The following is a 54365-nucleotide window of genomic DNA, read 5'->3' on the forward strand; positions in this document are numbered from 1 at the left end:
TGAGGGGTTGGTCGGCGACGGGGCGGACACACCGACGTCGACGACCGCGTCGACGGACACGCCGACAGACACCCCGGTCGACCTGCCGTCGGAGTGGGCGTCGCCGAACATGGGGATGTGGGGATGGACGGCCCGGAGCGTCGCGTACGCAGCCGATCAGCTCGGTGTCGAGGTCCAACTCGCCGCCATCGGCCAGGGTGGACAGACGTGGGACAGGATAACGAACTGGCGGCGGTTCAGGGGCTTCGACGAGTGGGTTCGGAACGGCGAGAACCGCTGGTACCTCCCCCACGCCCCGCTCGTGGTCGGGGCCGAAGTCACCGCGGAGGACCGCGAGCCGACCGACCGCGAACGGCGCGAGGCCTGGCGGCGCGCTGCCGACGGGGCGTTCGACGACAAGTGGCGACGGTTCGCCGAAACGTTCGCCGATCGGGGGTTCGACCACACGAACTGCATCCTCAGGCTCAGCAACGAGTTCACCGGCGGCTTTCACAAACACGGGACGTTCAACACCGACGGCGAGATGGTCGTCCCCCCCGCCGACTTCGTCGAGACGTATCGGCGGACGGTCGAGATCATCCGGTCGGAGATGGGGCCAGTCCACACGGTCTGGGCACCGACGCTGGGCCGAGACGTCGCGGACACGAAGGCGAACTATCCGGGGCGAGACTACGCGGTGCTGGGGGTGGACGTCTACGACGACGGGCTGGCGTACGGGTCGCCGAAGTTCGCTCCGGACGGTATCGATTACCACCGGGCGCTCGCGAGAGGGAACACACGGAACGTCCGGCGGGTCCGGGAGTTCGTCTGGAACAGACGCGTGCTCGCCGGTCGGAGACAGGACTCGCCCGGGTTCGGGCTGAACGACCTCGCCGAGATGCAGTCGGAACACGACGCGCCCGTCTGCATCCCGGAGTGGGGGCTTCGGTGGCGAGAGAGCGGGTACGGCGGGCAGGACAACCCCTATTTCGTCCGGAAGATGTGGGAGTGGATGAACGACCACGAGGCCGTGTTCCACTCGTATTTCAACCACGCCGACTCGGCCGGCTCGGTCCAGATCGCACCGCCGAGTCACGATATCCCGAAGGCCCGCAGAGCGTTCAAATCGACGTTCGGATCCGTGGGGGCACACCCGATGCCGCGGATGCGGAGACGGTGACGGAGCCCGGTGAGCCGGTGCCCGTGGACCGCCGCCGAGCGGTGACACGGGCCACCGAGGGTCCAGTTCGTGGGCCGGGCGAGGAACGGAGCACGGCCCCGGTCCGGCGACGTGGAACACCCGCGGGACCGAGGCCACGCGACGGTACGAGGGTCCGCCACCTGACCCCAGCGCCGAACCAGTTCGCCCCGTCGTCCCTACAGCTCGCTGGCGGTGCTGACGTGCAGTCCGACGAACCGCCAGTCCCCGTCGCGTCGTTCGAGCGTCCCGCTCCAGCGTGTGTCGAACGACCGGCGCTCGCCGTCGGCGTCCGTCCACGCCAGTTCCACCCGGTCGCTGAACCACGCGTGGTCCCCGCGTTCGGTGAGCCGCAGGGCGCGGCTCTCGACGGTCCAGTCGCTCGTCGAGGCCGTCTGGTCCCGCAGCCCGGACTGGACGGCGTCGGAGCCGACGAGCGTCTCCGAGACGCCGAACTTCACGATCGGGTCGTCGGCCGGCCGGTCCTCGGCGACGAAGCTGTCCAGCGGCGCACCGTGGCGCAGGGAGTCGTAGTAGTCGGTGACCGTGGCTCTCGCGTCCATAGGGTCGCTTACCACCCGAGGGCCTTACGACTGTGGGCCAACGGTTTTGCGGAGGGCCTCCCAACGAGGGGGTATGCGCGCCGCAGTCTACCGCGGTCCAGGTGAGATCGCCGTCGAAGAGGTCCCGAAGCCGGAAGTCGAGTCGCCGACCGACGCCGTGGTCCGGGTGACACACACGGCCGTCTGCGGGTCCGACCTGTGGTTCTACCGCGGGGACAGCGACCGCGAGGAAGGGTCCCGCGTCGGCCACGAACCGATGGGCATCGTCGAGGCGGTCGGCGACGACGTCCGTTCGGTCGAGCCGGGAGACAGGGTGTTCGCGCCGTTCGTCATCAGTTGCGGTTCCTGTGAGTTCTGTCGGAAGGGGCTCCACACGTCCTGCGTGAACGGCGACTCCTGGGGCGGCGACAACGGCGGCGGCCAGGGCGAGTACGTCCGGGCGACACAGGCCGACGGCACGCTCGTCCGGGTCCCGGACCGCCACGCCGACGACGAGGACACCCTCGAAGCGATCCTGCCGCTGACCGACGTGATGGGGACGGGCCACCACGCGGCGGTCAGCGCGGGCGTCGGCGAGGGCGACACCTGTATCGTCGTCGGCGACGGCGCGGTCGGGCTCTGTGGCGTGCTCGCGGCCCGACGCCTCGGGGCCGAGCGCATCGTCGCGATGGGCCACCACGAGGACCGCCTCGAACTGGCCGAAGAGTTCGGCGCGACCGAGACCGTCGCCGCCCGCGGCGAGGCGGCCGTCGAGCGAGCCACGGACCTCACCCACGGCGGCGCGAACCACGTGCTGGAGTGTGTCGGCGCGGCGTCGGCGATGGACACCGCCGTCGACGTCTGCCGGCCCGGCGGCACCGTCGGCTACGTCGGCGTCCCCCACGGCGTCGACGACGAGGGGCTGGACGTGTTCTCGATGTTCGGCGACAACGTCGCGCTGAACGGCGGGGTCGCGCCGGTCCGGGCCTACGCCGAGGAGCTGCTGTCGGACGTGCTCCAGGGGACACTCGATCCCTCGCCCATCTTCACGAAGACCGTCGACCTCGACGGGGTCCCCGAGGGCTACCGCGCGATGGACGAACGCGAGGCGATCAAGGTTCTCGTCAAGCCCTAGCCCGCACGGAGCGGGCGGAGGGTACAGGTGTCTGGAGACCAACTAGTGGTGATGACAGACGATCCCACGGTCCTCGTCGTCGGCGGCGGCGCGACGGGCGTCGGCGTGGCCCGCGACCTCGCACTGCGTGGCGTCGGCGTGACGCTCGTCGAGCGTGGCGGCCTGTCGAGCGGGACCTCCGGTCGCTCACACGGGCTCTTGCACAGCGGCGCTCGCTACGCCGAGGCAGACGCCGTCGGGGCCGAGGAGTGTATCGCGGAGAACCGCGTCCTGAGAGACATCGCGGGCGAGTGCGTCCGCGACACCGGTGGACTCTTCGTCCAGCTGGCCGGCGACGACCCCGACTACTTCGCGGCCAAGCGGGCCGCCTGCGAGGCGGTCGGCATCGAGACGGAGACGCTCGACCCGGCCGCCGCGAGAGAGCTGGTGCCGGGGCTCTCGGCGGACGTCGAACGGGCGATGCGGGTCCCCGACGCAGTCGTCTACCCCTCGCGGCTGGTCGCGGCCAACGCGGCCGACGCCGCGGCCCACGGCGCGACGATCTACCCGCACGCGCCGCTTGAGTCGCTGACGGTCGCCGACGGGGCCGTCGTCGAGGCGACGCTGGGGGGCGACGCCGACGCGACGATCGCACCGGACTACGTCGTCAACGCCGCCGGCGCGTGGGCCGGGCAGGTCGCCGCGAAGGCGGGCGTCGCGGTCGAGATGGCACCGGCCCGTGGCGTGATGGTCTCGGTCGACTACGACGGTCTCGGCCCGGTGCTGAACCGCTGTCGGGACCCCGACGACGGTGACATCGTGGTGCCCCACGACGCCGAGGCCGTCGTCGGGACGACGAGCGTCCCCGTCTCGGACCCCGACGACTACGAGCGGGCCGACTGGGAGGTCGAGCGGTCCATCGAGGAGTGTGCGGCGATGCTGCCGGCCGTCGCCGACGCCGAGGTGCTTCGGACGTGGTGGGGCGTCCGCCCGCTCTACGCACCCGACGAGGGCGACGGCGACCGGCGCGGCATCTCGCGGGGCTTCTTCAGGCTCGACCACGCCGACGACGGCGTCGAGAACTTCGCCAGCGTCGTCGGCGGGAAGCTGACGACCTACCGGCGGATGGCCGAGTCGACGACCGACCTGGTCTGTGAACGGCTCGGCGTCGAGGCGGCCTGCGAGACCGCCTCGCGGCGGCTCCCCGGTGCCGACGAGCCGGAGCGACTCGACGAGTACGTGGCTCGCTACGACGGACAGGGACCGACCGACGAGGATGTCGTCGGAGCGGCGTAGGCGTCAGCCGAACTCCTGAAAGGCGGTCTCGAAGTCGTCGAACTCCGACACCGTCTCGTCGGCTCGCTCCCGGAGGTCCTCGACGCGCCGGCTGACCTCGCGGTACTCCTCGTGTGCGTCCAGTTCCGCCGCGTTCTTCTCCGACTCGAGGGTGGCCTTCTTCGAGGCCATCGAGAAGTACCGCTGGAGCGTGTCGTCGTAGCTGTCCCGGACGAGCATCTCGTCGACCGTCTCCAGCAGGTCCTCGCGGGCGACCGGTTTCGTGAGGTAGTCGTCGAACGGCATCTCGACGATGTCGAAGTCCGGATCGACGGCCGTCACCATCACGACCCGGCAGTCCAGCCCCCGCTCGTCGATGCGGTCGAGGACGTCGTCGCCGGACATCCCCGGCATCTGCCGGTCCAGAAACACCACGTCCACCGTTTCGTCGACGACGTCGAGTGCGCGTTCCCCGTCGGTGGCGCTCCGCACGTCGTGGGCCTGTCCGAGCCACGTCGTGTAGAGTTCGGCCACGTCGGTCTCGTCGTCGACGACGAGTACCGTCGCCGTGTCAGGTTCTGTCGTCATGTGCACGCGTCTGCATCCTCCGTGTCCACGCAACTACAGCGTAGCAACGTTGCAGAATCGCCATGATAAATCCTCCCACCCGGTTATCAGTTCTGATTACTGACCGGGGTCGATTGGGTTCCTCCCCGGTGGTGGTCGCGCCCCGCGGCGACCCCTCGGACGGAGTCGTGGTCACTTCGCCTGCGATAGCCCTGCGACGCCGCCGTCGGCGTCGGCGAGTGAGTGCGCCGTCCCGTCTGCGGAGCGGTCCGGACCACCGGAGGCCCGGCGTCGCCGGGGGGACGACCGTCCGGAGCCGACCCGCTGGGGCTATGTATCTGGCCCCGCTACGGACCGCTCGTGGCCGATCCCTCGACCGTCCAGTCTGTGGCGATCAGCGCCGAGGACCTGCTGGCGGCGCTCGAAGCGACCGCCCGCGACGAGCGGCGGACCGTCCTCCGCGCGACGCCGCCCTACAGTGGTCGGATGCGGGCGCGCCTCCACGTCGTCCAGGGCGAGACCGACGACGGGACGCTCCACTTCCCGCCGGGCGATCTCGTCGACGGGGACGCTCCGTCCTTCCCGACGCCGGACGAGACGGCGGACGAACTCCGGGAGCGCGACGACGAGCCCTACAGCGTCGACCGCCACCGCGAGTACCACGCCCGCCGCGTCGACGAGTGGCGGGACGCGGTCCCCGACCACGTCGTCGACGCGGTCTCGCACCCGGCGGTCGGCCACGAAGTCGCGGTCTCGCTGCTCGGTCCGTGAGCCACCGAGTGCACGGGAGCTCTCTGTCCACCTGTGTGAGAGGACGGGACGGAACGAACGCCCGCGATGAAACGTCTCGCGGCCGTTCCTGTCGTCGTGAAAGGTCCGGTACGTGGCTCGCCGGCGGGTGAAACGTCCCGAAATCGGGCGAAGCCTCGCGCGGTTATATGACCTGGCCTACCGTAGCTAGGGGCACGTTACCCCTATGTCGAGTTCGTCAGCCAACGAACTGCTCGCCCGCCTCGACGTGACGGTCCCGACCATCGACCGGTCCCTGCTCGCGCCCGTTCGGGGGCTCGCGTTCTGGACAGCCATCGCCCTCCCGTTCCTCTATCTCCCGCTGCTCGTGTCCGGCCTCGAGACGGCGGCGGTCAGGACCGCCTTCGCCGCGCTGGTCGCCTGCAACGCCGTCGCCCTCCTCGTGGGTCACTCGTACGCCCGAGAGTGAACTCGGCCGGTACGCCGCGCTGTCCGACGGGGATTGCCGGACCAATATTTATATTCCCAGTTACCCTACGCATCGTATGGCCGCCTACGGCCGGCCGACCCTACGAGACCTGTTCGACGAGTCACCGACGCCTCACATCGCCCACCCCCCTCGCAGCCACCACCGAGACTTCTACCTCGCGACCGACGGGTCCTTCCGTCCGCACGCCGCGGACGAGGCCACCGACGCACGCGGTGGACTGGGCGTCGTCGTCGAGACGTTCGACGGCGAGCGCGTCGTCCGACTCTCCGTGTCCGACGGGGCACCGGACAACAACGTCGCCGAGTACCGGGCTCTCCATCTGGGCCTGGACGTGCTGGCGACACGCGCGCCGGCCGACGCCCGGATCGGGCTGCTCATCGACCACGACCAGCTCGCCGGGAACGTCAACGCCGAGCTGCTGTCGACGCCGGGGTCGGCCCACGACCCGCCCCATCCGGTCACGGTGCCGCCGGAGACCGGACTCCACTGGCGGGGCATCCGGGCGCGCCTCAGCGGCTTCGACGAGGTCCGGGCCGCCCGGATCGACAGCGGCCGCAACCCCGCGCACCCGCTGGCCAACGCCCCCGAACAGTACGCCCACGTCAACCAGGAGCCGGACCGCTGTGTGGTCCCGCAGGCCTCGGCGACCGACGAGCGCGTCCCGCCGCCCTCCCGCTCGGAGCGCGGCGGTGCCTCCGACTGAGCGACGGGCGACCGCGGGACCCACAGACACCGGCAGCAGTGGTCACCGGAGCGTCCGCCAGGACCACGTGGGCTCCCAGCCGAGCAACCGCTCCGCCTTCGCGGTGTCGACGAGCGGCGCGTGCTCGGTCTCCGGGAACCCGTCCCGAACGTCTGCCTCGGGGAACAGTTCCCCGACGACGGCCTCCGTGGCCGTCTCGAGGCTCGTGTCGGGGGCCGACACCCAGAGTCGCTCGTGGCCCTCGAACGCCGCCTCGACGGACCGCCGGACGAGGTCGGCCACGTCGCTCACGTGGACGTAGGTGAACAGCGTGTTGCGCTGGCCGCGGAGCTCGTCGGCCGCGCGGAGGCCGTCGAGGGTCCGGTCGCCCTCGACGAACGTCTCGCGGGCCAGGTCGTCGTCGACGACCCACGGGAACCGCAGTGAGGCGATGGTCCGGGGTGCGCCGTGTTCCCGGCGTGCGAACCCGTCGGCGACGGTCTCCAGCGTCTGCTTGCCGAGTCCGTACGGCGTCGACGGGGTCAGGCGGTGACCCTCGTCGACCGGGAGGGAGTCGACCGTGATCGGGTCGGGCTCGAACCCGCCGCCGATCGCGCTGAGACTCGACGCGAGCGCCACCGTCTCCACGCCCACCCCGCCCGCGGCCTCCAGCACGTGGTACGTCGACATCGCGTTGCTCTCGAAGGTGCGGTATCCCGGCGTCGACTCCGGCGTGGGAATCATCCCGAGGTGGACGACCGCGTCCGGGTCGCTCTTGGCGAGGCTCCCGTAGACCTCGCCGGCGTCGAGGAGGTCGGTGGTGAGGTAGGTCTGCGAGTGGGACTCCTCTCTGCTCCCCCGAGAGAGGTTGACGGTTCGGTAGCCCCGCTCGACGAGGTGTTCGAGGACGGCACGGCCGACTCGTCCGTTCCCGCCGGTGACGGCGATCGTCTCGACCATAGGCCACGTCCCGCCGCGGGTCTCAAAGATGCGGCGACGAGCGCCGGACGGGCTGGCGACCCGATCCCGTGGTCTGCGATAGCTACCGATAAGTTACGAGGATTCCTCTGCGTGACTTCACCGAGGTTCGGCAGTGGTCACACAGCTCAAATTTTAAGTGGGGTCAGACGTATAGACGTACACGGGAGGTGTCCGATAGATGAGCACCCGTAGCAGCAGGACTGGCGCTTCGGACGCACAGCAACGCGACCGGTCGGCGCTGCCGGCGTCGTTCTCTCGGTACGACCTCGTCCTCGCGCTCATCCCGGCGGCGTTCCTGCTCGCGATGGGTGTCGGGGGACTGTTCGGGTTCTCCGTTCGGACCGCACTGACGCTGGGGGCCCTGCTCGGGACCTGCGCGGTCGTCGACGCGCTCTTCCTCAACCCACCCAGGGGCGGCGGTCCGGCCTGACCGGTCTGCCCGGTGGCTCACAGTGTCGCCCTATGGGCTGGAGAGACGCGGGTGGCCCGACGGGCGGCCGAGCAGGGGACGCGGTTCGCCCGGCGAAACGACGCGCTGCTCACGTGCTGTACGCGATGGACATCGGCGACGCCGACTTCGTCGCCGTCCCGAGCGACACCGGGGAGACCCGCGAGCGCCTCGGATCGAAGGGCCGGGAGTTCACCGGGGGGATCGCGGCGCTGGCCGAGCAGGCCGGCGTCGACTGCGTGACGACGGTGACGGCCGACACGCCCGTCGAGGCGATCCTCGGGTCCGCCGGCGAACACGACGGTCGTGATGAGCAAGTGCGGCCGGTCGGACCCCGACAAGCCCCTGCTCGGGACGATCACGACCCGCGTCGTCGACTCGCTCGACGTCCCGGCGTCCACCGCCTGACCGGCGGGTCGGGGACGCGTCGGGAGTGCGGCGACTACGTCGCTCTCACTCCTGCTGTGCGTCCACCACCGCGACCCCCGCCAGGTTCACGATGTCCTTGACCTCGTCGCCGCGCTGGAGGACGTGGACCGGCTTGTCCATCCCCACCAGCATCGGGCCGATCGCCTCCGCGCCGCCCAGCCGCTGGAGCAGTTTGTACCCGATGTTGCCGGCCTCGAGGTTCGGGAACACCAAGACGTTCGCGGGGTCTTCGAGGTCCGAGAACTCGTAGGTCCCCGTGAGGATGTCCTCGACGACGGCCGTGTCGGCCTGCATCTCCCCGTCGACCGGGAAGTCCACCCGGTCGTCGTTCCGGAGGCGCTCGACGGCCGTCCGGGGCTTGCGCGTCCCGGGGTTGTCGACGCTCCCGAAGTTCGAGTACGACAGCATCGCCGCCCGCGGCTCGACGTTGAAGCTCCGGGCCAGCTCCGCCGTGTGGCGGGTCACCTCCGCCAGGACCCGGGCGTCGGGGTCCTGATTGACCGTCGTGTCCGCACAGAAGACGACCTTGTTCTTGAACGTCAGCATATACACCCCGGCGGCGTAGTCGGCGTCGTCGGCGGTGCCGATCACCTGCAGGGGCGGGCGCAGCGCCGACGGGTAGTGGTGGGTCAGCCCCGTCAGCATCGCGTCGGCGTCGCCCATCTCGACCATCACGCTGCCCAGGTAGTTCCCGTCCCGGACCAGTTCCTCGGCCTCCCGCCGGGTGACGCCCTTGCGCTGGCGGAGCTCGTACAGGCGGTCCGCGTAGGCGTCGACGTCGGCCGTCTCGGGGTCGACCACCACGGGATCGAACTCCAGGCCGAACTTCCGGCGGGTCTGTTCGATCTCGTCGGCGTCGCCCAGCAGGACCGGTTCGGCGATCCCCTGCTCGACGAGCTGGTAGGCCGCCCGGATCATCTTCTCGTCGTCGCCCTCCGCCAGCACGACCCGCTTGGGGTCGCTCTTGGCTTTGTTCAGGACGACCCGCATCATCTCGCGGGACTTGCCGAGGCGCGCCTCCAGTTGCTCGGCGTACTGGCCGAGGTCGAGTTCGCGCCGGGCCGCGCCGCTGTCCATCGCGGCCTCGGCGACGGCCGGCGTCACCTCGAAGAGGACCCGCGGGTCCAGCGGTTTGGGGATGATGTACTCCGGCCCGAACTGCAGCGGCTGGTCGCCGTACGCTTTCACCACCTCGTCGGGCACGTCCTCCCGCGCGAGCTCCGCCAGCGCCCGGGCGGCGGCGACCTTCATCTCCTCGTTGATCTCGGTGGCGCGGACGTCTAAGGCCCCGCGGAAGATGAACGGGAACCCCAGGACGTTGTTGACCTGGTTGGGGTAGTCCGAGCGCCCGGTCGCCATGATGACCGTGTCGTCGCGGGCCTGTTTGGCGTCCTCGTAGGCGATCTCGGGGTCGGGGTTGGCCATCGCGAAGATGATTGGGTCGTCGGCCATCGACTGGACCATCTCCTCGGAGACGATGCCGCCGACCGAGAGCCCGACGAACACGTCCGCGTCGGCCATCGCGTCGGCGAGGTCGCCCCCGGGGACGTCGCGGGCGAACTCCCGTTTGAACTCGTTGATGTCCTCGTGTTGGGCGCGGTCGGCGGTGATGATCCCCGAGGAGTCACACATCGTGATGTTCTCTTTCCGTGCGCCCAGCGAGACGTAGAAGCGGGCGGTGGCGATGGCGCTGGCCCCGGCCCCGGAGAAGACGATGTCGAGGTCGGCGAGGTCCTTGCCGGCGATGTCGGCGGCGTTGAGCAGGGCGGCCCCCGAGATGATGGCGGTGCCGTGCTGGTCGTCGTGGAACACGGGGATGTCCATCTGCTCGCGGAGCCGGCGCTCGACCTCGAAACACTCGGGGGCGGCGATGTCCTCGAGGTTGATGCCGCCGAAGGTGGGTTCCATCGCGCTGACGGCCCCGACCATCGCGTCGGGGTCGCCGGTGTCGAGCTCGATGTCGAAGACGTCGATGTCGGCGAAGCGCTTGAACAGGACCCCCTTCCCCTCCATCACGGGCTTGGAGGCCTCGGGGCCGATGTCGCCCAGCCCGAGCACGGCCGAGCCGTCGGAGACGACGCCGACGAGGTTCCCCTTCGCGGTGTAGGTGAACGCCTGCTCGGGATCGGCGGCGATCTCCTCGCAGGGCGCGGCGACGCCCGGCGAGTACGCCAGCGAGAGGTCCCGCTGTGTGTTGGTCGGTTTGGTCGTCGCGATCTCTATCTTGCCGGGTGGATCCCGGCTGTGGTAGTCTAGCGCGTCCTCGTCGAGTCCCATACCGGCACCTCGCTCCCCTCGGTGAAAAACCCGGGTTTCGCGTCAAATGACGACGTGAAGTTCGACTATCGTCGACCACGGCGTCGTCCGCCCGGCCGAAAAGAGGGCATAAGTACGAGCACACCAACTGTCGACCATGACCGAGCGTTTCCGGCAGTTGCTCGCGGGGACGACGGCGCTGACCTTCGTGCTCATCCTGCTGGGTGTCTACACCGGGGCCATCGGGGCCGGCCTGACCTGCGGGGCGCGCTGGCCGCTCTGTGACGGGTGGCTGGGGCTGTTCCCGGCGAACTGGGCGAGTTTCGTCGAGTGGTTCCACCGGCTGGTCGCGATGATCACCGGCTTCGCCATCCTCGGCTCGACGTACCTCGCGTGGCGACGGGACCACGCGACGCGGGTCAAGCGCGCGACGGCCATCGCGACGGTCGTGCTCCCGGTCCAGATCCTGCTCGGGGCGAACACCATCGTCAACTTCGGAGCGCTCGCGCAGGTCCTCCACCACGCGGCCGCGCTGACCATCCTGACGGCGCTGGTCGCCGCCACGGCCTGGGCCTACGACGCGCCGGGAACCGCCGCGGAGACCCGCTCGGAGGCGACCGCGGGCGACCCGACGACCGACGCCGACCCGACCGGCTCCGACTGACCGTCCGGGCGTTTCTGTCGTCGGTTTTGCATACAATCCCGGTTGTAAGTGCTTCGTAACACTAATCCCCGGTACCGTCCATACACCGACTATGTCAGACGACGGACTCTCACGGCGTCAGTATCTCACCACCGTCGGCGGTTCGGCGGTCGCACTGTCGGTCGCGGGCTGTATGGGCGACGGCGGGAGCGGCGGCGGACAGACCATCACCGCCGGCACCGCGCCCGGCTTCCCCCCGTTCGAGATGAAGGAGGGCGGCGAACTCGTCGGGTTCGACATCGACCTGCTGGAGGCCGTCGTCGGGCAGAGCGACTACGAGCTCTCCGGCTGGGAGGAGTTCGAGTTCGACTCGCTCATCCCCGCGCTGACCAACGACAACATCGACGTCATCGCGGCCGGGATGACCATCAACGAGAAGCGCGACGAGACGATCGACTTCACCGATCCCTACTACTCCTCGGACCAGGCCATCGTCGTCCGGTCCGACGGGGACTTCTCGCCCAGCGAACTGGCCGACCTCGCGGACAGGCCGATCGGCGCACAGAGCGGGACCACCGGCGAGGGCGTCGTCCAGGACGAACTCGTCGGCGACGAGATCTCCGAGAGCCAGTACAACTCCTACGGCAACTACGTGCTGGCAATCGAGGACCTCCAGAACGGCAACATCGACGCCGTCGTCATCGACGTCCCCGTCGCGCGGACCTTCGCCGCGAACCGGCCGGTCGAAGTGGCGTTCGTCTACGAGACCGGCGAGCAGTTCGGCTTCGGCGTCCGCACGGACGCCGACGAACTCACCTCGTCGCTCAACGACGGGCTGGCGACGGTCCGGGAGAACGGGACCTACGAGGACCTGACGGCGGAGTGGTTCGGCGAGTAAGATGCAGGCCGGCGACTGGGCGTTCGTCCTGAGCAACTTCGACTACCTGCTGGAGGGGCTGGCTATCACCGTCGGGCTGACGCTGACGAGCCTGTCGCTGGGGTTCCTCGTGGGCTTTCCCGCGGGTGCCCTCGAGGTGTACGGCGACGGCTACTTCCAGCGTGCCGTCCGGACCGCCGGGGTCGTCCTCCGCGGGACGCCCATCGTCGTCATCCTGCTGGTACTGTTCTTCGTCGTCTCCATCCCCGGATCGGCGTTCGTCGCCGCGACGGTCGGGCTGGGCCTGCGGAGCGCGGCCTACCAGTCCCAGATCTTCCGGGGCGCGCTCCAGAGCGTCGACGACGGGCAGATGGAGGCCGCTCGCGCCGTCGGGATGAGCCGGCTCCAGGCCATCCGCCACGTCGTCGTCCCGCAGGCGCTCCGCCGGAGTATGCCGGGGTTCCAGAACGAGTTCACCATCGTCCTGAAGGACACGAGCATCGCCTTCGCCATCGGCCTCGCGGAACTGCTGACCCGAGGGTACGACCTGTTCACCCAGAGCGGGCGGTCGACGGCCGTCCTGGAGGTCTTCCTCGTCATCAGCACCATCTACTTCGTGTTGACGTTCACCACGAACCGCGGGCTGGATCGGCTGAGCGACCACTACGCGATTCCGTCGGGTGAGAACACGTGAGTCTACTCCAGGTCGACGACGTCTACCAGTCCTACGACGAGGAACGGGTGCTGCGAGGGGTCAGCTTCGAGATGGACCGGACCGACGTCGACGTGCTGATGGGCCCCAGCGGCAGCGGGAAGTCGACGATGCTGCGGTGCATCAACCGCCTGACCGAGATCGACAGCGGCGAGATCCGGCTGGACGGGACCAGCGTCACCGCGCCCGAGACCGACGTGAACGAGCTCCGCCAGCAGGTCGGGATGGTGTTCCAGGACTTCAACCTCTTCGCGCACCTGACCGCGCTGGAGAACGTCACCCTCGGACTGAAGCGAGTCAAGGGGATGGACCGCGACCCCGCCCGCGAGCGGGCGGCCGACCACCTCGCCCAGGTGGGACTCGCGGACCAGGCCGACGCCTACCCCGCCGAGCTCTCCGGCGGGCAGAAACAGCGGGTCGGCATCGCTCGCGCGCTGGCGATGGAGCCGAAGCTGATGCTGTTCGACGAGCCGACCAGCGCGCTGGACCCCGAGCTCGTCGGCGAGGTGGTCGAGGTGATGCGCGACCTCGCCGAGGCCGGGACGACGATGCTCGTCGTCAGCCACGAGATGGGCTTCGCCCGCTCGGCCGCCGACGACATCCACTTCCTCGACGACGGGAAGGTCGTCGAGTCCGGCCCGCCGGAACAGCTGTTCGAACGGCCCGACCACGACCGGACGGCCGAGTTCCTGTCCGGGCTCCAGACCGACGGCGAGCACTGATGAGCACCGAAGACCCATCCGCCGTCGAGCAGGTCCGGACCACCGCGAGCGTCGAGACCGACCGGCCCTGGGCGATGGCGGCGATCGCCGTCTTCTGGGGCTGGCTCCTCGTCCGGTGGACGAACGACTTCCTGCTGCCGGACACGGTGGCGTTTCCGAGTGGGAAGTCGTTCTTCCCGGTCGCCCCCGTCGCCGCGGCCGCCGAGCGGGTCGGATCGGTCGCGGCCTCGGTTGGCCTGTTCGGCGCGCCGCTGGACGTGGTCGCCGGGCTGCTGGGGTTCGTCGCCGGGAGCGTCCCCCACCTGCCGGCGCTGGCCCGGGGCGCGTGGCTGACCATCGTCCTGACGGTTGCGGGCATCGCGCTCGGCTTCGTGCTGGCGGTGCCGCTGTCGGTGGGCCGGGTCTACGGGAGTCGGGTCCTCCGGTGGGTCTCGCTGTCCTACACGGAACTCGTCCGCGGGACGCCGCTGCTGGCGCAACTGTTCGTCCTCTACTACGGCCTCCCGCTGACGGGGATCATCCGCGACGTCCCCGGCGTCGGCGTCGGGTTCGTCCCCGCGCAGGCGGTGTGGGTCGCGATCATCGGCTTCACGCTCAACAGCGCCGCCTACCAGGCCGAGTACATCCGCTCGGCCCTGGAGTCCGTCGACGCCGGTCAGCTGACGGCGGCGCGGGCGATCGGCCTCTCTGAGATCGAGGGGATCCGCTACGTCGTCCTCCCCCAAGGGCTGCGGTACGCGATCCCGGGCTGGTCGAACGAGCTCGTCTACCTCATCAAGTACTCCTCGCTGGCGGCGTTCATCACCGTCCGCGAACTGTTCTTCGAGGCGCGGTTCATCGCCAACGACACCTTCCAGTACACGGAGCTGTTCCTGCTCGCGGCGCTGTTCTACCTGGCGCTGGTCATCTCCGCGTCGGTGTTCATGAACTGGGTCGAGGAGCGGACCTCGGTGCCCGGCGTCGGCGGCCGACGGCGGGCCTGACCTCACTCCTCGCGCTCGACGACGTAGGCCCCGAAGTCCTCGACGCTCCCGACCGGCGGGGCCCCGAACGCGAGCCAGACGTGGGTCGCGTCCGTGTGGTTACAGAGGTTCCTGACGACGTCGGGTCGGACGCGGACGACGCTCCCCCGGGAGACGTCCCGCACGTCGCCCTCGACGGCGATCTGTCCGTCGGTCATCGTGACGAACACCTCCTCCTGGCCGTCGTGGCTGTGTGGCGTCGTCACCTCGCCCGGTTCGACGACGACCTGATTGACCCGGACCTCCGTACAGCCCAGCGGTTCGGTGAGCTTCCGGACCGTGGTCTCGCAGGTGTTGAACTGTTCCTCGGGCACGCCCTCGGGATCGACGACCGCGAACCCGTCGGTCATAGGAGCGCGTTCACGGGGGACGGAGATAGGTCCGGGGGCTGTATGCGACGCCCGTTTAGATGCCGGCGGTCACATAAAGTCCGACAGTCCGGACTGCTGGTCGTCCTCGTCGGCGGCGTCGGCGTCGATGTCGTCGTCTCCCTCCGCCTCCTCGGCCGCCGGGCCGTCGTCGCTCCCGCCCAGCGTGGCCTGCGCGTCGTCGGCGTCGTCCTCCCCGTCGCCGTCGTCCCCGCCCTCGGCGACGGCGTCCTCGGGATCGCTCGCGGACCCGCCCTCGAAGGCACCGCCGGAGTGCTCGACGGCGGCCTCCTCCTTCCGGCGCTCGGCGTCCTCGACGATTGACTGGACCTTGTTGGTGTCCTCGCCCGAGCCGGTGACAAAGGAGACGTGCTCGGCGTCGAGGTCGTAGGTGGCCGCCATCGCCACCGTCAGCTCCCGGTTCGTGCAGTGGTGGGTCATCGTCGCCAGGAACGGCATAATCTCCCGGCGAGCGGTCGTCATCGAGACGCCGTCGACGGCCGCGATCTGCCGGGCGATGTGGTCGCGGGTGTTGCGCGCGCCCTTCGAGCGGCCGAGCTTCGACCAGTAGCTCGGCGGCCCGTAGCGGGTCCACCCGCCCTTCTGCCCGTCGCGGGCGGCGGCGACGCCGGCGGTCATGTTGTCCGTCGCGTAGCGCCAGAACGAGTAGTTCTGTGTCTCCCGGACCCGGCCGAGCCACTGGTCGGCGTTCGAGAGGGCGTCGTAGGCCCGGACGAGTTCGCCGTCGGCGTAGTCTTTGGGCATGTTGTCCTCGATCCAGTTGATGAGGTCGTCCGGCGTCTCGTCGACGTCGTAGCTCGATTTCAGGGCCGTCTCGGCGTCGCCCTCCTTCAACACGACGTCGAGGTACTCGAAGATGCCCTCGGTCGTGTCCCGTTCGCCCGAGACGTAGTCGTCGGCCTCGATGCGGTCGTTGCCCTCGGCGGTGGCCTGGAGGTCCTTGATCGCCCCCCGGAGGTCGCCGCTGTTCTGCTCGGCGATGTCCTCGATCACGGCGTCGGTGTAGTCGACGCCCTCCTTCCGGCAGATGTCCCGCAGGACCGGGACGATCGAGCGTTTCTGCACGCCGGAGAACTCGATGTCCTGACAGCTGTTGCGCAGGGAGTTGGACATCTCGTAGAACTCGTTGGCGATGAGGATCATCGGCTGGCCGGCCTCTTTCACCAGCGAGGAGATGGCCCGCGCACCGCCCCGGTCTGCGTTGCCGTGGACGTTGTCGGCCTCGTCCATGATGACCAGTCGGCGGCCCTGCCCCCCGGCTGTCAGCGTCCCCGACTTGGCGGCCTCGCCGGCCACCTGCTCGATGACGTCTTTGGTCCGGGAGTCGCTGGCGTTGAGTTCGATGGTCGGCCAGTCCATGTCGTTTGCCAGCGCGTGGGCCGCGGAGGTCTTGCCCACCCCGGGGGTGCCGTGGAGGATGACCGCCTCGCGGTGGTCGTCCCACGTCTCGGCCCACTCCCGGAGGGCGTCCCGGGCCGTGTCGTTGCCCCGTACCTCCGAGAGCGTGCTCGGGCGGTACTTCTCCGTCCAGTCCATTACCAGAGGGGAGGCGCGTGCCGCGTTTAGTGGTTGCGGACCCCCGCGGCCCGAAAGCCTATGTCGCCTGTCGGCGTCGGCCGAGACACGATGAACGACGACAGCCGCAGCTACGCGGTCGGGGCCGCCGCCGGCGTGGCGGCGTTCGTCCTCGGCTACGTGCTCGTGTACGCGCTGACAATCTCGACGGTCCAGGACTCCCTGTTGACCGGCGTCATCGAGGCCTTCGGCGAGGAGGGGGCCGCCTGGAAGGTCGTCGGCTGGGTGTTCTTCAACGCGCAGTTCGTGACGACGACGATCACGGTCGACGTGCCGCTGCTGGGTGGCACCGACGCCGTGAACTTCATCGGTCAGAGCGACGGGCTGTCGCCGATCCTGTACGTGATCCCGCCCGCGCTACTGACCGTGGCGGGGCTGGCGGTCGCCCGCCTCGACGGCGCGACCGAGACGGGCCGGGCGCTCCGGGTCGGTCCCTCGGTCGCGCTCGGCTACCTCCCGCTGTCGCTGGTCGGCGCGTTGCTGTTCGCCGTCAGCATCGGCGAGAGCAGCGGCGGGTCGCCGACGCTGCTGACCGCGGTCGTCCTCGCCGGCGTCGTCTACCCCGTCGTCTTCGGCGCGATCGGGTCGCTGCTCGGCGTCGCTCTGGGCGAGTCGTAGGCCGACCCTTTTGTACCGGGACGCGGCCAGTCCCGGCGTGACCCTCGTCGGTCGTCCCGCACCGGCCAACCGTGCCCTCACACCCGTCGTAGGGACCCTCCTGCTGGTCGGCGTGACGGTGCTGCTCGCGGCGGTCGTCGCCACCGCCGCCTTCGGCCACGCGGCGGCCACGGCCGAGCCGGCCCCGACGGTCGCCCAGTCCGCCGCCGAGTACGAGACCTACGCCGCCGGCGGCGGCCGCTACCGCGAGCAGGTGCTACGGCTCACGCACCTCGCCGGCGACACGCTCGCCGTCGCGGACCTGGAACTCGTCGTCGACGCGAGCGACGCCTGCGGCAAGGTGGGCCGGCTGGTGAACCTCCCCGCCGCGGGCGACAGCCTCCGGCCCGCGGGCGAGTACGTCCGCGGCGACGACCTGTTCGACAACTCCTACGACGCCGTCGAGGGACCCATCGGCACCGGCGACGTCGACGACGACGGCGCGTGGTCGGCCGGCGAGACCGCACAGTTCCGGCTGGCGACCAGCGAGTGTCGCCTCGCACCCGGCGAGACGCTGACGGTCCGGGTCGTCCACGCGCCCACCGGGAGCGTCGTCGTCGCGGAGCGCGTTCGCGCGGACTGACCGCGGGCTTCCGGTAGCCTTTTACTCCAGTCACGCCACCCTGCGAACCGATGACACGGGGTGCGCGCGACGAACTCGCCGAGAAGATCGCCGGCGAGGTCGCACTGAGCGACGAGCCGGGGGCGACCCTGCGGAAGTGGCGGACCGACTTCGACGTGGCCCAGACCCAGCTGGCCGACCGGCTGGACGTCTCGCCGTCGGTGGTCTCGGACTACGAGAGCGGCCGCCGGGACAACCCCGGGATCGGCGTCGTCCGCCGCCTGGTGGGCGCGCTGCTGGACATCGACGAGGAGCGGGGCGGCGACCACATCCGCCAGCACGCCCGCGTCCTCTCGGCGGGGTTCGAGAGCGACGTCGTCCACGACCTCCGGGAGTACCCCGCCAACGTCGGCGTCGAGCGGGTGTTCGACGCCATCGACGCCACCGAACTCCACCGCGGCGGCCAGGACACCGTGGCCGGCCACACGGTCATCGACTCCATCGCCGCCATCACGCGGCTGTCCTCCGACGAGTTCTTCCAGCTGTACGGCCAGTCGACCAACCGCGCGCTGGTGTTCACGAACGTCACCCGCGGCGAGTCGCCGCTGGTGGCGCTGCGCGTGGTGTCGCCGACGCCCAACGCCGTCGTCCTCCACGGCCTCGACGACGAGGCCGTCTGGGACCGGGCCGCCGACCTCGCGAACATCGACGACTTCTCGCTGGCCGTGACCGACGCCGACCTGGAGACGATGCTCGACGGGCTCCGGGGGCTGCCGTGAGTCCCGGGGCGGGCGAGGCCGAACCGTCGCGCCGTGACGCGGGTCAGTCGCCGGCGGCCTCGGACTCCCAGCCCTCCGTGTAGACGTCGCCCTCGTCGACGCCGGCCTCGGTGAGCAGGTCCGTCGTCTCGACGACCATATCGGGGACGCCACAGACGTAGACGTCGGTGGCGTCGAGGTCGCCGAGCGCGTCCGGGACGTGCTCCTGGACGTGGCCCGTCCGGCCGTGCCACGAGTCCGCGGGCTCGGAGAGCACGTAGTCGAGCGTCACCTCGCGGTAGTCCGATCGGAGCTGGTCAAGCGTCTCGTGGAAGATGAGGTGTTCCTCGTCGCGCTCGCCGAAGAGGAGGTGGGCGTCGCCGGTCCCGCCGCGGGCGTACTGCTTCAACATCGGCAGGATCGGCGTGATCCCCGTCCCCGTCGCGATGAACGCCACGTCCCGGTCGAGGGTCTGCAGGGTGAGGTCCCCGTCGACGGGTTCGACCTCGACCTCGTCGCCGGTCGTGCGCTCGTGCATGTAGACCGACCCGTTCCCGCCCTCGTATCGCTTGATCGCCAGGACGAGCTCGTTCGATCGCGGGAGATTCACCGCCGTGTAGGGACGGGCGGCCTCCTCCCCGTCGTTCTCGAAGTGAACCATCGTGTGCTGTCCGACCTCGTAGGTGAACCTGTGATCGTCGGCGACGAGCCGGAACTGCTTGACGTCCGGCGTCAGCTGGTGGATGCCGGCGATAGTGGCTGTGACGGTCATCTGATAGCCGGTTACGGCTCGCCCCTCAAAAGCGGAGAGCGAGAATATGCAACCCGTCCCACGGCGATCGGGGAGCATCCCCGGTCCCGCACACCCCTCGACGAGCGTCTGACTCCCGATCGGCGTCCACGCCGCCGTGCCTCTCGGAGGCGGTGAGCGAAGCGACGCCTCCCTACTCCACGAACCGATACTTCCGCTCGCCCATCCGCCCCCAGCCGTCGAAGACGAACTCCGCGGTCGGCGATGTGAACTCCTCGACGTCGGCCTCGGTGTCGTGGTTGTGGACGTCGTGGATCTGCTCGTACTCCTCGAAGGAGAGGTCGTGTCGCCGCCTGATCTGCTCGTCGACGTTCATCCGGGCGATCTCCTCCTCCCAGCCCGGGACCACGGTCTCGGCGTGGACCTCCGCCTGCGCGCCGGAGCCGTAGGAGGCCACGAGCAGTCTCCGCTCGTCGAGGTCCCGACCGTTCTCGCGGGCGTGTTTCAGCCCGGCGGCGCGGGCGATGTGGACCGAGCCGGTGTACCAGTTGCCGACCTCCCGGGAGATCTCGAGCGTCGGCTCGATGGCGTTCGCGTACCAGTCCCGGTACCGCTCGGTCTCGGTCAGGGCGTCCGTGTACTCCCGGATCGCGTCGTTGAACGCGTCGTCGGTTTCGAAGTCCGCGCGGTCGGGCTGGTAGCCGATCTCCTCGGCCAGGGCCTCCTCGACGTCGGTCCCGCGGACGATGTGCCGGTAGCCAAGCGCCGCGGCCTTCCGGACCATCCCCGGGAACGGCGTGTGGAACGGGATCATCTCGTAGTCGTCGGGGTGGATGTCGCCGGCGACGGAGGCGAAGTCGTCCAGCGCCTCCCGCATCCGGGCGAGGTACACCTTCACCGAGCGCTTGCCGTCGACGGAGGGGAACTGCTGATTGGGCTTGAGGAAGTCCGTCTCGTCGGCGCTGCCGTACCCCTGCTCGGCCGACAGCTCGACGAGGTTCGGGTCCTCGTCGACGAGCATCGCGACCGCGCCCGCGCCCTGGGTCGCCTCGCCGGGGTCGTCGCGGGCGTACAGCGCCGTGTCGGTGGCGACGACCAGCGCCGCCCGCCCGCGGTTCCGCCCCGCGCGGATCCAGTTGTACGCGTCGTCGAGGCTCTGGGTCCCCGAGATGCAGGCGAACTTCCGCTCGCCCTTGTTGGCGTGGTGGAAGTCGCCGTCGTAGACCTGCTCCAGGCAGCCGGCGATGTACGTCGAGACCGGCTTGGAGTTGTCGAAGGCGCTCTCGGTCGCCACGTCGATGCGGCCGATGTCGTCCGGTTCCAGCCCCTTCCGCTCCATCAGCCGGTGGGCCGCGTTGGCACCCATCGTCACGATGTCCTCGTAGACGTCCGGGAACGACGAGGCGTGCAGCCCCAGCCCCTTCGTGTACTTCCCCGGGTCGTCGCCCTGTGCGGGCGCGAACGTCTCGGCGAGGTCGAGCTTGAGCTTCCCCGTCCAGATCTCCATTCCGTCGATACCCACTGCTGTCATACCCGGAGGGTCGGTGGGGGTGGTTAAGTTACTGTCGACTGGTGTTTCGACGTTTGTCGTATCGTAGTAGACCTCTCAGAGCTACCCCTGAACCGTCGTCTCGTTCGTGGCGTCGGTCAGGCCGGTGCTGTCCTCGACCTGGACGACGACGAAGTAGGGGTCGTCGCCCTGTCCGTTGCCCTGGTTCGTGTCGCTGAGTTGGATCGTCGTCTGCCCACCGGAGTAGCTGTTCGTTTCGGACCCGACCGTATAGCCCTGACCACTGCTGTCGTACACGGTCACCGTGTAGCTCGCGAGGTCGCCGTCCGGATCAGATCCGGTGAAAGTGACGCTGATGGTGTGGGTCCGGTCGTTGTTCCCCGTGTTCGCGTCGTGCGTAGCGGAACTGATACTGACGGTCGGACTGCTCGGCGCGGTCGTCGTGAGACTGGCGCTATCGGAGTTGCCGTTGGCGTCGTTGGCCGTGGCGGTGACGGTGTAGCTCTCGCCCTCCTGGACCGTCCCGCTGATGGTGACCGCCGGGGTGCCGGCGGGCTGGTACTGGGCCGGGCCGATACCGGTCACGGTCCTGGAGGCGACGACGGTTCCGCTGCTGTCGGTGACGACGTACTCGATGCTGTCGAGGTCGTCGTCGTTGTCGGCGTCCTGGACCTGGACCTGGTCGATCGTGAACTCGTCGGCCGCCGGGTCCGCCGAGAAGCCCTGGAAGTTCGAGAACTGGATCGCGCCCGGGTCGTTGGCCTGCGTGAAGGTCGTGCTCGTGGTCCCGGCGTCACCGCGGGTGATCCCGATCTCGTACGGTTCGTTCGTCATCAGATCGGTGTTCGCGTTGACTACGATCTCGATGGACGTTCCGGCCGCGTATCCGCCCGCGGGGGCCTCGATCAGGACCCACGCCTGACCGCCGTTCTTGTTGAAGTTCGTGTTGCTCGTCGAGACGTTTACGGAGTTCAGCCCCTGGTACGACACGTCTCCCGTCGCCTCGGCCGGGGACAGGCCGAGGTTGATACGCTCGCCACCGGCGAGCGAGTCCTCCAGTGTGAACGTGAACGTCTGTTGCTGTCCCGTCGTGTCGGCGACGAGGTCCGACGCCTCGAAGTTCGAGATCTCGGCCCCGCCGGCGTTCCGAGCCACGTCGAAGGAGGTAGTGGACGTGTTCCCGGTGTCACCACGAGTCACCGTCACGTCGTACTGGCCGCTCCCACCGGTCCTGAGCGGCTGTATCCCGACCCTGACGGTCTGTCCGTCCGCGATGTCCGTGCTTGGTGTGATGCTGAAGAACCCGGTGTCCCCGTTCGTGTTCGAGTTCGTGTTCGACAGCGAGACGTTGGCGTCGATCGCGTTGAGGTTGCTGTAGTCGACCTGGAGCGGGCTCTGCTGCTGTGGATCGTCGAGGTTGAACTCGATCGCCGTTCCGGCCGGGATTCGACCGTCGGCGGTGAACGTGAAGATCTGTCGCTGCTGCCCGACCTCGGGGAGCTGCGCGGTGGCTGTCGTACTCGTGAAGTCCCCGCCGCCGCCACCACCGCCACCGACGCCGCTCCCGACGGTGACGGTTTGCGTGGCCGTCGCCGACGCACCGCGAGCGTCCGTGACCCGCAGGGTGACGGTGTAGGTTCCGTCGGTCGAGTACACGTGGGACGCGTCCTTGCCGGTCGCCTCGTAGGTCCCGTCACTGGTCCAGTCCCACTCGTAGGACGCGATGTCGGCGTCGTCGGGGTCGTCCGAGCGGTTCGCGTCGAAAGTGATGGAGTCACCGGCCGACGGACTGTCCGGCGAGTACCGGAACGCCGGCACCGGGGCCTGGTTCAGGCTCCCCGGGACCGTGCCCTCACTCGCGCCGACCACGTCGACACTGTCGATGTACCACGGGTCGTCACCGGTCGTCTGGCCCTGCCGGAACCGGATCTTGAACCCGTCCGAGGTGGCGTTGGGCACTCCCTCGATCGTCACTCGGCGGTAGTGATCCTCGGGCTCCGCGTCGTTGGAGTCCCGGGCGGTCACGTTGTCGACCTCGACCCACTTCGAGTCCGCCTCGCTGTAGTAGTCCAGTTTCAGGTTCTCCTCGGCCTCGGGCTCGGCCGCTCCCCCCTCCGGCTCCCGTGCGACATACGTGACCGTCACCGACTCGTAGGCCGTCGTGTCGAGCGAGTAGTTGAGCTCGATCGCCCGGTTGGACTCCGACGCGTCCCCCTTGATGACCGCCACGCGGCTCCCCGAGGGCGCTGGGTTTGTCGGCCCGTCGATCACGCTCGCGTCCCCGTCGCCGGCGGTCGTGTTGTAGACCCAGCCGTTGGCCACCAGCGCGTCCTCGGGGTCCTCGAAGCTCTCGTTGAGCAGGCGGTCGAACGTCACCTCCGTCCTGTCGCTCGACCCGCCGCTCGCCGCGTACACCTTCGAGCGACCGTCGGACTGCCAGGTCAGTCCCGTCTCGTTGTAGCCGGAGGCGTTGGTCTCACCGTCGCTGGGCGTCGGTCTGACGACCGTGCTGTCGCCCACGCCGTAGTCGATGTCCGTGAACGCGATCGCGCTCCCGCTCTCGGTGACACGCGCGAGGAACGGGGGACTTCGAAGCCCCACCTCCTCGTCGAGGGGTGTACTGGCGATCCTGAAGCGGAGTTCCTCGTTCGCGATTCGAGTTCCGAACGGTGGCCGCTGCCAGTCGACGGTGTACGCACCGCCGCCCCCGCCGCCACCCGTGGCCTGCACGTCGACGGTCATCGTGACGTTCTGAACGGTCCCGGGAGCCAGTGCGGGGTCCTCCGCCGCCGCCGCACCGGCGTAACTGACGTTGATCTGTTTCGCTCCGGTCGCCGAGGACGGTGCCGTGTACGTGAACCGGACGCGGCCGTCGCCGTCCGGCACCTTGCCGGCGGTCCCGTTGTCGTTCGTGTCGCCCGCGAGGCTCCCGGCGTCGACGTGTGCGTAGACCCGGGTGTCGGAGACGTTGGCCGGCGGATTGTTGTACCGGTCGCGGACCTCCAGGACGAGTTCCGTCGTCTCCCCCTGCGAGACCGGTGTGCCGTTGCCCTCGACGTCGGTCAGGTAGGCGGTGTTCTCGTCGGTCACCTGCGTCCCGACCCCGACCTTCGTCATCCGGAGGCGGTAGGTCTGGTCGGCCGAGAGGTTCACCTGCACGCCGTAGAAGGGATCGGGAGCCGCGCCGTCGTCGGTCTTGACGCCGGTCACGTTCGGTTCCGTGGCCTCGAGGAAGTCCCAGTACGACTCCGGCCGGGACGACGCGAACGCCAGCGTCAGCGGTGCGCTGTCGCTTTCGCTCTCTATCGTCACCGTCTGTGTCGAGGTGCTGACCGGCCGAACGTCGACGGACGTCGTGCCGCTGGAACTGCGTGAGAGCGAGCCGTTGAGCGTTATCAGCGTGATCTCGTTGCCGTCGATGAACGTCTGGTTCGCCAGCGTGATGTCGCCGCTCCTGAACTCGCTGTAGAGAACCGTCTGCTCGTACACCGTTCGCGGGGCGTTGGTGTAGAGGTTGTAGGAGGGCTGGTAGGCGAGACCGCCCGTCGAGTAGTTCCGTGTCTCGTTCCAGTAGTCCCCCGTCTCGCCCGCCGCCGTCGCGTTCCGAACGCTGACGTTGACCGCGGTGTTCGTCGACCCGACCGTCCGTAACGACCCGGATGGCGGCCCGGGGTTGACCGCGAGCGCTCGGTTCGGGTACTGGGTCCCGAGACTGACGGAGACGGAGCGGGCGCTCGACTCGCCGGTCGACGACACCACGACGTTGCGCAGCTCCTGCATCTGGGACTGTACCCGCTGGCTGTGGTCGAACTCGACGGCGCGGTTCTGGTCGGGGACGACGAACGCCTGGTAGGAGGAGAAGGCGACGATGAGGATACCGAACAGCAGGACGGCACCGATCTGCACCGACTGCGCTCGGTCGTCACCCACCAGATCCATGCAGCCTTGTTGCGTACTGGTAGATAAAAACCTGTCCGCCGGCTCACGCTGCCGAACCGGTGGCTACTCGCGGCGCGCGACGCCTCAGCTCTCGTCCTCTTCCTCGACGACCTCGGGGTCGCTCATCGCCGTCTGGAGGCTGTCCAGCCCGTTGACCCACTCGGAGACCAGCCCGTACTCCAGGTCCTCGGCCACGTCCATCGGCAGTTCGTCGCCGTCGATGACGCGGGTGCCGGCCTGGACGCAGTAGCCGAGCGCCGCGTCGAGGTCCTCCTCGGCCTCGGCGTCGGCGGCGGCACCGATGTAGTCGGCGACGGTCGCCTCGTCGGCGACGCCCTCGGCGACGTACTCCTCGGCGGCGTAGAAGACACAGACCAGCGAGGTCTGGACGCCGTCGACGAGCATCATCGTCTCCTCGTCCTCGATGTCGAGGTCCGCGAGGACGATCTCCTGGACGCCGGCCAGCTCGTCCAGCGTCGTCTCCTCGTCGAGGTCGCCGTCCTCGTAGTCGGTGAGGATCTTCGCGACGGCGATGGCGGCGTCGTCCTGCAGGTTCAACAGCAGGCGCGCCGAGTCCTCGTCCTCGGGGTCGACCCCCTCCTCGTCGATGCGGTCGAGCCAGTTCTGCCAGCGTTCCTCGGTGTAGTACTCCCCCGGCGGAGTGCTCATATCTCTCCGTTCGTGCGGCCGGGGATATAAGCTTCGACCCGGGAGCGCGACCCCGCCCACAGAGCCACGAATCGACCGATAACAGCCCGTTAAGTCGATCTCAGCCGACACTGACAGCCGGGTGTACCCGGGTTTTATCAACCGCGGCGAGGTATGTGAGCGTATGTCACAGCGCCGCTCGACACGCCCCGCGACGGCCGCGGCCGACGCCGGCCGCCTCGGGCGGCGACTGCAGTCCGTCGGCGTCGCGCTCGCCGGGACGGCGGCACCGCTGGTCTGCTGGACGCTCATCGCGCTGCTCGCCGGGGTCGGCGGCGTCGACGCCGCGCTCGCGGTCGTCGCCGGGGCCACGGGCGGGCCGCTCGTCGGGCCGGTCACCGTGGCGCGGCTGTTCTCCGTCGGACTGACCGGCCTCGCGGCCGGGCTGTGGTGTCTCGGTGCCGGCCTGCTGCTCGAGGGGCTGTCCGGTTAGTCCTCGGCCTCGGCGGCCCCGACCTCGACGGCCTCAGAGAGGTCGCTCCCGCCGCGGGTCTTGAGCGTCCGCTGCGGGAACGGGATCGAGACGCCCTCCTCGTCGAAGGTGGCCTTGACCGACTGGACCACCGCCGAGATGGCCCGCCACTTCCGGGGCGGCGTCGGGTGGTCGATCCAGAAGCGGAGTTCGAGCACGACCGCGGAGTCGCCGAAGGACTTCGGGACGACCTGGGGCGGCGGCGAGTCGACGAGCTCGCTCAGGTCGGTCATCGCCTCGCGGGCCAGGTCGGCCGCCCGCTCGACGTCGGTGTCGTAGTCGACGCCGACGTCGAGCGTCAGCCGCAGGAGCCCCTTCTGGCTGCGGTTCGTGATGGCGCGGTCGCTGACCTGGTCGTTCGGGATGACGACGAACTCACCGTCGAAGTTCTCCAGACGGGTGTTGAAGATGGTGATGTTCGTGACGATCCCCTCCTGGTCGCCGATCTCGACCCAGTCGCCGATGGTGAACGGCCGGGAGAACATCAGCACGAACCCGGCGATGAGCGAGCCGAGCGTCCGCCGGGCGGCGAACCCGACGACGATGCCGAGGAACCCGGCCCCGACGAGCAGGCCGCCGACGTTCTGGTCCCAGAACGTGAGGATGCTCGCGCCCGCGGTGACGAAGATCGTCACCTGTCCGAGGCGGAGGATGATCTCCTCCTGGTGTTCGGTGAAGTCCTCCAGGGCCTCGCTGAGCCTGTCGACGAACCGACTGAGCTGGTCCGAGAGGACGAACGCGAGCGCGACGACCAGCAGCGACTGGAGCGTCGACAGCAGCCAGGGGTTGCTCCCCGCCGCGAACGGCCGCACGAGGGCGACCACGTCGACGAGTCCCCAGACGACGAGGAACGAGACCACGACCAGGGCCAGGACCGCCGCCTGGACCGTCCGCAAGAGGATGCCCTGGAAGGACGTCGGCGTCAGCGTCTTGAGCCGGTCGAGCCAGACGGCGGTGCGGCCCGACTCCAGCCACGCCACGCCGGCCGCACGGAACCGGGAGAGGACGACGGGGACGACGACGACCCCGAGGACGAGGAGGCCGAGCAACAGCAGTGTCGCGACGGCTCGGCCCTGTGTCGTCGCGAGGCCCTCGAGGAACCGCTGGAGCCCAGCGACGAGCTCGACGACCGCGTCGCTCGTCTCGCTTCCCGTCGGTGTGTCCGTCGCCTGCACGTCGGACACTCGCTGCCGGGAGAACTTGTGTCTGTCTCTCTGTGGCGACGACGGGGCCGCGCTGGCGGTTCGGGGGCGTCAGACGCCCCGACCCTGGAGTTTCTCTTCCTCGGGGAGGTCGGCGTTCGCGTCGCCGGACATCCCCTTGCCGACGTCGGATGCGATCTCCTTCAGCGTCTCGGGGTCGTCCCAGTTGTTGACCGCCTCGACGATGGCGGTGCCCATCGCCTCGGGGTCCTCCGCGCCGAAGATGCCCGAGCCGACGAAGATGCCGTCACAGCCGTGGTGCATCATCAGCGCGGCGTCGGCCGGCGTCGCGATGCCGCCGGCGGCGAAGTTGACCACCGGGAGCCGTCCCATATCGGCCGTCTCGTGGACGAGCTCGGCGGGAGCCTCGTGCTCGCGAGCCCACTTCTCGCGTTCCTCGTGGCTCATCCCTTCGAGTTTGCGGATCGACCCCTTGATGTTGCGCTGGTGGTGGACCGCCTGGTTCACGTCGCCGGTGCCGGCCTCGCCCTTGGTGCGGATCATCGCCGCGCCCTCGTCGATGCGGCGCAGCGCCTCCTGGAGGTTCCGCGCCCCGCAGACGAACGGCGCGGTGAACTCGCGCTTGTCGATGTGGTAGCGGTCGTCGGCCGGCGTGAGCACCTCGCTCTCGTCGACCATGTCCGCGCCGGCGGCCTCCAGGATCTGGGCCTCCTTCGTGTGGCCGATGCGGGCCTTGCCCATCACCGGGATCGAGACCTCGTCGATGATCGCCTCGAGCGAGGCGGGGTCGGCCATCCGGGCGACGCCGCCGCGCTTGCGGATGTCCGCCGGCACCGCCTCGAGGTTCATCACGGCCACCGCGCCCACGTCCTCGGCGATGCGGGCCTGCTGGCGGTTCACGACGTCCATGATGACGCCGCCCTTCTGCATCTTCGCGAAGCCGCGCTTGACGAGATCAGTGCCGCGGCGGAGCTCCTCCAGATCGGTCGATTCGGGCATACGCCACGGTTAGAACTGGACTCACTTAACGCGTGTCCTTGGCGATACCGAGCGGAACGGCCCCTGAACCGTTCGAATCCTCGGATTCCGCCAGCGGTTCGTGTCACCGCGCTGTCGGAGAACATATACCGGGTTCGCCCGTACCTACTCCGGATGGGTTCGGAGTGGCCACCCGCGACCGACCAGGGGCGGGTGCGAGTGTTGCACGTCGACGACGACGAGGGGTTCCTGGAGGTGGCGGTGTCGATGCTGGAACGGGAGTGTGGGGACGTCGACGTCGTTCCGCTGACCGACCCGACGGCGGCGCTCGACCGACTGGCGGCCGAGCCGTTCGACTGTGTCGTCTCCGACTACGAGATGACGCCGATCGACGGGCTCGAACTGCTGCGGGCGGTCCGGAGCGACCACCCCGACCTCCCGTTCGTGCTCTTCACCGGCAAGGGGAGCGAGGCGGTGGCGAGCGAGGCCATCTCCGCCGGCGTCACCGACTACGTCCAGAAGAGCGGCGACACGGAGACGTTCGAGGTGCTCTGTAACCGCATCGAGAACGCCGTCGGCCACGCCCGAACCGAGCGGCGACTGGCCCGAGAGAGCAGCCTGCTGGACTCCATCTTCGAGCAGATCCCACACCACCTCTACGTCAAAGACAGGGAGGGTCGCCACGTCCGGGTGAGCCACGCCCACGTCGACGACCCGGCGGCCGCCGTCGGCAAGACCGATCGGGAGATCTACCCGGAGTCACACGCAAGCGACACCTACGCCGACGATATGCAGGTCGTCGAGGACGGCGACCCGATCATCCACAAGGAGGAACAGACCATCGAGGAGGTCGGGGAGACGTACAGCTTCGATCACCTCGACGACAACTACGAGCAGGACGTCGTCACCGACAAACAGCGCTACAACGAGTGGGCGCTGACCTCGAAGGTGCCCTGGCGCGACGAGGACGGCGAGATCGTCGGGCTCATCGGGATCACGTTCGACATCAGCGACCGCAAGCACTACGAGCAGTCGCTGGAACGGCACACCGAGCGCCTCGAACAGTTCCTCGCCGAGATGGCCCACGACATCCGCTCGGCGCTCCAGGTCGCGGACGGCAACGTCGAACTGCTCCGGGCGGCGGCCGACGGCGACGACGAGCGACTCGACGCCGTCGAACGGAGTCACGAGCGCATCGAGTCTCTCGCCGACGAGCTGGGGAGCTTCGCCAGGTACGGCGAACTCGACCCGGACCCGGAACCGATCGACCTCTCGGCGGCCGTCGCGGACGCCTGGGCGAGCCACACGACGACCGAAGCGACGCTGTCGGCCGGCGACCTCCCGACCGTCGAGGCGGACCCGACGGAACTGACGCGCCTGCTCGACAACCTCTTCGACAACGCCGTCGATCACGCGGGGCCGGGGACGACCGTGACGGTCGGGCCGCTGCCCGACGACGGGGGGTTCTACGTCGCCGACGACGGCCCGGGCATCCCCGAGGCCGACCGCGAGACGGTGTTCGAGACGGGCTACACCACCGGCGACGACGGGACCGGGCTCGGGCTGGCCATCGTCGAGACGATCGCCGACCGGCAGGGCTGGTCAGTCGCGGTCGACGAGAGCGAGGCCGGCGGGGCTCGGTTCGAGATCCGGTTCTGAACCGCCGGCACGCGACCACTACCGTTTTCCCCGGGCCAATCCACCACCCGGTATGGCAACCGAGGAGGGAGTGGGCGGGCGCATCGAGGCCATCGTCGCGCGGCGGTTCGACGGCCCCGTACCCGAAGACCCCGGCCTCCCGTGGTACGTCGCGCCGCTGCCGACGTGGCTGGAGAACGTCGCGCTCCGGCTGGCCTGGCCGATCGCCGTGATCAATCTGCTCGGGACGCTCTTTGGCTTCTGGTACTACGCCGGCCGGCCGCTGGACCTCGCGCCGCCGCTCGTCGAGGGACAGCTCGGCGCGGCTCCGCCGCTCGCGTACCCGCTCATCCCCGACTCGCCGGTCGCGACGCTGTTCATCGGGCTCTCCTTCGCGGCGTGGCGGCTCGACTGGGACGTCCAGTGGCTCCACGCGCTGGCCTTCTTCGGCTGTATCAAGCTCGGCCTGTGGACGCCGTACGTCCAGCTCGTCGTCAACGGGGTCGGGAACCTCCCCCTGTGGCTCTACTGGTTCCTGATCCTCTCGCACCTCGCGATGGCCGTCGAAGCGTTCGTCATCCACCGATACGCCGCCTTCTCGATCCCGGCGGTCGCCGTCGCGACGGGCTGGTACCTGTTCAACGACGTGGTCGACTACTTCGTCCCGGTGCTGGACGGACCCCACCACACGTTCCTCCGGGCCGAACCGCTCGTCGGCGCTTACCAGTTCGACCACACGGTGCCGGCGCACGACCTCGCGGCGGCGTGGGCCGTCGTGCTGACCGTCCTCGCCGTGTTTCTCGCGCTGGCGACGCGAGTGGAACGGTTGCGGACCACCTGACAGTGGGAGCCGCTGGCCGACACCCAACTCTGTTAGGTGGTACGAGTTTGTCACAGCGGGACGACGCGGACAGTAATGCAGCGAGAGTTGGGTCCCGCGCTCCCCCACGTCGCGTCCGCGACGGCGAGTGGCGGCCTCGCGGCGTGGTACGCGGTGCACTGGGGGGTCGGGGCGGCGACCGACCTCGTCTGGATCGCGCTCCCGACGGTGCTCTCGGTGGTCATCCTCGCCGCCGGGGAGCGCTTCCGGCGGTTAGAACCGACGCGTCGCCAGGTCCTCGCGACGGCGGCGCTCCTGGGCGGCGGGGGCGTCTACGGCGGAGGGTTCGTCGCCGTCATCCAGTTCCTCCAGTCACTCGGGGGCGGGACGCTCGTCCGACCGGCGTACATGACCGCGATGGCCGCCGTCGGCGGGGTCGCGATGGCGACGGCCATCGCCCACTACTACGTCGGCTACACCCAACGCATCCGCGACATCCGGGCGGAGTCGGCCCGCTCACGCCGGCTCCAGAAACAGGCGAGCGTGCTCAACCGGACCCTCCGGCACAACCTCCGGAACGAGCTCCAGGTCATCGACGGCTGGCTCGGGGCCGCGTTCGGGCAGGAAGACGTCGACCCCGACCGCGGCCGGCGCGTGATCCGCGACCACCTCGACGAACTCAGCGACGCGAGCGAACGCGCCCGGCGCATCGAGCGCGTCCTGGGGACCGACGAGCAGGTGTCCGTCGACGTGACCGCGGCCGTCGAGGACGCGGCTGCGACGGTCGGGAGGCCAGTCACCGTGTCGACCGAGACGCCCGCGACCGCACCGGCCCGAGTCCACCCGGAGATCAGGGCGGCGATCGGTGAGGTGTTCGAGAACGCCGTCGAACACAACGACCGCGTGGACCTGACCGTCAGCGCGACCGTGCGGCGCGCTCCGGACGGCGACCGCTGGCTGGTCGACGTGACGGACGACGGCGGCGGCATCCCCAGCGTCGAACTCGACGCGCTCGAGGAGGCGACGGAGGGACCGCTCAAGCACGGTCGCGGCCTCGGCCTCTACCTCATCCAGACCGTCGTCGATCAGTCCGGCGGCAGCCTGTCCGTCTCCTCGGAGGGGGCCGGTGGGACGACGGTCTCGATGGCGCTCCCCGTCGACCACGCCACGGCCGGGGACGGGCTCGCGAGTCGACGCCCGGAGCGGGTCGCCGCGGGGGACGGGAGTGAGACGACCCGCTCCGGCGTGGCGCACCTCGACTGACCGGTGTCCCGGACGGCGACCGAGCGGCGGGACTCGGCGAGTTCGGGCTCCGAAAGCGTCTATCGCACGACGACGACCGCGCTGTCGGTCTCGGTCATCTCGCCGTCGCCGGAGTAGGTGCGTGACTCCTCGACGGTGAACATCTCGTCGGCGAGTTCGAACTCGCCGGCGACGACCAGCGTGTCGCCGTCGATCTCGTAGTCGCCGGCCTCGATGGCGGCGTCGATGTCGCCCACGTCGCTGCCGAACTCGGGGCCGACCAGCGAGTAGTCGAGGTCGATGCCGCTGACCTCGGTCGTGATGTCGGGAGCCTCGTCGAACGTCTCCAGCCGGTCGACGTGCATCGCCTCGGCGACGGCGTCCGCGAAGCCCTCGACGTGGCCGTACACCTCGACGTGGTCGAGGTCGGCGTTCAGCGGCAGGCCGTGCTCGGTCTTGTACCGGCGCAGCGCGGAGACGACCTCCATCGCCGTCTCGCCCGCTTCGAGGTCGGCCTCGTAGCCGCCCGGGGTCGGCCAGTCCGTCGTGTGGACCGACGAATCGGCGGCGTACACTCTGTCGTACAGCTCCTCGGTGACGTGTGGGAGGAAGGGGGCGAACAGCTTGAGGAACGTCTCGTGGGCCGTGACGAGCGTGTACTCCGCGGAGGGGTCCCCGGTGTCGTCGAGTCGCTGTTTCGCGATCTCGAGGTAGTCGTCACAGAAGGTGTTCCAGAAGAACGACCGGAGTTCGTTGCGGGCCTTCGAGAACGAGTAGTCCTCGAACTTCGCGGTGACGGAGTCGATCGTCTCGTCGAGTTCGGCCAGCAGCCAGCGGTCGACGGCCGCCAGCTCCTCCTCGGGAACCGCGCCGACGGCGTCGGGCCGGGGCGTGAGCTGGTCGACCAGCCGCGAGGCGTTCCAGAGCTTCTGGAGCAGGCGCTCGCCCGCTTCGAGGTCGCCCTCCTTGTACGGGAAGTCGTCGCCGATGGAGGTGCCGGCGGCCCAGTAGCGGGCGGCGTCGACCGGGAAGTTCTCCAGCACCTCGCTGGGCGGGATGACGTTGCCCTTGGACTTGGACATCGCCTCGCGGTTCTCGTCTAACACCATCCCGTTGATCATCACGCTGTCGAAGGGGACCTCGCCGGTGTGCTCGTAGCACTTGACGACGGTGTGGAACAGCCAGAAGGAGATGATGTCGTGGCCCTGGGGCCGGAGGTCGAACGGGTACAGCTCCGGCAGCTCCATCGTGAACTCGCCGTCGGCGACCGAGAGGTGACCCTCGGCGTCGTCGTCGGCCGCCCAGTCCCAGCCGGCGTTGACCAGCGGCGTCAGCGAGGAGGTCGCCCACGTGTCGAAGACGTCCTCCTCGGGCGTGAGCGCGCTGTGACCGCAGTCGGGGCAGGCGTCGACCGGCGGGTCGTCCGAGAGCGGGTCGACGGGCAGCTGGTCGGGACTGGCGAGGATCGGCTCGCCGCAGTCGTCGCAGTACCAGACCGGGATCGGGATGCCGGAGTCGCGCTGGCGGGAGATACACCAGTCCCACTCCAGGCCCTCGATCCAGTGCTGGTAGCGGCTGAACATCTTCTCGGGGTACCACTCCATCTGCCGGCCGGCCTGGAGGTACTCCTCCCTCTTGTCGAGCATCTCGACGTACCACTGCTCGGTGACGAGGTACTCGACCTCGACGCCGCAGCGCTCGTGGACCTGGACGGTGTGGTCGTGGTCCCGCGATTCGAGCAGGTAGCCCGCCTCGTCGAGGTCCTCGATGATGGCCTCGCGGGCCTCCGTGGTGTGCATCCCCTCGTACTCGCCGGCGAGCTCGGTCATCGTCGCCGACTCGTCGATGGCCAGCCGGAGGTCCAGGTCGTGGGCCTGGTACCACTCGATGTCGTTCTGGTCGCCGAAGGTACAGCACATGACGACGCCGCTGCCGGTCTCCATATCGACGCGCTCGTCGGCGATGATGGGGACCTCCTGGCCGAACAGCGGGACCCGCGCGGTGCCGCCGACCAGGTGCTGGTTCGCGTCGTCGTCGGGGTGGACGAACACGGAGACACAGGCCGGCAGCAGTTCGGGCCGGGTCGTCGAGATGGTGAACGTCTCGTCGTCGGCGGCCTCGCCGTCGCCGCGCTCGACGAGGTCGAAGGCGATGTCGTTGAACTTGGTGTGTTTGTCCTCGTCTTCCTGTTCGACCTGGGAGATGGCCGTCTCGCAGTCCGGACACCAGATGGTCGGGGCGCGCTGGCGGTACTCGCGGCCCTGCTCGTAGAGGTCGAGGAAGGAGAGCTGGGAGATCCGCTGGACCTCCGGCGCGATGGTCTTGTAGGTGTTGTCCCAGTCGACCGAGATCGCCAGCGACTGGACGTCCTCGGTGAACTCCGCCTCGTACTCCGTGCAGACCTCTCGGCACTTCTCCTGGAACGCCCGGCGCTCGAAGTCCTGGTGGCGGATGCCCAGTTCGCGCTCGGTCAGCCGCTCGGAGGCGATGCCGTTGTCGTCGTAGCCGAACGGGAAGTAGACGGTGTCGTCGGCCATCCGGTGGTAGCGGGCGACGAAGTCCTGGAGCGTGAACTGGTAGAGGTGGCCCATGTGGAGGTTCCCCGACACCGTCGGCGGCGGCGTGTCGATGGTGAAGCGGGTGTCGGCGTCCTCGTCGTAGGCGTAGGTGCCCTCGTTCACCCAGTGGTCCTGCCACTTGGGTTCGATCTCGCGGGGGTCGTACTCCCCGTCAAGGGCGGACTGGTCGGCTGACGATTCCTCGGTCGGTGGGTCCTGTGTGTCACTCATATCTGCTGTCGGGGGCGGTCGGTCGGAGACGGTTCGGGCGTCGTGCGGGTGTGGTTAGCGGGGGCTGGACGCCCCTACTACGGGTACGAGAACGGGCCGGGCTGCCGCGCGACGCGCCATTACCAGTATATGGACGAACCGGGGGCTAAACGACTTCGGTTTTCTGACGGCGCAGTCGTCGGTGAGGGAAGTCCAGAGTGTGCCAGTCCGAGAGGCCGGAAGGCCCCGGGAGTCGCCCGCCGGGGCTCTCCGGCCGTACTGCACTCCGTCCCGGGCCGCGAGAGCAACCCCGACTAGAGCAGGTCGTGTTCGCGGTCCTCGGCCGAGTGGGCCCGGACCCACAGGTCGCCGATGCGGGACAGCCGCGTCCGGTAGGACTTCCCGTGTTCCTCCTGTTCGATGTACCCCTTGCCGCCGGGGCCGAGGCGGTCGACGTTGTAGATGACCTTCGAGCGGAAACTGTCGGTGTACTCCTCGCCGAGCTCGCGGGCCAGTTCCTGTGCGAGCTCGGAGACGGACTCGAACTCGCCGTGGTCGCCAAGCGTGAAGAGGATGACCTCCTCGAAGGGCTTGACGTTCGAGAAGGAGGCGACGGGGAGCTCGACGACGTGGGAGCCGTCGATCTCCTTGGCACCGATGGTGGTGCCGCGCTCGTCGAACTCGTCGAGGAGATCGAGGGCCGTCGAGAGCCGTTCCGCGATGCGGTCGTCGACGGCATCGCCGTCCCGGAGGTCGGCGAGCAGGTCGACCTGGCGGCGGAGTTCCTCGGCGAGTTCCGTCTCCAGGTACTTCTCGGGGACCGTGTAGTAGGTGTGGATGCGGTCCCGGTCGCCCTCGCGCTCGACCATGATCGAGTGGGCGGCGGTGGCGAAGGCAAAGGAGACGGTCCGGGGCATCGCGGAGACGTTGACCCACACCTCGCGGCCGGCGTCGAGCTCGTCGTTGATCAGTTCGAACGCGCTCTCGAAGGCCGCGTCGTAGTCGTAGACGTCGTCGACGACGAACCGTTCGGTCTCCGCTCCGAGGAGGTTCCGGTAGTCCTTCTCCAGTTTCTCGGCGAGGTTGCGCGAGTACTCGACGTTGGCCTCGGAGCCGACCGCCCCCTCCAGCAGGACGACGCGGTCCACGTCGAGTTGCTCGCGCACCAGCGGCGCGATGAGCCGGTCGTAGTCGAACCCGACCGGGACGATGTGGGTCTGCATACCCGATAGGGCGGCGGGGACGGTTATAAACCCCAGCAGACGGGCCGCTCAGTCGCAGGCGTCGTGGACGATCTCGCCGTCCTCGTTGGGGCCGCGGTTCTGGCCGGGGACGATCGGGTCGCCACAGTCGGCACAGACGAGGTCGGCGGCGTGGCCGTTCGTCGAGGCGTCGACGGCCGCGTCCTCGACGCCGTCGGTCTCGGTCTCCGCAGTCGCTTCCTCGCCGGCCGCGTCGTCCTCGTCGGTCGAGAGTTCCTCGTCGACGACGTCGGGGACGTCGACGTCCGCGATGTCGCGGGTCACCGTGTCGTAGCCGACGGCGACCGCCCCGGCGGCGGCCAGCAGGCCCCGCAAGCGCTTGCCGTCGCGCAGCGAGCGCAGGGCTGCGAGCGCGAGGACGGCGGCCAGCAGGAGGCGAACGAGTCGACCGGGGTCGGCGTCGCTTCGGTCCATACGACACCGTTCTCGCCGGACGCTCTTGTAGCTTCAGTTCCCGAACGGGTCCTCGAAGCCGTTGCGGACGAAGTACCGGACCCAGTTGCCGTACGTCCGGTCGGCGGGGTGGTCCGCGACCTGCTCGTACCGGACCGTGCCGTCGCTGTCGAGGACGTAGACGGCGGCGATACCGGTCACGCCGTGACTGGTCTCCTCGGTGCCGCTGTAGCGCTCGGCCACCTCGCCGTCGGGGTCGGCCAGTAGCTGGAAGTCGAGATCGTAGCGGTCCCGCATCTCCGTCACCTTCGGTAGCGGGTCGGTGACCACGGGGACGACGTCCACGTCGTCGTTGAACCACAGGTCGTAGGAGACCTCGCTGAACGTCTGCAGTTGCTCGGCACAGAAGCTACACCAGTGACCGCGGTTGACGACGACGACCGTCGGACCGTCGCCGAGGTGGTCGTCGAGCGATACCTCGCCGCCGGCGGTGCTCTGTAGTGTGAACGACGGAGCCGTCTCGCCTTCCAGACTCATACCGGGGCGAAGACGGCGGCGGGTGAAAACCGGGAAGCGGCCTTGTGAGGGCCGTGCACTATCAGTCGGCCTCGGCCCCGGTGACGTCGTAGGCGCTGCGGTCCTCGGTCGGAGCCGGACTGGTCGCGAGCGAGACGCCGACGGTGAGGAGGGCACCCAGCAGGATGCCGACGACGCCGGGCGTCCAGCCGAGGTAAGCGGCGGGCAGCGAGACGGAGACGCCCAGCAGGCCGCCGACCGTCGCCACGATCGGGAACACGTGGGCGACGTAGAACAGCTGGCTGCCGACGACGCCGGCGTACATCCCGTAGCGGGTCGTCCCCTGCCAGTACAGCGCCAGCGCGACCGGGAGCGTCAACTGGGCGAAACCGCTGAAGGCGGTGTCGCCGATCTGGACGAGCGTGCCCGGCGAGTAGAGGCTGGCGACGAACGACAGCGACGCGAAGGCGACGACGCCGGCGCGGGCGACCAGCGACTCGCGGTCGGCGTCGGTGTCCGCCGTGCCGAGCGTCCGCTTCAGCGGGCGGTAGAGGTCGCGGGTGAGGTAGGACGACCCCGACAGCAGCATCGAGTCGCTGGAGGACATCATCGCCGCCATCGCGCCGGCGATGACCAGCGCCGCGAACCACGCGGGCGTGTACTCGCTCAGCAGCGCGGGGACGACGTTGCTGCCCTGGGGGACGGTGACGCCCAGCCCGGCGGCCCACGTCCCGAGCATAAACGCCGGGACGAACAGCAGGAGGACGAGGACCGGCCACAGGGCGAAGGTGCGCTTGAGCACCTTCTTCGACCCGGCGGCGAAGAACCGCTGATTGATCTGGGGGAACATCGTCACGCCGAAGGCGATGCTCACCGCCGTCGAGACGACGTACTGCCGGGTGTAGAGCCCGCCGCCGAGCGAGAGAAACTCCGGCTGCGTCTCGCCGACGGCCGCCGTCGCCGCGCCCGCGCCGCCGACCGCCGAGAGGACCCAGGCGACGGCGACCCACACCAGCGAGAGCATGAAGATCCCCTGCAGCGTGTCGGTCCAGGCGACGCCGCGCATCCCGGAGACGGCGACGTAGAGGATCATGAACAGCGTGATGCCGCCGGCACCGACCCAGAACGGCACCGCGCCGCCGGTGAGGCCGACGATGGCCTGGCCGGCCCCCTTCTGCTGGAGCATCACGTAGGGGAACAGCCAGACGAGGCTGACGCCGGCGACGAGCACGCGCAGGCCCGTCGAGCCGAACCGGTCGCCCAGCATCTCCCCGAGCGTGACGTAGCCGTGGCGCTTCCCGACCAGCCACTGCTTGTAGCCGAGCACGTACCAGAGGACGGCGAAGATGACTCCGTCCATCAGCCCCATCACGAGTATCCACTCGGGACCGGCCGAGAACGCGAGGTTGGGGCCGCCGAAGAAGGTGAAGGCCGACAGCAGCGTCGCGAACGTCGTGAACAGGAGCACGACCGTCCCCAGCGTCCGGCTCGCGAGGTAGTAGTCCTCGGCGCTGCGGTCGGTCAGGCGGTAGGCGACCACGCCCACGGCGAGCGCGACGAGCATGTACGCGCCGACGATGCCGAGTTGCAGGGCGGTGTCGGCCATCTCAGCGCACCCCCTCCACGCCGACGCCCCAGTCGGTGTGCGCGAAGACGGCGAAGACGGCGCTCGCGAGGGCCATCCACCCGATATGCCACCAGAGCCACACCGGCAGGCCGGCGGCGACGGCCGCGCTGTCCCAGAGGAACCACGGCACCGCCAGCGCCATCAGGACGAGCGCGACGGCCGTCCACGCCAGCGTTCGCGTCCGAGTCATATCGACGAACTCTATCCACTACGCGTACAAATGGGTGTCGAACCTTCACAGCCAATTGTTGAAGGAAATTCCTCTTCAGTACACCCGGGTGCCGGGTTCGACGTCCCGCTCGGTCGTCAGGTGGACGACGCCGTCCTCGCCGTCGACGCCGGTGACGAGGCACTCGCTCTCGAAGCCGGCGATCGTGACGGTGCCGAGGTTGACGACGGCGATCACCTGCGCGCCAAGCAGCTCCTCGTGGTCGTAGCAGTCGGTGAGGCCGGCGGCCGTCTGGAGCGTCTCCTCGCCGACGTCGACCCGGAGCTTGTAGACGTCCTTGCGCGCCTCGGGGAAGTCTGCCACGTCGACCACCTCGCCGACGCGCATCTCCACGTCTTCGAGGAACCGTGCGGGGTCGATGTTCTCCTCTGTGAGACCCATACCACCATCCGTCGGGGCCCGCTTATTTCAGCCCCCCGCTCGCAGGGCCGGCTATGCGCACGGCGATACAGCTCTGGACGCTCCGGGACGTGGACCGGCCCCTGCCGGAACTGCTCGCGGCGGTCGCCGACGCCGGCTACGACGGCGTGGAGTTCGCCGGGATCGAGGACCCCCCGGAGACGGCGCGACTGCTCTCGGAGACCGGGCTGGTGGCAGCCGGCGCACACGTCGACGCCGACGAGCTGCGGGCCGACCCCGCGGCCGTCGACGACGAACTGGCGACGCTCTCGGTCCCCTACGCGGTCGTCCCGCACCTCGACGACGACCACTTCGCCGACGCCGCGGCGGTCGAGGAGACGGCGGCGGCCCTCGACGACCTCGCGCTCGAACTCGACCGACCGCTGCTGTACCACAACCACGACCACGAGTTCGTCCCCGTCGGAACGGAGACGGCCTTCGACCGCCTGATCGAGGCGACGACGGTCGGGATCGAACTCGACGTGGGGTGGGCGCGGGCGGCGGGCCGGGACCCGGTTGCGCTGCTCTCGTCCCTGGACGGGCGCGTGCCGGTGGTCCACCTGAAGGACGTCACGGCCGACGGCGAGCCGACGAGCCTCGGCGACGGCGTGGTGGACCTGCCGGCGGTGGTCGACGCCGCCCGCGAGGCCGGGGCCGACTGGCTCGTCTTCGAACACGACGACCCAGACGACCCGGTGGCGGAACTGCGGGCCGGGAGCGAGACGATGGCGCGACTGCTGGCGGACGACTGAGCCGCCGCCGAGCGGCAGCGCCAGGTCGTGACGCCAAGCTTATTTGACGCCTCGACGACAACGTATAGACAGAGAGAGCGGGCCGTCGCCGGGCGTTCTGCGACGGCCCGGGGAGTCCCCACATGCACGACACAGCGAAGTACCTGATACACGCGGACATCACCGCGGCCGGCGTCGTCGAGCGCAGCGACGTGGTCGGCGCGGTGTTCGGCCAGACGGAGGGGTTGCTCGGCGACGAACTGGACCTGCGGGACCTGCAGGACTCCCAGAAGGTCGGCCGGATCGACGTGGACATCCGCTCGGAGGGCGGCCAGTCGTTCGGCCAGCTCACCGTCGCCAGCGGCCTCGACCGGGTCGAGACGGCCATCCTCGCGGCCGCGCTGGAGACCATCGAACAGGTCGGCCCCTGCGAGGCGGCCATCGAGGTGGCCGAGATCGAGGACGTCCGCACCGCCAAGCGCCGCGAGGTCGTCGACCGGGCGACGGAGCTGCTGGCGGAGTTCGAGGAGGACGCCGTCACCACCGAGGACATCGTCGAGACGGTGCGCCAGCGGGCTCGCGTCGACGACATCACCGAACACGAGGGGCTGCCGGCCGGCCCCCGGGTCGCCGACTCCGACGCCATCGTCGTCGTCGAGGGCCGGGCCGACGTGCTCCAGTTGCTGAAGTACGGCGTCAAGAACGCCATCGCCGTCGAGGGGACCGACGTGCCCGAGGCGGTCGCGAGACTGACCCGCGATCGGACCGTCACCGCCTTCCTCGACGGCGACCGGGGCGGGGACCTCATCCTCAAGGAACTGGCGCAGGTCGGCGAGGTCGACCACGTCGCCATCGCCCCCCGCGGCCGGTCCGTCGAGGACCTCTCGCGGACCGAGGCGATGACCGCACTCCGGGACAAGGTCCCCTACGAGGCCGTCGCCGACGCGGACTCGCCGGCGGACGCCGTCGCCGACGCCGACGAGGTGGCGGCCGGCGACGGCGGGGGGGCCGTCTCTTCGACCGCGGAGACAGCGCCCGCGGACACCACGGACGAGCCCGCGGAACCGACGGCGACGGCCGACACGACCGACCCCGGGGAGACGACGACCGCGGCCGCCGACCCCTCGGCGGCGACGGACTCGCCCGGAAGCGACGGGCGGACGGCGGAGCCACGGGCCGGCACGAGCGAGGCGACGGACGCCGACCGAGAGAGCGAGGCCGTGGACTCCTCGGCGGACGGCGCGGCCGAGCCGGACGGGCCGCAGACGCTCTCGGACCACGTCGAGGCCGTGGTCGGTGCCGACAGCGGCCGGGTCCGCGTCCTCGACGCCGACCTGACGGTGCTGGCCGAGGGCGACGCCGACGACGCCGTCCCGCTGATCGCCGACTGCGAGGGGAGCCCCCGGACCGTCGTCGTCGACGCCGACTGCACGCAGAAGGTCCTCGACGTGTCGGCCCAGCGCGGCGTCGACGTGGTGGTCGCCACCGGCGACGGCGAGTACGTCAAACAGCCCACCGGCGTGCAGGTGCGGACCGCGGACTAGAGAGTGAGGGTCAGGACCACACCGTCGCCGTCGTCGTAGTGGCCCTCGATGCGGTCGGCCACGGCGAACTCGAACGTCTCGTAGAAGCCACGCGCCCGCTCGTCGTCCTCGCGGGCGGTCAGCCTGACCGTCTCGAACCCCCGCGAGCGGAGTCGGTCGAGCAGCCCGTCCATCAGCCTGGTCCCGTACCCCCGGCCCTGTGCCGGCGGCGCGACGGCGAACTCCGCGAGGTAGGCGACCGGGTGGTCCGGGACCACGAGCGCGTAGGCGACGACGCCGCCGTCGTCGAGGACCAGCACCAGCGGCGGCCCGTCGACGGCCACCTCCAGCAGCTCGGGCCACGGTTCGTCGAGGGCGGTCGTCTGGATGGCTTCGAGCCGCCGTTGATCGGCCGAGCGGGCCTCGCGGATCATACCAGGCCGACGGCCAGGGCCACGCCGACCCCGGTGACCGCCGCCGCCAGCGTCGCCAGCGTGTTGACTCCCTGGTTGCCGACGACGGTGCCCTCGACGGTGGCCCCGAGCACGCTGTCGACGAACATCCCGACGAGGCCACAGGCACAGACGAGCGCGGCACCCGCGGTCCCGACGCGGGCGATGGTGACGGCGGCGATGCCGGCGATGATGGCCGCGCCGACCAGGCCCGCGACGACGCCCTGCCAGGTGACGCCGCCGTCGGTGCCGGGCTCGACCCGCTCGAAGGTCGTGATGAGCCGCGGGTTGTCGTAGAGGCCGCCGAACTCGCTGGAGAAGGTGTCGGTCATCGCCGCCGCGACGGCCCCGGCGAAGGCATAGAGGAACAGCGCCGGGTCGACGGCGATGTGGCTGGGGCTGGCGGCCCAGGCCAGCACGGCGACCAGCGCGACGATGGAGTTCGCGAGGACGTTCCCGCTCCCGCGTGCCCCCTCGTTCTCCTCGGCGATGCCGCGGTCGGCCTTCTCCTCGTAGCGGTACTTCGTCGACAGCCCGCCGAGGCCGAAGAACGTGATGAGCATCGCGAACCAGCCGTACCCGCCCAGCACGATGGTCAGCAGCGACAGGAGGACCCCGGTCAGCATCCCGGGGAGCGACGCCGTGTCCAGCGCGTAGGCGACGTAGCCAAGCGCCGCCGAGACCCCGAGCGCGACGAACACCCGCTGGGGCGCGACGGTGGGATCGAGCTCGAAGAACAGCCACAGCAGGAGCCCGACCGACAGCATCACCAGCGGGTCGTCGCGCTCGAACAGCACCGAGCGCAACAGCGCCGCGACGAGCGCACCGGTCCCCGCGAGGAACAGGGCGTCGGCCGGGGCGACGGCGACGCTCTGGATGCGGGCCGCCCCCAGCTGTGCGGCGACGCCGGTGGCGAAGCCGGTGACGACGAAGCCGGCGGCCCCGACGACCTCGTCGCTCTTGATCCGGACCGCGACCCGCTGGCCGAGGTTGCCGTAGGCGACGAGGACGACGACGCCGACGAACACCCACACCGGGAGGTCGAACCGCACCGCGAGCAGGGCGAGGCCGGCCGCGGCCAGCGAGAAGGCGGCCAGCCCGTACAGTTTCCCGTCCTCGTAGTCGCCCGGCCGGGCGAACAGCTCGAACAGGACGGAGTCCTGATCGACGACGGTGACCGCAAGCAGCGCCACCAGGGCGAACGGGCCGGTCGCGGCGACAGTCGCGAGCGCGGCCGAGTCGATGCCGGTGGCGACCGGTGCGGCGAACGCCAGGGTCGCGACCGCGGCGAACGCGCCAGCGCGCCGGACTGTCGATGTCACGTCCCGCCGGTATCCCCGAGAGCCACTTACCGTTTCCGAACTCGGCGGTGCGACCGGTCAGCGCGTCGTCACGACCTCGCCTCCGTTCCGGGCGACCGTGACCTTTAGGCGGGCCGTCGGTCTACCACGCGGCGTGGGTCTCTACGACCGGTATCTCGCCACGCGTCTCCGGATGAGCGACGCCGACCTCCCGGAGACGGTGGCGCTCGTCATCACCGAGCGGGACCTGCTCGTCGACGGCGCGTACGCCACGCTGGAGCAGTTCTTCGACTGGGCGGTCCAGTACGGGGCCGAGACGCTGGTCGTCTACGTCAGCGTCCTCGACGAGGAAGTCGTCCCGACACTCCAGCAGGAGCTGTCGGACCTGCGAGCGCCGCGGCGGGTCTCGGTCCGCTGTCCCGACGACGAATCCGTCGCCGACACGCCGATCCAGGTCTCGATCGGCCTCGGCGGCCAGTCGGAGTTCGCGACGGCGGTCCAGAAGCTGGCCGAGGACGTCGAGTCGGGCGACCTCGCTCCCGAGGACATCGACGAGGCCGCCGTCGAGGACCACCTCGTCTTCCCGACCGACCCGGACCTCGTCATCAAGACCGGGGCCGAGCGGCTCTCGGACTTCATGATCTGGCAGTCGGTGTACTCGGAGCTGTACTTCACCGACGTGAACTGGCGGAACTTCCGCCGCCGGGACTACCTCCGGGCGTTGCGGGACTATCAGGAACGCCAGCGGCGGTTCGGTCGGTGAGCTACGCGAACCGAGCGAACGTCGGGAGACGAGCCACACAAGACCTATTCCGGTGGCCGCCACGGGTTCGCGTATGCCGCCCACGCGCCGCAGCCTCCTCCGAGCCGCCGGTCTGTCCGCCGCCGCCGTCGCCGGGTGTGCGACCGGGGACGGTCCGGCCACCGACACCGAGGGTTCGACGCCCACGGAGACGGACCGACCCACGCCGTCGGCGACGGGGACGTTCGCCGACCGGCCGTCGGGGCCGAAGATGTATCCCGAGCCGCCCGCCGAGGTGACCGCCGACGCCGCCGTCGCCTTCGCCGAGGAGTTCGAGGCGGCGAGAGTCCACAACTCGCTCCACGAACCCGACGTCACGGACCTCTCGGCGCGGGGGACCGCCGCCCACGACACCGCCGCCCACAGAGGGCACTACGTCGTCGCCACCGGCGGCGGCTACGCGAACTACGAGGACGGCGTCCACGCCGACTGGGGGCAGTTGCCCGCGCTGTACTTCGTCGGTCCGGGTCTCGTCGTCCGGACCGCCGAACTGGCCGACCGCGTCCGGGACTGCGAGGACGTGTACGCGGCCCCGGAGCGGGCGGGGAACTTCGCGCCGGCCTGCGAGGGCGACGACGCGAGCTACCGGGCCTACTGCCTCCATCCGGAACCGCGTGAACTCACCGTCACCGTCGAGTGGCCGGGCGAGGACGGGGCGACGACGGTGCTCGAACGGACCCACACCGTGGGGTACGACCGCGGCGTCGAACAGCTGGGCGTCACCCGGCGGTCGGGGACCCACCGGGTGACGGCGTCGCTGGCCGACGGGCCGACGGCGACCCACGAATGGGACCTCGCGACCGGCCCCCCGGAGTACGGGCCGCCGCTGACGGTGCTGGTCACGCCGACGGGCGGGCTCCGGTTCCACCGACCGGCGTTCCCGGAGGTCCGGTGAGTCAGTCCGCCGTCTCGTACTCCTCGTCGATGTCGATGTCGTCGCGCTCGCCGCTGGGCAGGGCGTCACGGAAGCGGCGGAGGACCTGCCGGGCCTGGGGGACCTCCGCCCGGCCGAGCGAGCGCACGAGCGCCAGCGCCCGGCGGGCGCGGGTCGCCCGCCAGGAGGCCTCGCGGTTCTCGTAGGTGCGGATGGCCCGCAGGAAGTCCACCTTCCGGAACTCCGGCCAGTAGGGGGTACAGAAGAACGTCGCGGCCTCGTTGCCGTTGGCGTGCCACGGCAGGAAGTTCGAGGTGCGCTCGTCGCCGCCGGTCCGGACGATGAGGTCGACGTCGCGGGTCGGCCCATCGTAGAGGCGGTCCTCGACCGTCTCGGGGCCGACGTCTCCGGGGGCGAGCTCGCCCGCGTCGACCTCCGCGGCGATGTCGCGGGCGGCCCCGAGCAGCTCCGCGCGGCCGCCGTAGGCCAGCGCGACGTTGAGGTTGAGTCGGTCGTACTGCGCGGTGCGGGCCTCGGCGTAGTCGATGGCGTCCCGGACGCGGTCGGGCAGCAGTTCGGTCTCGCCGATGGCGCGGATACACACCTCGGCGTCGTGGACCCGGTCGGCGTCGGCGAACGTCCGGAGCTTCGACTCGATGAGATCGAAGAGGTGTTCCTGTTGCTCCTCGGGCCGGTCGAAGTTCTCGGTCGAGAAGGCGTACAGCGTCACCTCCTCGATCCCCAGTTCGTCACACCAGTCCAGCAGCGCCTCGGTCGTCTGCGCACCTTCCGTGTACCCCTCGGTCGTCTCCTCGCCCTGCTTGCGGGCGTAGCGGCGGTTCCCGTCCTGGATGACGGCGACGTGACTCGGTGTCCCCGACAGTTCCCGCCGGAGGAGACGCTCGTAGGCCGCGTAGCCGAGACGGCTGACCCGGTCTCGCATCGCTCGTAGCATATCAGTGAACCGATAAGGAGTTTGTGGCTCGGCTCCACCGTGGTAAGTCGCCGCATAATTTAAGACGGCGGGTGGCAAACGTTAGCTCGCAATGGCGACCGGTACGGTAGACTTCTTCAACGAGACGGGCGGTTACGGTTTCATCGACACAGAGGATTCCGAGGAGGACGTGTTCTTCCACATGGAGGACATCGGCGGTCCCGACCTCGAAGAGGGCCAGGAGGTGGAGTTCGACATCGTGCAGGCGGACAAGGGTCCGCGCGCCGAGAACCTGAAGCGGCTGTAGGCCGCTCGACGGCCGCTCCGGGCGAACGTGTCGGGAGCCCCGGCTGGCCCGGAAGCGGAAGTGCCTTTGTCGGGGCCGGCGAAGCCTCGCGTATGAGCGACGCCGACGCGCTGGACGAGGAGCTCTACCGCCGGACCAAGCAGTTGCTCGAACCCGGCGAGATACGGCTCAACGGGGCCGTCGTCCACACCGAGTACGACGGCAGCGACGAGATCGAGATGATGCAGGCGACGCTCGAGGTCGGCGACGTCATCGCCGAGGGGTACGGGATGGACCCCGAGGACACCTTCGTCTACTCGGGCAGCGACGACCCCGAGTTCGCCTCGAACCAACACCAGGGGCTGACCCTCGACGACGAGGAGTTCGTCTGGGAGTGCCAGCAACTGCTCCGGGAGGGGTCGTTCGACCTGGTCTTCTACTACGAGGCCAGCGCCGACCACGAGGCCATCCTCGACGACATCGCCGACGCGGGGTACGCGGTCACGGGCGTCCGCGGGGACTGAGACGCCGCCGCGCGTCCGGCACCTCGCCGACGAGGTCCGACACCCCGGTCAGTCCGACAGCCGTTCCTGACAGTTGTGGCAGTACGTGTAGTTCGGCCCGTTCGCCGACCCGCAGTAGGTGCAGGTCCGGGCCTCGATCCCGGCCTGCTGGAAGTAGGCGTCCAGTTGGCCGGTGTCGGGGCCGGTGCGGCCGCTGAACTGCTCGACCAGCGGGTCGTGGGCCATGTAGTCCATCACGCGGAACATGAGGACGAACGACAGCGGCACGGCTACGAGGACGAACAGGTAGACCAGCAGTCGGACCGCCAGTTCGGCGTCCGAGATCACCGTATCGGACGTAGGGACTCGACGGGGTAAAGGACACTGCCGCGGGAACGGCCCGCGCCGCTTTTATCCACCGAGACCCGAGAGGCGCGTATGAGCGAAGACCTCGGGACGGTCGACCGGGCGATCCTGAACGCCTTCCAAGGGGGGTTCCCGGTCGTCGAGCGGCCCTTCGAGCCGGCCGCGGCGGCGCTGGCCGACCACGGCGTCGAGGTGAGCGGCGAGGAGCTGCTGGCGCGGGTCCGCGCGCTCGACGACGACGGGGTGTTGTCGCGGTTCGGCGCGCTGATCGACGCCGAGGCCATCGGCGGGACGGCGACGCTGGTGGCGACACACGCCCCCGAGGAGCGGTTCGACGAACACGCCGAGATCGTCAACGACCACCCGGAGGTGGCCCACAACTACGAGCGCGAGCACCCGCATCTCAACATGTGGTTCGTCCTCTCGGTGGTCGACGCGGACCGGGTCCCGGCGGTCCTGGCCGAGATCGAGGCCGAGACCGGCGAGCAGACGTACAACATGCCCAAACAGCAGGAGTTCCACGTCGGCGCGAAGTTCCCCGTGGAGGGGCCACAGACGCAGGCCGTCGACTGCTCGGCCCTCGGGCCCGAGGTGACGCCCACGGACCGGCGGTCGCTGACCCCCGAGGAGCTCGACCTCGTGCTGGAGATCCAGGACGGCCTGCCGGTCACGGCGACCCCCTACGCCGACGTGGCCGACGCGATCGGTGCGGACACCGAGTGGGTGCTGGCGACGATCAAGCGGTTCGAGCGCGAGGGGAAGGTCCGCCGGGTCGGACTCGTCCCGAACCACTACGCGCTGGGCTACTCCGAGAACGGGATGACCGTCTGGGACGTGCCCGACGAGGTGATCGACGAGGTCGGCCCGGCCGTCGCCGAGTTCGACTTCGTCACACACTGCTACGAGCGGCCCCGCCACGAGGGCGTGTGGCCCTACAACTTCTTCGCGATGACCCACGGCCGCAGCGAGGCCGAGAGCGACGAGCGCATCCGGCAGGTCCGCGACCGGATGGCCGAGCACTGGGACGTCGGCGAGGCCGACTGGGACACGCTGTTCTCGACCCGTATCCTGAAAAAGACCGGCATCCGGGTGGCCGACCGCGCGGAAGCCAACGTCGAGTCGACCTGAGCCCATGATCCCCCTGCTCCACGACTTCGAGGCCGAGACGGTGCTGGTGTTCGGCGGCGGCTCCGTCGGGGCCAGGAAGGCCCGCCGGTTCGCCAGCGAGGCCGAGGTGGTGGTCGTGAGCCCCGCGTTCGGCGACCGCGAGTTCGGCGACGCCCGCCTCGTCCGCGCGGCCCCGGACGCCGAGGCGGCCGGCGAGTGGATCGCCCGGGCCGACCCCGCGCTGGTCGTCGCGGCCACCGACGACGCCGACCTGAACGCGGCCGCCGCGGCGGCCGCCCGCGAGACCGGGGCGCTCGTCAACCGGGCCGACGACCACGGCGGGCAGGACTTCGGCGACGTCGTCGTCCCCGCGACGGTCCGGGACGGCCCCGTAACCGTCGCCGTCGCCACCGGCGGCCGGTCGCCGGCGCTCTCGAAGCACCTCCGCCAGCGGTTCGAGGACGAGTTCGCCGGCGCGGGCGAGATGGCGGCCCTGACCGGCGAGCTCCGCGAGGAGCTGAGGGCCGCCGGCGTCCCGCCCGAGGAGCGGCGTGACGCGGTCCGGCGGGTCGTCAGAGCCGACGAGGTTTGGAAGGCTTTAGATAGTGGGGCGTCCAACGCCCGGCAGGTAGCAGACACCGTGATCGGAGACCACTCGGGTGATTCGGCGTGAGAGGGGACTCGGGCGTCATCGTCGGCGTGCGCGTCAGCCACGACCGGGCGACCGTCGACCAGCTGGAGCGGGCGGCGGTCGACAGCCAGCGCCACGCCGTCGAATCGCTCCTGGCGACCCCCGCGGTCAGCGAGGCGTTCGCCCTCCAGACGTGCAACCGGACCGAGGGGTACGTCGTCGCGCCCGACCACGAGACCGGGCTCGACGCCCTCGAGCTGTTCACCCGCGACGTGCCCGACGGGGTCGCCGTCGAGATGGGCCACGAGGAGAGCCTGCGACACCTCCTGCGGGTGGCGGCCGGCCTCGAGTCCATCGTGGTCGGCGAGGACCAGATCCTGGGCCAGCTTCGCGACGCCTACGAGGACGCACGCGGCGTCGGCGGCGTCGGCCCGCTGCTGGAGGACGGCGTCACGAAGGCGATCCACGTCGGCGAGCGCGCCCGGACCGAGACGGCCATCAACGAGGGGGTCGTCTCGCTGGCCTCCGCGGCCGTCCGACTGGTCGACCGCGAGTGCTCGCTCGACGGCGAGACGGCGCTGGTCGTGGGAGCCGGCGAGATGGGGCGGCTCGCGGCGGAGGCGCTCGCCGAACGCGTCGGCCGCGTCATCGTCGCCAACCGGACGGTACCCCACGCCGAGCACCTCGCCCGGCGCGTCGACGCCGACGGGAGCGCCATCGCGCTCGACGCCGTCGGCGCGGCCGTCGAGGAGGCCCGCGTCGTCGTCACGGCGACGGGGAGCAACGACCACGTCTTCGACGCCGAGACGTTCGCGGCGTCGGGCGAGACGTACGTCGTCGACATCGCACAGCCGCGGGACGTGCCCGCGAGCGCGGACGACCTGGCGGGCGTCACCGTCTACGACCTCGACGCGCTGGAGTCGGTGACCGCCGAGACCCGGGAACAGCGCCGCGAGGCCGCCGAGGAGGTCGAGCGACTGGTCGACGAGGAGTTCGACCACCTGCTCGCGCAGTACAAGCGCAAGCGCGCCGACCGGGTCATCTCCGCGATGTACGAGAGCGCCGAGCGGGTGAAGGCGGCCGAACTCAACACCGCCTTCTCGGAGGCGGAGTTCGACGACGAGCAGCAGGCGGTCGTGGAGTCGATGGCCGACGCCATCGTCTCCCAGCTGCTCGCAGCGCCGACCCGGAGCCTCCGGGACGCCGCCGAGGAGGACGACTGGTCGACCATCCAGACCGCACTCGAACTGTTCGACCCCGACTTCGGCCCGGAGGGCGACGAACCGCCGGCGTTCGTCGAGGACATGGCCGTCGAGGACATCCCCGAGGGGATGCGCGACGAGATCCCGCCGGCGGTCCTCGAACAGCTGGCCGACGACTGACCCGCCGCGAGCACGGCCCGCCGCGACGACTGCACCATTCCAGTATCTTCTTACCACGTCCGTCGTACCGGAAGATATGGAAGAGACACTCCGCTCGGCACGCTCGTTCGAACAGTTCGTGCTGCTGTCGGTCGTCGAGTTGGCCGTCGCCGACGAGACGCCGGCCCACTCCTACGAGGTGACGGAGACGGCCCGGGACCACCTCGACGACGTCGACAGGGACCCCTTCGGGGGCGTCGAGCGACGGGAGGTCATCACGGCCCTCGGGGCGCTGGCCGACGACGGACTGCTGTCGAAGGCCACCACCGAGTCCGCGACGGGGAAGGGGCGACCGGCCTACGAGCTCGCGGTCGCGGCCGACGCCGTACTGGACGAACTGGCGGGGGCCGACGCGGTCGGCGGCTACGCCGAGACGCTGCGAGAGACCGCGTAGCGCCGCGGCTCACCGGACGTTAGACGACGCTGACGTCGGCGGCCCGCTGGTCGAGGGCCGGCGGCTCGCCGTCCTCGATGCGCTCCAGCCGGTCCATGATCGTGTGGACCACGTCGCCCTCGGTGCAGGGCGCGACGTGGATGAGTTCGCCTTCGTTGTACTCCGCCAGCCCCATCACGGGCAGGACCATCGCGTCGTAGGCCCCGTCCGTGACCTCGGACTCGACGGTCGTCGTCTGGTAGAAGGATTCGAGCGAGACGTTGTTCGAGAGCGCCCACTGCTTGAACTCGGCGACGCGGTTGAGGACGTACCGACCCTCCTCCGTGTTGGCGGCGGCGGACTCGGGGGCGACCTGTTTCCCCCAGACGACGACGTTGTACCCCTCGATCTCGTCCTCGCGGTCGAGCCGGTCGAGCTGGTCGATGACTGCCTCCTGTCGCTCGCTGGCACCGTCCGGGAGCAGGGACCGGACGTACAGTTCGAGCCGCGGCGCGGTGGACTGATCGTTCATATCGGTACGAATCAACCGATCGACACTACAAATAGGTTGCGTGGGGGGCGTCCCCACGTCTCGTAAGGATATTAATTCCTAATAATCGCAGGAAAGCGGCGGTACACGGTGGCTCGACTTTCCACCGTTAGCCGCTGCTCCCGAAGGCTTTACACCCGGTAATGTCGCTGTCAGCACAGTGGTACCTAGTCACGCTCGTCACGAAGCCGGAGCGTCTCGTGGACGCCGAGGACCAGCGCCGGGACGACGACGATGAAGACGTGTTCCTCGACGGGGATGCCGAGCAGTTCCACGCCCGTCCTGAGTTCGATGCTGAACACGCCGACTGTCAGGGTGTACCAGTCCCAGACGTACGCGACGGGGTAGAGGACGGCGATCGTCCGGGCGGCCGACCGGACGGCACCGGCCCGCCACAGGAGCGCGAGCGCGACGCTCCCGAAGGCCACCTCCGTCGCGAGGTAGGTGTAGGGACCGAGGACGCCGATGTCCGGGAGCATACTCGACCGACGGCGGCCGGGAGTAAAAGCCTGGCCGCCCTCCCGCGAGAGGGGAACGCAAACCAAGCTTGATAACCCTTCATAGCCAACTCCCGGCTGTGAAGCACGATGGACATTGCTGACATCGCCACCAGGGAATACGTCGAGGTCGACGCCGGCAAGCGCCTCGGGAAGGTCCGCTCGATATTCGACCGGGAGAACCCGAAGGGCATCGTCGTGACCGAGGACGGCGACTACGCGGGCGTCATCACGCAGAAACAGTTGGTCCAGTCCCACGTCGAGGACGACACGAAGGCGGGGGCGATGACGCGCTCGGCCCCGAAGGTCGAGCTGACCGACGACGTCCGCGACGTCGCGCGGATGCTCGTCGAGGGCGGCACCAAGATCGCGCCGGTGTTCGAGGGGACAGCCCTCTGGGGGATCGTCACCGAGGACGACATCCTCGAGGCCGTCCTGGAGAACCTGGACGCGCTGACCGTCGAGGACATCTACACCGAGGACGTCATCACGGTGACGGAGGACGACAACCTCGGCCAGGTCATCAACCTCCTCCGCAAGCACGGGATCTCCCGGCTGCCCGTGCTCAACGACGGCTCGCTGACCGGGATGGTGACCCGTCACGACATCGTCGACGTCGTCGTCCGAGACATGGACAAGGCGACTCGTGGCGACCGGCGGGGCGAGATCGAGCGAGTGCTCGACATCCCAGTCTACGACGTGATGAACAGCCCGGTCGAGACGGCCAACCTCGGCGACTCCGTCGAGGACGCCGTCTCCCGGATGCTCGACAACGACTTCGCCGGCCTGGTCGTCACCGCCACCGACGACGACGGCGAGGTCCTGGGCATCCTCACGAAGACGGACGTCCTCCGGGCGCTGAGCTTCACCGAGGAGGACCATATGGACGTCCAGATCACCAACATCAAGCTGCTCGACACCATCACCCGGGAAGCCATCCGGGCGGACATCGAGGAGGTCGTCGACAAGTACCAGGCGATGCAGGTCCAACACGCCCACGTCCGCTTCCACGAGCACAAGGAGAAGCTCCGTGGCACGCCGCTGATCCAGTGTCAGATCCGCCTGCGGACCAACAAGGGCCAGGCCGCCGGCTCCGGCGAGGGCTACGGGGCCGAGACGGCGTTCAACGTCGCGCTCGACAAGCTCGAACGGAACGTCCTCGAACTGAAGGGCGTCCAGGCCGACGAGGAGTACCGCGGCCAGCTGCTCCGGAAGCTGGGCGAACTGTAGTCAGCCGTCGTCGACCGGCCGCCACTCGGTCGGCTGGTCCGCGAGCCCGCGGGCGCGGACTGCCAGCCCGGCGTCGTGTCGGACTTCTATCTGCCCGTCGAACAACGGCCGGAGCGATCCGACCACCTCGGAGTCGTGCGTGTCGGGGTAGAGGACGTACACCCCCAGCCCGTCGCCGCCGACCCGACCGGTCACCATGTGGAGGAACCGAAAGACCGGAGCCCGGCCGGCGTACCGGACGATCGTCGACACGTCGACGACGCCGGTCCGGACGCCGTCGACGGCGCGGGTCCCGAGCCCGTCCCAGAGCCGCGAGAGCTGCATCCCGATCCCGGTGACGTCGCTGGGCGACCCCACGCGGCGGACCGACGGGTGGTCGCTCTCCCCGGCCTGGTCGCCCAGACAGTCGATCACGCCGACGTGTCCCCCGCGGAACGCGTCGCCGGCCGCCGCCTCGCAGGCCGCCAGGAGCTCCTCGCCGCGCTGGTCGGTCGCCACGGCGGCGATCCCCTGGTCGTCGGCGAGACCGCCGGCCAGCAGCCGGACCGCGACGCCGTCGGTGCCGCCCATCGGGTCGCCGGTGACGAGGAGGTTCGTCCCCGCCGGGACCGGGTCGAGCGGCAGCCCGTACAGGCGGTAGCTGTCGGTCATTCGGCCTCGACGAAGGCGGCGGCCGTCGAGACGATGGTCCCGAGCTGTGCGGAGACGGTGTGATCGAACGAGACCGCGACGCCCGTCGTCCCGTCGGCCGGCACGTGGACGAGGATCCCCTCCGAGAACCAGCGGGCCGTCGCCTCTAGCTGTCCCATCCGGTAGAGGCCGCTGAGTCGCTCGGGGTCGCCCATCGCCTCGAGTGCGATGTCGTCGACGGCCGCAGCGATCTCGTCCTCGGAGTACGTCTCGGCGACGTCGTCCCGGATGTAGAGGAGATCGTAAGCCGTCTCCTCGTACCTGATCGCCCCCCTGAGTTCGTCCCCCGCCAGTCCGCGGAGGCGCTCGACCAGTCGTCCCGCCGCGTCTTCGCTCAGCCCGTCGCTCATACCCCACCCGTACGCCCCCGTCACTATCAAGCCACCCGTCGTCGATCGGTAGCTACACCACCGTCGCCCTCGACGCTTCCCCCGTGTCACCGACTGTGAGCGAACTCCGAGACGAGATCCGAGTCAGTGTCGGCCGCTACGAGCGCGTCGAGTCGACGGCCTTCACGAAGGAGGCGCTGGCGGCCATCTGCGACGCGGTCGACGCCGACGTCGACACCGACCAGATCCCGCCGAAACCGGAGATGCGCGCCGGCATCCGCGAGGCGGTCCCCGACCTGGACGCGGGCGAGAGCGACCGCCCGTTCCGGAAGGCGGAGCTCGTGGCGATCTCGGACGCGGTCGGCGGGGAGTGAGAAAGGGGGCGGTCGCTACTGGAAGCCGATGCGGCCGCTGCCGCCGCGCTGGCGCTGCGGGCTGGAGCCGCCCTTGAACTCCTCTTCCATCTGCTCGTAGTAGTCGCGGATGTCGTCGGTGATCGTCGGGCGGACGCTCTCCATCGCCTGCCGGAAGTGGCGCATCTCGACGGTGTCGGCGTCGTCGTCCTCGCGCAGCGCCTCGATGGCCGCTTCACGCGAGATGGACTCCAGGTCCGACCCGACGAACCCCTCGCTGCGCTCGGCGAGTTCGCGCAGGCTGACGTCCGGGGCCAGCGGCGTGTCGTCGGTGTGGATCTTCAGGATCTGCTCGCGGCCCTCGACGTC

At 69.7% G+C, this 54365-nt stretch carries 60 protein-coding genes (2 of these 60 cut by a window edge); 31 read left to right on the top strand and 29 right to left on the bottom strand.

From position 1 onward, the window contains the following. A protein-coding gene (locus tag P0592_RS01815; RefSeq protein ID WP_276272556.1) for a twin-arginine translocation signal domain-containing protein crosses the window boundary here: on the top strand, positions 1-1159 show its 3' portion. It extends 65 nt beyond the left edge of the window; 1159 of the gene's 1224 nt are visible here — the last part of the coding sequence; the start codon falls outside the window, past its left edge; the stop codon is at positions 1157-1159. 197 nt (positions 1160-1356) lie between these two features. On the opposite strand, the gene P0592_RS01820 is transcribed toward P0592_RS01815, so the two are convergent. Further along, positions 1357-1740 (bottom strand): nuclear transport factor 2 family protein, encoded by a 384-nt coding sequence (locus P0592_RS01820; protein ID WP_276272557.1) that lies wholly within the window; start codon positions 1738-1740, stop codon positions 1357-1359. A gap of 73 nt (positions 1741-1813) precedes the next feature. On the opposite strand from P0592_RS01820, the gene P0592_RS01825 reads away from it, so the two are divergent. Continuing rightward, a complete protein-coding gene (locus P0592_RS01825) occupies positions 1814-2854 on the top strand; it encodes a zinc-dependent alcohol dehydrogenase family protein (protein ID WP_276272558.1) in 1041 nt (346 codons plus the stop codon). 51 nt (positions 2855-2905) lie between these two features. Beyond that, positions 2906-4129 (top strand): FAD-dependent oxidoreductase, encoded by a 1224-nt coding sequence (locus P0592_RS01830; RefSeq protein WP_276272559.1) that lies wholly within the window; start codon positions 2906-2908, stop codon positions 4127-4129. Between the two features lie 3 nt (positions 4130-4132). On the opposite strand, the gene P0592_RS01835 is transcribed toward P0592_RS01830, so the two are convergent. Then, the gene (locus tag P0592_RS01835) at positions 4133-4696 is read right to left on the bottom strand and encodes a HalX domain-containing protein (protein WP_276272560.1); all 564 of its coding nucleotides are present in this window, start codon (positions 4694-4696) and stop codon (positions 4133-4135) included. 339 nt (positions 4697-5035) lie between these two features. On the opposite strand from P0592_RS01835, the gene P0592_RS01840 reads away from it, so the two are divergent. The 3 genes from P0592_RS01840 to P0592_RS01850 all read left to right on the top strand — a co-directional run bounded on the left by P0592_RS01840 (position 5036) and on the right by P0592_RS01850 (position 6618). Beyond that, positions 5036-5446, top strand: a complete 411-nt coding sequence (locus P0592_RS01840) for a DUF8009 family protein (protein WP_276272561.1) — start codon at positions 5036-5038, stop codon at positions 5444-5446. Positions 5447-5651: 205 nt separating this feature from the next. Beyond that, the gene (locus P0592_RS01845; RefSeq protein ID WP_276272562.1) at positions 5652-5894 is read left to right on the top strand and encodes a DUF8028 family protein; all 243 of its coding nucleotides are present in this window, start codon (positions 5652-5654) and stop codon (positions 5892-5894) included. Positions 5895-5970: 76 nt separating this feature from the next. Further along, positions 5971-6618: a ribonuclease H family protein gene (locus P0592_RS01850; protein ID WP_276272563.1), complete on the top strand. Its 648-nt coding sequence runs from the start codon at positions 5971-5973 to the stop codon at positions 6616-6618. Positions 6619-6660: 42 nt separating this feature from the next. On the opposite strand, the gene P0592_RS01855 is transcribed toward P0592_RS01850, so the two are convergent. Beyond that, complete coding sequence (locus P0592_RS01855; RefSeq protein ID WP_276272564.1) at positions 6661-7557, bottom strand: NAD-dependent epimerase/dehydratase family protein; 897 nt, start codon at positions 7555-7557, stop codon at positions 6661-6663. Positions 7558-7756: 199 nt separating this feature from the next. Between P0592_RS01855 and P0592_RS01860 the strand changes: the two genes are divergently transcribed. Beyond that, positions 7757-8008: a DUF8015 family protein gene (locus tag P0592_RS01860; protein WP_276272565.1), complete on the top strand. Its 252-nt coding sequence runs from the start codon at positions 7757-7759 to the stop codon at positions 8006-8008. Positions 8009-8117: 109 nt separating this feature from the next. Here the strand turns inward: P0592_RS01860 and P0592_RS01865 are convergent, their stop codons facing one another. Further along, a complete protein-coding gene (locus P0592_RS01865) occupies positions 8118-8288 on the bottom strand; it encodes a hypothetical protein (protein WP_276272566.1) in 171 nt (56 codons plus the stop codon). A 191-nt stretch (positions 8289-8479) separates the two neighbouring features. Further along, positions 8480-10732: an NADP-dependent malic enzyme gene (locus P0592_RS01870; protein ID WP_276272567.1), complete on the bottom strand. Its 2253-nt coding sequence runs from the start codon at positions 10730-10732 to the stop codon at positions 8480-8482. Between the two features lie 136 nt (positions 10733-10868). On the opposite strand from P0592_RS01870, the gene P0592_RS01875 reads away from it, so the two are divergent. From P0592_RS01875 to P0592_RS01895, 5 genes are all read left to right on the top strand, one after another. Continuing rightward, positions 10869-11375, top strand: a complete 507-nt coding sequence (locus P0592_RS01875; RefSeq protein ID WP_276272568.1) for a COX15/CtaA family protein — start codon at positions 10869-10871, stop codon at positions 11373-11375. Between the two features lie 91 nt (positions 11376-11466). Continuing rightward, entirely contained in the window at positions 11467-12252 is a 786-nt protein-coding gene (locus P0592_RS01880) for a basic amino acid ABC transporter substrate-binding protein (protein WP_276272569.1), read from the top strand. A gap of 1 nt (position 12253) precedes the next feature. Continuing rightward, positions 12254-12925 (top strand): amino acid ABC transporter permease, encoded by a 672-nt coding sequence (locus P0592_RS01885; RefSeq protein WP_276272570.1) that lies wholly within the window; start codon positions 12254-12256, stop codon positions 12923-12925. Next, positions 12922-13665, top strand: a complete 744-nt coding sequence (locus P0592_RS01890) for an amino acid ABC transporter ATP-binding protein (protein WP_276272571.1) — start codon at positions 12922-12924, stop codon at positions 13663-13665. Before P0592_RS01885 ends, P0592_RS01890 begins: the two co-directional genes overlap by 4 nt. Further along, positions 13665-14648 carry an amino acid ABC transporter permease gene (locus P0592_RS01895; protein WP_419181111.1) on the top strand — a complete coding sequence of 328 codons (984 nt, stop codon included), beginning with the start codon at positions 13665-13667 and terminating at the stop codon, positions 14646-14648. Before P0592_RS01890 ends, P0592_RS01895 begins: the two co-directional genes overlap by 1 nt. Before the next feature lie 2 nt (positions 14649-14650). Here P0592_RS01895 and P0592_RS01900 read toward each other — a convergent pair whose 3' ends face one another. Beyond that, complete coding sequence (locus tag P0592_RS01900) at positions 14651-15037, bottom strand: cupin domain-containing protein (protein ID WP_276272572.1); 387 nt, start codon at positions 15035-15037, stop codon at positions 14651-14653. Between the two features lie 69 nt (positions 15038-15106). Next, a complete protein-coding gene (locus P0592_RS01905; protein ID WP_276272573.1) occupies positions 15107-16612 on the bottom strand; it encodes a replication factor C large subunit in 1506 nt (501 codons plus the stop codon). 90 nt (positions 16613-16702) lie between these two features. Between P0592_RS01905 and P0592_RS01910 the strand changes: the two genes are divergently transcribed. The 3 genes from P0592_RS01910 to P0592_RS01920 are packed head-to-tail and all read left to right on the top strand — an operon-like array spanning position 16703 to position 18649. After that, positions 16703-17269 (top strand): DUF7978 family protein, encoded by a 567-nt coding sequence (locus P0592_RS01910; protein ID WP_276272574.1) that lies wholly within the window; start codon positions 16703-16705, stop codon positions 17267-17269. A 37-nt stretch (positions 17270-17306) separates the two neighbouring features. Continuing rightward, on the top strand, positions 17307-17891 hold the full coding sequence (locus P0592_RS01915; protein ID WP_276272575.1) for a type IV pilin domain-containing protein: 585 nt from the start codon (positions 17307-17309) through the stop codon (positions 17889-17891). Positions 17892-17941: 50 nt separating this feature from the next. Further along, complete coding sequence (locus tag P0592_RS01920) at positions 17942-18649, top strand: helix-turn-helix domain-containing protein (RefSeq protein WP_276272576.1); 708 nt, start codon at positions 17942-17944, stop codon at positions 18647-18649. A 43-nt stretch (positions 18650-18692) separates the two neighbouring features. Here P0592_RS01920 and P0592_RS01925 read toward each other — a convergent pair whose 3' ends face one another. The 4 genes from P0592_RS01925 to P0592_RS01940 all read right to left on the bottom strand — a co-directional run bounded on the left by P0592_RS01925 (position 18693) and on the right by P0592_RS01940 (position 25497). After that, positions 18693-19400, bottom strand: coding sequence for a ferredoxin--NADP reductase (locus P0592_RS01925; protein WP_276272577.1), 708 nt, complete (start codon positions 19398-19400; stop codon positions 18693-18695). A gap of 172 nt (positions 19401-19572) precedes the next feature. Beyond that, positions 19573-20910, bottom strand: a complete 1338-nt coding sequence (gene hmgB, locus P0592_RS01930) for a hydroxymethylglutaryl-CoA synthase (protein WP_276272578.1) — start codon at positions 20908-20910, stop codon at positions 19573-19575. Positions 20911-20991: 81 nt separating this feature from the next. Then, complete coding sequence (locus tag P0592_RS01935; protein ID WP_276272579.1) at positions 20992-24828, bottom strand: PKD domain-containing protein; 3837 nt, start codon at positions 24826-24828, stop codon at positions 20992-20994. An 84-nt stretch (positions 24829-24912) separates the two neighbouring features. After that, entirely contained in the window at positions 24913-25497 is a 585-nt protein-coding gene (locus P0592_RS01940; protein ID WP_276272580.1) for a DUF2150 family protein, read from the bottom strand. A gap of 163 nt (positions 25498-25660) precedes the next feature. Here P0592_RS01940 and P0592_RS01945 point away from each other — a divergent pair, with 163 nt between their 5' ends. Continuing rightward, entirely contained in the window at positions 25661-25969 is a 309-nt protein-coding gene (locus P0592_RS01945) for a hypothetical protein (protein WP_276272581.1), read from the top strand. On the opposite strand, the gene P0592_RS01950 is transcribed toward P0592_RS01945, so the two are convergent. Together P0592_RS01950 and pdxS are read right to left on the bottom strand one after the other, a co-directional pair. Next, on the bottom strand, positions 25966-27183 hold the full coding sequence (locus P0592_RS01950) for a mechanosensitive ion channel family protein (protein WP_276272582.1): 1218 nt from the start codon (positions 27181-27183) through the stop codon (positions 25966-25968). The two genes, P0592_RS01945 and P0592_RS01950, sit on opposite strands and share 4 nt — an antisense overlap. Positions 27184-27261: 78 nt before the next feature. Continuing rightward, on the bottom strand, positions 27262-28170 hold the full coding sequence (gene pdxS / locus P0592_RS01955) for a pyridoxal 5'-phosphate synthase lyase subunit PdxS (RefSeq protein ID WP_276272583.1): 909 nt from the start codon (positions 28168-28170) through the stop codon (positions 27262-27264). A gap of 153 nt (positions 28171-28323) precedes the next feature. On the opposite strand from pdxS, the gene P0592_RS01960 reads away from it, so the two are divergent. The 3 genes from P0592_RS01960 to P0592_RS01970 all read left to right on the top strand — a co-directional run bounded on the left by P0592_RS01960 (position 28324) and on the right by P0592_RS01970 (position 31870). Beyond that, positions 28324-29808: an ATP-binding response regulator gene (locus P0592_RS01960; protein WP_276272584.1), complete on the top strand. Its 1485-nt coding sequence runs from the start codon at positions 28324-28326 to the stop codon at positions 29806-29808. A 52-nt stretch (positions 29809-29860) separates the two neighbouring features. Further along, the gene (locus P0592_RS01965) at positions 29861-30628 is read left to right on the top strand and encodes a DUF1405 domain-containing protein (protein WP_276272585.1); all 768 of its coding nucleotides are present in this window, start codon (positions 29861-29863) and stop codon (positions 30626-30628) included. A gap of 75 nt (positions 30629-30703) precedes the next feature. Further along, positions 30704-31870 (top strand): sensor histidine kinase, encoded by a 1167-nt coding sequence (locus tag P0592_RS01970; protein ID WP_276272586.1) that lies wholly within the window; start codon positions 30704-30706, stop codon positions 31868-31870. Positions 31871-31929: 59 nt separating this feature from the next. Here P0592_RS01970 and P0592_RS01975 read toward each other — a convergent pair whose 3' ends face one another. From P0592_RS01975 to P0592_RS02005, 7 genes are all read right to left on the bottom strand, one after another. Next, the gene (locus tag P0592_RS01975; RefSeq protein ID WP_276272587.1) at positions 31930-34638 is read right to left on the bottom strand and encodes a valine--tRNA ligase; all 2709 of its coding nucleotides are present in this window, start codon (positions 34636-34638) and stop codon (positions 31930-31932) included. Between the two features lie 293 nt (positions 34639-34931). Beyond that, entirely contained in the window at positions 34932-35840 is a 909-nt protein-coding gene (locus P0592_RS01980) for an HFX_2341 family transcriptional regulator (RefSeq protein ID WP_276272588.1), read from the bottom strand. 48 nt (positions 35841-35888) lie between these two features. After that, positions 35889-36293 carry a DUF2892 domain-containing protein gene (locus P0592_RS01985; protein ID WP_276272589.1) on the bottom strand — a complete coding sequence of 135 codons (405 nt, stop codon included), beginning with the start codon at positions 36291-36293 and terminating at the stop codon, positions 35889-35891. A gap of 33 nt (positions 36294-36326) precedes the next feature. Continuing rightward, on the bottom strand, positions 36327-36809 hold the full coding sequence (locus P0592_RS01990; RefSeq protein ID WP_276272590.1) for a peroxiredoxin family protein: 483 nt from the start codon (positions 36807-36809) through the stop codon (positions 36327-36329). Between the two features lie 61 nt (positions 36810-36870). Then, positions 36871-38394, bottom strand: a complete 1524-nt coding sequence (locus P0592_RS01995; RefSeq protein ID WP_276272591.1) for a sodium:solute symporter family protein — start codon at positions 38392-38394, stop codon at positions 36871-36873. A 1-nt stretch (position 38395) separates the two neighbouring features. After that, positions 38396-38605: a DUF3311 domain-containing protein gene (locus tag P0592_RS02000; protein WP_276272592.1), complete on the bottom strand. Its 210-nt coding sequence runs from the start codon at positions 38603-38605 to the stop codon at positions 38396-38398. Positions 38606-38680: 75 nt separating this feature from the next. Continuing rightward, positions 38681-39025, bottom strand: a complete 345-nt coding sequence (locus P0592_RS02005; protein WP_276272593.1) for a tRNA-binding protein — start codon at positions 39023-39025, stop codon at positions 38681-38683. A 53-nt stretch (positions 39026-39078) separates the two neighbouring features. Here P0592_RS02005 and P0592_RS02010 point away from each other — a divergent pair, with 53 nt between their 5' ends. Then, positions 39079-39795, top strand: coding sequence for a sugar phosphate isomerase/epimerase family protein (locus tag P0592_RS02010; protein ID WP_276272594.1), 717 nt, complete (start codon positions 39079-39081; stop codon positions 39793-39795). Positions 39796-39917: 122 nt separating this feature from the next. Further along, complete coding sequence (dnaG, locus tag P0592_RS02015; RefSeq protein WP_276272595.1) at positions 39918-41318, top strand: DNA primase DnaG; 1401 nt, start codon at positions 39918-39920, stop codon at positions 41316-41318. Here dnaG and P0592_RS02020 read toward each other — a convergent pair. Both P0592_RS02020 and P0592_RS02025 read right to left on the bottom strand, forming a co-directional pair. Next, the gene (locus P0592_RS02020; protein WP_276272596.1) at positions 41315-41731 is read right to left on the bottom strand and encodes a GNAT family N-acetyltransferase; all 417 of its coding nucleotides are present in this window, start codon (positions 41729-41731) and stop codon (positions 41315-41317) included. The genes dnaG and P0592_RS02020 overlap by 4 nt on opposite strands. After that, positions 41728-43071 carry a DUF92 domain-containing protein gene (locus P0592_RS02025; RefSeq protein ID WP_276272597.1) on the bottom strand — a complete coding sequence of 448 codons (1344 nt, stop codon included), beginning with the start codon at positions 43069-43071 and terminating at the stop codon, positions 41728-41730. The genes P0592_RS02020 and P0592_RS02025 overlap by 4 nt, the downstream gene beginning before the upstream one ends. 133 nt (positions 43072-43204) lie before the next feature. Here P0592_RS02025 and P0592_RS02030 point away from each other — a divergent pair, with 133 nt between their 5' ends. Both P0592_RS02030 and P0592_RS02035 read left to right on the top strand, forming a co-directional pair. After that, positions 43205-43813, top strand: coding sequence for an undecaprenyl diphosphate synthase family protein (locus P0592_RS02030; RefSeq protein ID WP_276272598.1), 609 nt, complete (start codon positions 43205-43207; stop codon positions 43811-43813). A gap of 73 nt (positions 43814-43886) precedes the next feature. Next, entirely contained in the window at positions 43887-44747 is an 861-nt protein-coding gene (locus P0592_RS02035; RefSeq protein ID WP_276272599.1) for an Ig-like domain-containing protein, read from the top strand. Between the two features lies 1 nt (position 44748). Here the strand turns inward: P0592_RS02035 and uppS are convergent, their stop codons facing one another. Further along, positions 44749-45669, bottom strand: coding sequence for a polyprenyl diphosphate synthase (uppS, locus tag P0592_RS02040; RefSeq protein WP_276272600.1), 921 nt, complete (start codon positions 45667-45669; stop codon positions 44749-44751). Between the two features lie 103 nt (positions 45670-45772). Here uppS and P0592_RS02045 point away from each other — a divergent pair, with 103 nt between their 5' ends. Beyond that, entirely contained in the window at positions 45773-45967 is a 195-nt protein-coding gene (locus tag P0592_RS02045; RefSeq protein ID WP_276272601.1) for a cold-shock protein, read from the top strand. Between the two features lie 92 nt (positions 45968-46059). Then, a complete protein-coding gene (locus tag P0592_RS02050) occupies positions 46060-46470 on the top strand; it encodes a DUF5778 family protein (RefSeq protein ID WP_276272602.1) in 411 nt (136 codons plus the stop codon). 48 nt (positions 46471-46518) lie between these two features. Here P0592_RS02050 and P0592_RS02055 read toward each other — a convergent pair whose 3' ends face one another. Further along, entirely contained in the window at positions 46519-46797 is a 279-nt protein-coding gene (locus P0592_RS02055) for a DUF7577 domain-containing protein (protein WP_276272603.1), read from the bottom strand. 90 nt (positions 46798-46887) lie between these two features. Here P0592_RS02055 and ahbB point away from each other — a divergent pair, with 90 nt between their 5' ends. The 4 genes from ahbB to P0592_RS02075 all read left to right on the top strand — a co-directional run bounded on the left by ahbB (position 46888) and on the right by P0592_RS02075 (position 50368). After that, complete coding sequence (gene ahbB / locus P0592_RS02060; RefSeq protein WP_276272604.1) at positions 46888-47943, top strand: siroheme decarboxylase subunit beta; 1056 nt, start codon at positions 46888-46890, stop codon at positions 47941-47943. A 4-nt stretch (positions 47944-47947) separates the two neighbouring features. Further along, the gene (locus tag P0592_RS02065) at positions 47948-48595 is read left to right on the top strand and encodes a precorrin-2 dehydrogenase/sirohydrochlorin ferrochelatase family protein (RefSeq protein ID WP_276272605.1); all 648 of its coding nucleotides are present in this window, start codon (positions 47948-47950) and stop codon (positions 48593-48595) included. Beyond that, positions 48592-49935 (top strand): glutamyl-tRNA reductase, encoded by a 1344-nt coding sequence (hemA, locus tag P0592_RS02070; RefSeq protein WP_276272606.1) that lies wholly within the window; start codon positions 48592-48594, stop codon positions 49933-49935. Before P0592_RS02065 ends, hemA begins: the two co-directional genes overlap by 4 nt. Positions 49936-50011: 76 nt before the next feature. After that, positions 50012-50368, top strand: a complete 357-nt coding sequence (locus tag P0592_RS02075; RefSeq protein WP_276272607.1) for a helix-turn-helix domain-containing protein — start codon at positions 50012-50014, stop codon at positions 50366-50368. A gap of 19 nt (positions 50369-50387) precedes the next feature. On the opposite strand, the gene P0592_RS02080 is transcribed toward P0592_RS02075, so the two are convergent. Together P0592_RS02080 and P0592_RS02085 are read right to left on the bottom strand one after the other, a co-directional pair. After that, positions 50388-50879 (bottom strand): HTH domain-containing protein, encoded by a 492-nt coding sequence (locus tag P0592_RS02080; RefSeq protein WP_276272608.1) that lies wholly within the window; start codon positions 50877-50879, stop codon positions 50388-50390. Between the two features lie 185 nt (positions 50880-51064). Continuing rightward, on the bottom strand, positions 51065-51376 hold the full coding sequence (locus tag P0592_RS02085; RefSeq protein ID WP_276272609.1) for a lycopene cyclase domain-containing protein: 312 nt from the start codon (positions 51374-51376) through the stop codon (positions 51065-51067). A 108-nt stretch (positions 51377-51484) separates the two neighbouring features. Between P0592_RS02085 and P0592_RS02090 the strand changes: the two genes are divergently transcribed. Next, the gene (locus P0592_RS02090; RefSeq protein WP_276272610.1) at positions 51485-52624 is read left to right on the top strand and encodes a CBS domain-containing protein; all 1140 of its coding nucleotides are present in this window, start codon (positions 51485-51487) and stop codon (positions 52622-52624) included. On the opposite strand, the gene P0592_RS02095 is transcribed toward P0592_RS02090, so the two are convergent. Together P0592_RS02095 and P0592_RS02100 are read right to left on the bottom strand one after the other, a co-directional pair. Continuing rightward, positions 52625-53275 carry a DUF7504 family protein gene (locus P0592_RS02095; protein WP_276272611.1) on the bottom strand — a complete coding sequence of 217 codons (651 nt, stop codon included), beginning with the start codon at positions 53273-53275 and terminating at the stop codon, positions 52625-52627. It abuts the gene before it with no gap. Continuing rightward, positions 53272-53664, bottom strand: a complete 393-nt coding sequence (locus P0592_RS02100) for a DUF7522 family protein (protein ID WP_276272612.1) — start codon at positions 53662-53664, stop codon at positions 53272-53274. The genes P0592_RS02095 and P0592_RS02100 overlap by 4 nt, the downstream gene beginning before the upstream one ends. A gap of 83 nt (positions 53665-53747) precedes the next feature. Between P0592_RS02100 and P0592_RS02105 the strand changes: the two genes are divergently transcribed. After that, entirely contained in the window at positions 53748-54017 is a 270-nt protein-coding gene (locus P0592_RS02105) for a hypothetical protein (RefSeq protein ID WP_276272613.1), read from the top strand. Between the two features lie 15 nt (positions 54018-54032). Here the strand turns inward: P0592_RS02105 and P0592_RS02110 are convergent, their stop codons facing one another. Beyond that, positions 54033-54365 carry the 3' portion of a CDC48 family AAA ATPase gene (locus P0592_RS02110; RefSeq protein WP_276272614.1) on the bottom strand. It continues 1893 nt past the right edge of the window, so only the last 333 of its 2226 coding nucleotides appear in the window; its start codon lies off the right edge, out of view — the gene reads right to left on this strand; the stop codon is at positions 54033-54035.

This window comes from Haloarcula litorea, assembly GCF_029338195.1.
Taxonomy (GTDB): domain Archaea; phylum Halobacteriota; class Halobacteria; order Halobacteriales; family Haloarculaceae; genus Haloarcula; species Haloarcula litorea.

Excerpts from the sequence above, each read along its gene's own strand:
- P0592_RS01820 (WP_276272557.1), bottom strand. The coding sequence starts at position 1,740 with ATGGACGCGAGAGCCACGGTCACCGACTACTACGACTCCCTGCGCCAC.
- P0592_RS01825 (WP_276272558.1), top strand. The coding sequence starts at position 1,814 with ATGCGCGCCGCAGTCTACCGCGGTCCAGGTGAGATCGCCGTCGAAGAG.
- P0592_RS01830 (WP_276272559.1), top strand. The coding sequence starts at position 2,906 with ATGACAGACGATCCCACGGTCCTCGTCGTCGGCGGCGGCGCGACGGGC.
- P0592_RS01835 (WP_276272560.1), bottom strand. The coding sequence starts at position 4,696 with ATGACGACAGAACCTGACACGGCGACGGTACTCGTCGTCGACGACGAG.
- P0592_RS01845 (WP_276272562.1), top strand. The coding sequence starts at position 5,652 with ATGTCGAGTTCGTCAGCCAACGAACTGCTCGCCCGCCTCGACGTGACG.
- P0592_RS01850 (WP_276272563.1), top strand. The coding sequence starts at position 5,971 with ATGGCCGCCTACGGCCGGCCGACCCTACGAGACCTGTTCGACGAGTCA.
- P0592_RS01855 (WP_276272564.1), bottom strand. The coding sequence starts at position 7,557 with ATGGTCGAGACGATCGCCGTCACCGGCGGGAACGGACGAGTCGGCCGT.
- P0592_RS01860 (WP_276272565.1), top strand. The coding sequence starts at position 7,757 with ATGAGCACCCGTAGCAGCAGGACTGGCGCTTCGGACGCACAGCAACGC.
- P0592_RS01870 (WP_276272567.1), bottom strand. The coding sequence starts at position 10,732 with ATGGGACTCGACGAGGACGCGCTAGACTACCACAGCCGGGATCCACCC.
- P0592_RS01875 (WP_276272568.1), top strand. The coding sequence starts at position 10,869 with ATGACCGAGCGTTTCCGGCAGTTGCTCGCGGGGACGACGGCGCTGACC.
- P0592_RS01880 (WP_276272569.1), top strand. The coding sequence starts at position 11,467 with ATGTCAGACGACGGACTCTCACGGCGTCAGTATCTCACCACCGTCGGC.
- P0592_RS01885 (WP_276272570.1), top strand. The coding sequence starts at position 12,254 with ATGCAGGCCGGCGACTGGGCGTTCGTCCTGAGCAACTTCGACTACCTG.
- P0592_RS01895 (WP_419181111.1), top strand. The coding sequence starts at position 13,665 with ATGAGCACCGAAGACCCATCCGCCGTCGAGCAGGTCCGGACCACCGCG.
- P0592_RS01900 (WP_276272572.1), bottom strand. The coding sequence starts at position 15,037 with ATGACCGACGGGTTCGCGGTCGTCGATCCCGAGGGCGTGCCCGAGGAA.
- P0592_RS01905 (WP_276272573.1), bottom strand. The coding sequence starts at position 16,612 with ATGGACTGGACGGAGAAGTACCGCCCGAGCACGCTCTCGGAGGTACGG.
- P0592_RS01910 (WP_276272574.1), top strand. The coding sequence starts at position 16,703 with ATGAACGACGACAGCCGCAGCTACGCGGTCGGGGCCGCCGCCGGCGTG.
- P0592_RS01920 (WP_276272576.1), top strand. The coding sequence starts at position 17,942 with ATGACACGGGGTGCGCGCGACGAACTCGCCGAGAAGATCGCCGGCGAG.
- P0592_RS01925 (WP_276272577.1), bottom strand. The coding sequence starts at position 19,400 with ATGACCGTCACAGCCACTATCGCCGGCATCCACCAGCTGACGCCGGAC.
- hmgB (WP_276272578.1), bottom strand. The coding sequence starts at position 20,910 with ATGACAGCAGTGGGTATCGACGGAATGGAGATCTGGACGGGGAAGCTC.
- P0592_RS01935 (WP_276272579.1), bottom strand. The coding sequence starts at position 24,828 with ATGGATCTGGTGGGTGACGACCGAGCGCAGTCGGTGCAGATCGGTGCC.
- P0592_RS01940 (WP_276272580.1), bottom strand. The coding sequence starts at position 25,497 with ATGAGCACTCCGCCGGGGGAGTACTACACCGAGGAACGCTGGCAGAAC.
- P0592_RS01945 (WP_276272581.1), top strand. The coding sequence starts at position 25,661 with ATGTCACAGCGCCGCTCGACACGCCCCGCGACGGCCGCGGCCGACGCC.
- pdxS (WP_276272583.1), bottom strand. The coding sequence starts at position 28,170 with ATGCCCGAATCGACCGATCTGGAGGAGCTCCGCCGCGGCACTGATCTC.
- P0592_RS01960 (WP_276272584.1), top strand. The coding sequence starts at position 28,324 with ATGGGTTCGGAGTGGCCACCCGCGACCGACCAGGGGCGGGTGCGAGTG.
- P0592_RS01965 (WP_276272585.1), top strand. The coding sequence starts at position 29,861 with ATGGCAACCGAGGAGGGAGTGGGCGGGCGCATCGAGGCCATCGTCGCG.
- P0592_RS01970 (WP_276272586.1), top strand. The coding sequence starts at position 30,704 with ATGCAGCGAGAGTTGGGTCCCGCGCTCCCCCACGTCGCGTCCGCGACG.
- P0592_RS01975 (WP_276272587.1), bottom strand. The coding sequence starts at position 34,638 with ATGAGTGACACACAGGACCCACCGACCGAGGAATCGTCAGCCGACCAG.
- P0592_RS01980 (WP_276272588.1), bottom strand. The coding sequence starts at position 35,840 with ATGCAGACCCACATCGTCCCGGTCGGGTTCGACTACGACCGGCTCATC.
- P0592_RS01985 (WP_276272589.1), bottom strand. The coding sequence starts at position 36,293 with ATGGACCGAAGCGACGCCGACCCCGGTCGACTCGTTCGCCTCCTGCTG.
- P0592_RS01990 (WP_276272590.1), bottom strand. The coding sequence starts at position 36,809 with ATGAGTCTGGAAGGCGAGACGGCTCCGTCGTTCACACTACAGAGCACC.
- P0592_RS01995 (WP_276272591.1), bottom strand. The coding sequence starts at position 38,394 with ATGGCCGACACCGCCCTGCAACTCGGCATCGTCGGCGCGTACATGCTC.
- P0592_RS02000 (WP_276272592.1), bottom strand. The coding sequence starts at position 38,605 with ATGACTCGGACGCGAACGCTGGCGTGGACGGCCGTCGCGCTCGTCCTG.
- P0592_RS02005 (WP_276272593.1), bottom strand. The coding sequence starts at position 39,025 with ATGGGTCTCACAGAGGAGAACATCGACCCCGCACGGTTCCTCGAAGAC.
- P0592_RS02010 (WP_276272594.1), top strand. The coding sequence starts at position 39,079 with ATGCGCACGGCGATACAGCTCTGGACGCTCCGGGACGTGGACCGGCCC.
- dnaG (WP_276272595.1), top strand. The coding sequence starts at position 39,918 with ATGCACGACACAGCGAAGTACCTGATACACGCGGACATCACCGCGGCC.
- P0592_RS02020 (WP_276272596.1), bottom strand. The coding sequence starts at position 41,731 with ATGATCCGCGAGGCCCGCTCGGCCGATCAACGGCGGCTCGAAGCCATC.
- P0592_RS02035 (WP_276272599.1), top strand. The coding sequence starts at position 43,887 with ATGCCGCCCACGCGCCGCAGCCTCCTCCGAGCCGCCGGTCTGTCCGCC.
- uppS (WP_276272600.1), bottom strand. The coding sequence starts at position 45,669 with ATGCGAGACCGGGTCAGCCGTCTCGGCTACGCGGCCTACGAGCGTCTC.
- P0592_RS02045 (WP_276272601.1), top strand. The coding sequence starts at position 45,773 with ATGGCGACCGGTACGGTAGACTTCTTCAACGAGACGGGCGGTTACGGT.
- P0592_RS02050 (WP_276272602.1), top strand. The coding sequence starts at position 46,060 with ATGAGCGACGCCGACGCGCTGGACGAGGAGCTCTACCGCCGGACCAAG.
- ahbB (WP_276272604.1), top strand. The coding sequence starts at position 46,888 with ATGAGCGAAGACCTCGGGACGGTCGACCGGGCGATCCTGAACGCCTTC.
- P0592_RS02065 (WP_276272605.1), top strand. The coding sequence starts at position 47,948 with ATGATCCCCCTGCTCCACGACTTCGAGGCCGAGACGGTGCTGGTGTTC.
- P0592_RS02075 (WP_276272607.1), top strand. The coding sequence starts at position 50,012 with ATGGAAGAGACACTCCGCTCGGCACGCTCGTTCGAACAGTTCGTGCTG.
- P0592_RS02080 (WP_276272608.1), bottom strand. The coding sequence starts at position 50,879 with ATGAACGATCAGTCCACCGCGCCGCGGCTCGAACTGTACGTCCGGTCC.
- P0592_RS02085 (WP_276272609.1), bottom strand. The coding sequence starts at position 51,376 with ATGCTCCCGGACATCGGCGTCCTCGGTCCCTACACCTACCTCGCGACG.
- P0592_RS02090 (WP_276272610.1), top strand. The coding sequence starts at position 51,485 with ATGGACATTGCTGACATCGCCACCAGGGAATACGTCGAGGTCGACGCC.
- P0592_RS02095 (WP_276272611.1), bottom strand. The coding sequence starts at position 53,275 with ATGACCGACAGCTACCGCCTGTACGGGCTGCCGCTCGACCCGGTCCCG.
- P0592_RS02100 (WP_276272612.1), bottom strand. The coding sequence starts at position 53,664 with ATGAGCGACGGGCTGAGCGAAGACGCGGCGGGACGACTGGTCGAGCGC.